Consider the following 57671-nt stretch of genomic DNA (forward strand, 5'->3'; position numbering starts at 1 on the left):
AAATCGACGATGATCTGTTTGAAGAGCTGGAAGAGCAGCTTCTGATTGCCGACGTTGGGGTGGAAACCACCCGTAAAATCATCAACAACCTGACGGAAGGCGCAAGCCGCAAACAGCTGCGTGACGCCGAGGCGTTATACGGCCTGCTGAAGGAAGAGATGAGCGATATCCTCGCCAAAGTGGACGAGCCGCTGAATGTTGAAGGCAAAACGCCGTTTGTTATCCTGATGGTTGGCGTTAACGGCGTGGGTAAAACCACGACCATCGGCAAGCTGGCACGCCAGTTTGAGCAGCAGGGTAAATCCGTGATGCTGGCGGCGGGCGATACCTTCCGCGCGGCGGCGGTTGAACAGCTACAGGTTTGGGGCCAGCGCAACAATATTCCTGTGGTGGCTCAGCATACCGGCGCGGATTCCGCTTCGGTTATCTTCGATGCTATCCAGGCGGCGAAGGCGCGTAATGTTGACGTCCTGATAGCCGACACCGCAGGGCGCCTGCAAAATAAAGCACACCTGATGGAAGAGCTGAAGAAAATTGTCAGGGTTATGAAAAAGCTGGACGAAGACGCCCCGCATGAGGTTATGCTCACCATCGACGCCAGCACCGGTCAGAATGCGGTAAGCCAGGCTAAACTGTTCCACGAAGCGGTGGGGCTAACGGGCATCACCCTGACCAAACTGGACGGGACCGCCAAGGGTGGCGTTATCTTCTCTGTGGCAGACCAGTTCGGTATTCCGATTCGCTACATTGGCGTCGGCGAACAAATTTCTGATTTGCGACCGTTTAATGCGGGCGACTTTATAGAGGCACTTTTTGCCCGAGAGGATTAACAATGATTCGCTTTGAACACGTCAGTAAAGCCTATCTCGGTGGGAGACAAGCGTTGCAGGGAGTCACCTTCCATATGCAACCGGGCGAGATGGCCTTTCTGACCGGCCACTCTGGCGCAGGGAAAAGTACCCTGCTCAAGCTTATCTGTGGTATCGAGCGGCCAAGCGCCGGGAAAATCTCTTTCGGCGGCCACGATATTAGCCGCCTGAAGAGCCGTGAGGTGCCGTTCCTGCGGCGCCAGATCGGCATGATTTTCCAGGATCACCACCTGTTGATGGACAGAACCGTTTACGACAACGTGGCCATTCCGCTGATCATCGCCGGCGCCAGCGGCGAAGATATTCGCCGTCGCGTCTCGGCGGCATTAGATAAGGTTGGGCTGCTGGACAAAGCGAAAAATTTCCCAATCCAACTCTCCGGCGGTGAGCAGCAGCGCGTGGGCATTGCCCGTGCGGTGGTGAATAAGCCTGCGGTACTGCTGGCGGATGAACCGACCGGTAACCTGGATGACGCGCTGTCGGAAGGCATTCTGCGCCTGTTTGAAGAATTTAACCGCGTCGGCGTGACGGTTCTGATGGCAACCCACGACATGGGGCTAATCTCGCGCCGCAACTACCGTATGTTGACGCTAAGCGACGGCCATTTGCATGGAGGCCTGGCAGGTGAATAGAAACAGTGCGCTCAACCATATTAAGCGCTTCAGCAACAAGCTGGATAAATTCAACAAGCTGAACAAGCTTGGCGATCTGGGCCGCTCGGTGAAAAAGCGTGGCAAAGGGCCGCAGTCGAAAAGCCGCTCCCTCAAGGGGGGCGTGAATGAACAGTTCCGCTACGCCTGGGAAGGCGCGCTTCAAGATTTAAAGAGCAAGCCGCTGGCGACGTTCCTGACGGTGATGGTAATTGCCATCTCCCTCACGCTGCCGAGCGTTTGTTATATGGTTTACAAAAACGTCAACCAGGCCGCGACGCAGTATTACCCTTCACCGCAAATCACCGTTTATCTGGATAAGGCGCTGGACGACAATGCCGCGCAGCAGGTTGTGGGCGCGATTCAGGCGGAAGAGGGCGTAGATAAAGTTAACTACCTTTCCCGCGAAGAAGCGCTGGGCGAATTCCGTAACTGGTCGGGCTTTGGCGGTGCGCTGGATATGCTGGAAGAGAACCCGCTGCCCGCGGTTGCGGTGGTTAACCCTAAGCTGGATTTCCAGAGTACCGACCACCTCAATACGCTGCGTGACCGCGTGGCGAAGATCCACGGCGTGGATGAAGTGCGCATGGACGATAGCTGGTTTGCCCGCCTTGCGGCGCTGACCGGGCTGGTGGGTCGCGTAGCGGCGATGATAGGCATTCTGATGGTGGCCGCGGTATTCCTGGTTATCGGCAACTCGGTTCGCCTGAGCATTTTTGCCCGCCGCGATACCATCAACGTGCAAAAGCTGATTGGCGCGACGGACGGCTTTATTCTGCGTCCGTTCCTTTATGGCGGGGCGCTGCTCGGCTTTAGCGGGGCGTTCCTGTCGCTTATTCTGTCGGAAATTCTGGTGATGCGTCTGTCCTCGGCGGTGACCGAAGTGGCGCAGGTGTTCGGCACTAAGTTCGATATCAGCGGCTTAGGTTTTGACGAATGCCTGCTGCTGCTGCTGGTCTCTTCGATGATCGGCTGGCTGGCAGCCTGGCTTGCCACTGTTCAACATTTACGCCGTTTTACCCCACAGTAAAAAGTTTTTGGTATACTCATCTTCTGCTACGATAACGTCGTCAGCAGGGGATGAGTTTTACTCCGCAGTGCCCCCTGCCATGCTGCAACAACCGTCACACTTTGTGTGTAATCTATTCACAGCTTTACATTGAACTTGTGGATAACATCACTGTCTGAGAGTACAGTGGATGATACGGTTTGGCGCTCGCTGCATTGCAGGCGCGCCGCCGCCAGTAGATGGCAACCTGTACGTCAGTCTCTAAGAGAGGGTTTGAATGACCAAAGAAATGCAAAATTTAGCTTTAGCCCCTGTTGGTAACCTGGAGTCGTATATCCGGGCTGCAAACGCCTGGCCGATGTTAACGGCTGAGGAAGAGAAGGAGCTGGCTGAAAAGCTGCATTACCAGGGTAGTCTGGAAGCAGCGAAAAAGCTGATCCTGTCTCACCTGCGCTTTGTTGTTCACGTTGCCCGTAATTATTCCGGCTACGGCCTGCCGCAGGCAGACCTTATCCAGGAAGGCAACATCGGCCTGATGAAAGCGGTGCGCCGCTTTAATCCGGAAGTCGGCGTTCGCCTGGTCTCCTTTGCCGTGCACTGGATCAAAGCCGAAATTCATGAATACGTGCTGCGTAACTGGCGTATCGTGAAAGTCGCGACCACCAAGGCACAGCGTAAGCTGTTCTTTAACCTGCGTAAAACCAAGCAGCGTCTGGGCTGGTTTAATCAGGACGAAGTCGAAATGGTTGCCAACGAGCTTGGCGTGTCCAGCAAAGACGTGCTTGAGATGGAATCACGCATGGCGGCGCAGGATATGACCTTCGACATGTCCAACGATGACGACTCAGACGGCCAGCCGATGGCGCCTGTGCTGTTCCTGCAGGACAAATCGTCCAACTTTGCCGACGGCATTGAAGACGATAACTGGGAATCGCACGCTGCCGACAAGCTGAGCGACGCGATGCAGGGCCTTGACGAGCGTAGCCAGCAGATTATTCGCGCACGCTGGCTGGACGAAGACAACAAGAGCACGCTGCAAGAACTGGCAGACCGTTATGGCGTTTCCGCCGAGCGTGTACGCCAGCTTGAAAAGAACGCGATGAAAAAATTGCGAGCTGCGATAGAAGCATAAAGCCGACATTGCAGTGCCGCCCCGAGAACGCCCCACTTTATGCTGGGGCGTTTTGTTTTTTAGCCTCCGGCATACATTCCAACAGCACGGCAAACGCCGCCTCCATTTCACTCTCAGGCAGGCTGGCAAACCCCATCAACAATCCCTTCTTACGCCGCTCCGTCAGGTAATAGCGCGACAGCGGGCGCACCAGAATATTTCTGGCGTTGGCGCACTGCGCAATTGCCACATCATCCGCTTCATCCGGCAGGTTCAAAATCAGATGCAGCCCGGCATTGTCGCTGAAATCTGACAGCGCCTGCGGGCCGCAATGGCGGGAAATTAGCTCGGTTAAAAAAGCGCGGCGACGGCCATAAAGCAGCCTCATACGGCGGATATGGGCCGAGTAGTGCCCGGCGGTTATAAACTCCGCCAGCGCCTGTTGGATAAGCGAGTGGCCGCCGCGATACAGCTCCGCATGAGCGGTTTTCAGGTCGCTAACCAGCGGGCGCGGCAGCACCACATAGCCGAGCCTTAGCCCTGGATAAAGCGTTTTGCTGAAGGTACCGATGTAAACCACCGGCGCTTCGTCGGCCAGCCCCTGCAACGCGGGGATCGGCTGGCCTGAAAAGCGAAATTCGCTGTCGTAATCGTCTTCAATAATCCAGCTGCCGTGCTGGCGGGCCAGGGCCAGCAGCCGCTGGCGACGCTCCAGGCTCATCACCGCGCCCAGCGGATATTGGTGTGAAGGCGTGACAAAGATCAGGCGCGGCGCTTCGGTTATCGTCTCCGGTGGGCAGAGGCCGTTAGCATCGACGGTCAGCGGTGTAATCCGCACGTCGTTCATCGCCAGTACGTGGCGAATGCCCCAGTAGGAAGGTTCTTCGATCCACGCCAGGTCGTCCCTGTCGCACAGCATTCGTGTCACCAGGTCGATAGCCTGGTGGATCCCTTCGGTGATAAGAATTTGATCAACCTGGCAGTTTACGCCTCGAGAAACCCGCAGGTAGTCGACCAGCGCATGCTGTAGCTCCGGCGTGCCGCCGTTGCAGCTATAGCTGAGGCGCTCCGGCTTAGGACGGCGGCTGATGCGAGCCTGGATCTTGCTGAACAGCGGATGTGGGAAAGCGTTAACGTCCGGGACGCCGGGAATAAAGGCTCCCCACTGCCGTGGGCTGGCGCTGACCTGGGAAAGTAGATGTAGGCCCCGGCGGGAGATTGAAACCTCCGTGGCGGAAGCCGCGCCGCCTTCGCCAACCTTGCCTGCGGAGGTGAAGCGATCCGGCAGCGTTTTTTCAACAAATGTTCCGCTGCCCTGGCGGGAGGCAACATAGCCCTCAGTCATCAGCTGTTCGTAAACTGTTAATACCGTGTTGCGTGAAATGTTAAGTTCACTGGCTAAGTCACGAGAAGCAGGCAGGCGGCTGTGGGAGGGGAGTGAGCCATCCAGAATTGAGCGCCGAAGCGCATTGTAAAGGCGCTTATGCAGCAGGTTATCGCTCTCTTCCTGCAGCCTGACAAGAATCAAATCACCCACTAAATCTCGCAATTGGATCCCTCAGATAATCTGAATTGGTACTCGATTATAGAGCCAATATCTGTGTAAATAAACGACATTGTTTCTGATTTGTTGCGATAAAGTGACTGAGATAACAGGAGAGACCAGGGTGAAAAGTGCAGAGCTGAACCAGCGTCGTTTACAGGCCACCCCGCGCGGCGTGGGCGTGATGTGTAGCTACTTTGCAGAGAAGGCTGAGAACGCCACTCTGTGGGATGTAGAAGGCAACGAGGTTATTGATTTTGCCGCAGGGATTGCGGTGCTGAACACCGGACATCGCCATCCAAAAGTCATTGCCGCTGTAGAAAAACAGCTGCAGGCCTTTACCCACACGGCTTACCAGATTGTTCCTTACGAAAGCTATGTTTCCCTTGCCGAGCGCATCAACGAGCTGGCGCCGATTGAAGGCCCGGCCAAAACCGCATTTTTCACCACCGGCGCAGAAGCCGTTGAGAATGCGGTGAAAATTGCCCGCGCTTACACCAAACGCCCTGGCCTGATTACCTTCGGTGGCGGCTTCCATGGTCGTACCTTTATGACGATGGCGCTCACCGGCAAAGTGGCTCCTTACAAAATTGGCTTTGGCCCGTTCCCCGGTTCCGTTTACCACGCGGTTTACCCTAATGCCGCGCATGGCGTAACCACCGGGGACGCACTGAAAAGCCTGGATCGCATCTTCAAAGCGGATATTGCGGCGGACCAGGTGGCGGCCATCGTGCTGGAGCCGATTCAGGGCGAAGGCGGTTTTAACGTTGCGCCGCCGGAGTTTATGCAGGCGCTGCGTGAGCTGTGCGACACCAACGGCATTCTGCTGATAGCCGATGAAGTGCAGACCGGGTTTGCGCGTACCGGCAAGCTGTTTGCGATGGAATATTACGATATCAAAGCCGATCTGATGACGATGGCGAAAAGCCTGGCAGGCGGCTTCCCGCTGTCCGGCGTGATTGGCCGCGCGGAAGTGATGGATGCTCCGGCTCCGGGTGGCCTGGGGGGAACCTATGCAGGTAACCCGCTAGCCGTTGCTGCCGCGCATGCTGTTCTGGATGTTATTGCCGAGGAGCAGCTGTGCAAACGTGCAACCCAATTGGGCGAACACCTGAAAGAGGTGCTGAACCAGGCCCGGCAGAGCTGCCCGGCGATTGCCGACGTACGTGGGCAAGGTTCGATGGTTGCGGTGGAGTTTAACGACCCGCAAAGCGGAAAACCTTCCCCGGAAATTACCCGAGAAATCCAGCAAAAGGCCCAGGAGCAGGGTTTACTGCTGCTGAGCTGCGGCGTTTACGGCAACGTGATTCGCTTCCTCTACCCGCTCACCATCCCCGATGCGCAGTTCACCAAAGCGCTGGCTATTCTTGCGCGGGTGCTTAAGGGCTAACCGCCCCGGCCAATTTCTGCGGCGCCACGGAAGGCCGTCATCAATATAAGGCGGCCGCGTAGCTCTTTTTGCTCAGCGTGAGTGGTTTATCACCCTGATATCACCTGTTTTCCGGCGGGACTCTCCGCCGGAGTAATCTGGAAAATATTATGTCTGAAAACTCCACCTTCTCTCCCGCCGTTGCGCGCGGGGAGCGAACGGCTGTCCCTGGAAAATCCCTGAGTTTTGTTGAAGGCGTGTCGATGATTGTCGGCACTAATATTGGCGCGGGCGTGCTTTCTATCGCCTATGCCTCCAGTAAAGCAGGCTTCTGGCCGCTGCTATTCTGGCTGGTACTGGTGGGCAGTCTCACTACCGTAACCATGCTCTATGTAGCAGAAACGACTCTGCGCACCCGCCAGCATTTGCAGCTTAGCGGGCTGTCTCTGCGCTACGTTGGCAAGTTTGGCGCACTGATGATGTTCCTCTCGGTTTGTGTGAACAGCGTGGGCGCATTGACTGCCTATATGACCGGCAGCGGCAAGCTGCTGCACTCTTTGCTCGGTATCTCCCCGGCGCTGGGCAGCGTGCTGTTTTTCATCCCTGCGGCAGGCGTACTGTACATGGGGCTAAAAGCGATTGGCCGGGGTGAAAAATTTATTAGCGTCGGCATGGTGGTGATGATTGCCATCCTGGTGGCCGCCACTTTACTCAAAGAGACGACCAGCGTGAGCTATTTGCTGGAAGGCAACTGGCTTTATATGGTGCCGGTATTCAACGTTGTGGTGTTCTGCTTCTCGGCGCAGTACATCGTGCCGGAGATGGCGCGCGGCTTTGCTGACAAACCCGAGAAGCTGCCAAAGGCGATTATCGTCGGCATGGTTATCACCTTTAGCCTGCTGGCCCTGGTGCCGATGTCGGTCATTATGCTTAACGGGCTGGACAATATCTCTGAGGTCGCGACCATTTCCTGGGGTAAAGCGCTGGGGGAGTGGGCATTCTTTTCGGCCAACCTGTTCGCGCTGTGCGCCATGCTGACCTCGTACTGGGGGCTGGGCGGTAGCTTCCTGACTAATATTTTCGACAGATTTCGCCTCGGCAGCGACGAGCCTTCGCTGAAGCGCTTCCTGGTGCTGCTGGTGGTGGCCGTGCCGCCCTTTATTCTGGCCTACAGCGGGCTGGTGTCGTTTGTTAACGCGCTCTATTTTGCGGGGGTATTCAGCGGCGTGATTTTGTCGATTATGCCGATTCTGATGATTAAAGGCGCCCGCCGTCATGGCGATATCACGCCCGGCTGGACCTGCCCGGCATTTATGACCCATCCGTTGATTCAGATTTTCATCGTACTGCTTTATCTGTGTAGCGCGGTTTATGCAATAGCTTCTGCCCTGGGCTATTTGCCCGCCGGCTGGTAATTCTGGTTTCGACTACCCGCGCCGGAGCCTCGTCCGGCGCGGTCATTTCTTTGTCACGTTTCCTTTATCTAACCTTCAAATATGTCTTTCCAAATTATCGCAAATGACGCTATGTTTAGCATAGTGTGCTGCCATGGCGCGGGTGGCCGCCCTTAAGTTAGCTATCATATGCTTTTCTTATGTATAAAATCAGAATAATGCGCTAACAAACAACAACACAACAAATGCAATAACCATAACTATGGGGACTCTCAGGATGAAAATGACGGGTAAGGCCTTACTGGCAGGATGCATTGCACTGGCAATGAGCCACGCGGCGCTGGCAAAAGATATTAAAGTCGCGGTAGTGGGGGCGATGTCTGGCCCGGTTGCCCAGTATGGCGATCAGGAATTTACCGGTGCCGAGCAGGCGGTTGCCGATATTAATGCAAAGGGCGGGATCAAAGGCGACAAACTGGTTATCACCAAATATGACGATGCCTGTGACCCGAAACAGGCGGTAGCGGTAGCCAACAAAGTGGTCAACGATGGCGTTAAATACGTTATCGGCCACCTGTGCTCTTCTTCCACTCAGCCTGCGTCTGATATCTATGAAGACGAAGGTATTCTGATGATCACCCCGGCGGCAACCGCTCCGGAGCTGACTTCACGCGGCTATAAGCTGACTCTGCGCACCACCGGCCTGGACTCTGACCAGGGCCCGACCGCAGCAAAATACATTCTTGACCACGTCAAGCCCAAGCGAATTGCGGTAATCCACGACAAGCAGCAGTACGGTGAAGGTCTGGCGCGTTCGGTACAGGATGGCCTGAAAAAAGGCGGCGCTAACGTCGTGTTCTTCGACGGTATTACCGCCGGTGAGAAAGATTTCTCTACCCTGGTGGCGCGCCTGAAGAAAGAGAACATCGACTTCGTTTATTACGGCGGCTACCACCCGGAAATGGGACAGATCCTGCGTCAGTCCCGCGCTGCTGGCCTGAAAACCCAGTTCATGGGTCCGGAAGGCGTAGCGAACGTATCCCTGTCTAACATCGCCGGTGATTCTGCTGAAGGCCTGCTGGTTACCAAACCTAAGAACTACGATCAGGTTCCGGCTAACAAACCGGTTGTGGACGCGATTAAAGCTAAGAAACAGGATCCGAGCGGTGCATTCGTCTGGACTACCTACGCCGCGCTACAGTCTCTGGCGGCTGGCCTGAACCAGAGTGAAGACCCGGCAAAAATCTCTGAATGGCTGAAGGCTAACAGCGTTAACACCGTAATGGGGCCGCTGTCCTGGGACCAGAAGGGCGACCTGAAGGGCTTTGAGTTCGGCGTGTTTACCTGGCATGCCAACGGTACAGCGACCGACGCAAAATAAACAGCAAACGGCAACCTCTGGTTGCCGTTTTAGTGTTTGCACCCTCTCCCTTTGGGAGAGGGACGGGGTGAGGGTTCTCGCAAACGGCTCTGAAGTTTAGTGTTTACTCCCTCTCCCTTAGGGAGAGGGGCGGGGTGAGGGGGCACCTATTTCTCCCAGCCGCCGCTCTGTGCGCGGAACCCCGAAGCCTGCATAAACGCCGCCATCGCTTCGCGGTCTTCCACGCCAACATCCGCCAGCCACCAGTGTTTAATCGCCGCGTTATCCCGCATCACTTCTTCCAGCAGGTACTGCCCCACGCCGCGGCGACGTGTGATCTCGCGCACCCGCAGCGAATCCAGCGCGCCTTGTGAACCGGTCAACGTGACGCGTACCGCCCCGAGCAGGCGATCGTTAAATTTTGCGGCATAGATCCTTTCGTTATCGCTCAGCGTCAGCGAGGCGCTGGAATATTCCGGCCAGATCTTGCCGAGGTCAATTTTATCCTGAGCACTAAACTCAAACAGACGAATGATGGTGAGTTTCATAAGTGACCTAACCAAAAAGCGGGAAAACGTCGAGTGTAACCAATTTATTTGCCCCAGACGCTTTATCTTTTTTATGCCGCTGAGCAGTTGATTACTTTTTGTGGCAAACCGAAGCCAGCCTTAAAAATGGCAGATTGAATCCTGACCAGGATAAAGCACTAAAATCCAGTGAATTGTTCGGCTCATTGTACCGCTATTTTATGCTGATTTCAGTGCTTTTTTTTGTTTAACTATGGCGAAATACAGAATATTATCTCTACTTAATCGCCTGAAAAATAGAGAGTTTAGCCGGATAAATTGTAAATTTTGCCGCTAACTCCTTCAAGGCAATGATAAAAATGGTCATTGATTAAAAAAAGCACTGAGTGCTTTTTAATCACGTTATGGGGATGGAACGGATGAAGATGAACGCGAAGACATTACTCGCCGGAGTGGTTGCGTTGGCGATGTCTCACGCGGCAACCGCTGGAGATATTAAAGTGGCTGTTGTCGGGGCAATGTCAGGCCCGGTAGCGCAGTGGGGCGACATGGAATTTAACGGTGCCCGCCAGGCTATTAAAGACATCAACGCCAAAGGCGGCATCAAAGGGGACAAGCTTGTTGCCGTAGAATACGACGACGCCTGCGATCCGAAACAGGCCGTAGCGGTAGCGAACAAAATCGTGAACGACGGCGTGAAATACGTTATCGGCCACCTTTGCTCTTCCTCTACTCAGCCAGCCTCCGACATCTATGAAGATGAAGGCATCCTGATGATTACCCCTGGCGCGACGAACCCAGAGCTGACCCAGCGCGGTTACGGCATGATTATGCGCACCGCTGGCCTGGACTCTTCCCAGGGCCCGACCGCGGCCAAATACATCCTCGAGCACGTTAAGCCGCAGCGCGTTGCCATCATTCACGATAAACAGCAATACGGTGAAGGCCTGGCGCGCTCCGTGCAGGACGGCCTGAAGAAAGGCGGGGCTAACATCGTCTTCTTCGACGGCATCACCGCGGGCGATAAAGACTTCTCCACTCTGGTGGCGCGCCTGCAAAAAGAAAATATCGACTTCGTTTACTACGGCGGTTACTACCCGGAAATGGGGCAGATCCTGCGCCAGGCGCGCGCCGTGGGTCTGAAAACTCAGTTTATGGGGCCGGAAGGCGTGGGCAATGCTTCTCTGTCCAACATCGCTGGCCCGGCGGGTGAAGGAATGCTGGTGACTATGCCTAAGCGCTATGACCAGGAGCCTGCCAACAAAGCTATCGTGGATGAGCTGAAAGCACAGAAGAAAGACCCGAGCGGCCCGTATGTCTGGATAACCTATGCGGCGGTTCAGTCTCTGGCAACCGCGATGGACCGTACCGGCAGCAAGGATCCTGCCGCGCTGGTTAAAGATTTAAAAGCGCATGGCGCGAACACCGTTATTGGGCCGCTGAACTGGGATGAAAAAGGCGATTTGAAAGGATTTGAATTCGGTGTCTTCCAGTGGCACGCCGATGGTTCGTCCAGCGTGGCGAAATAAGGCGACGACTCTATAGTCATCCCACCCTCCGGCTTTCTGCCGGGGGGTCATTAAAAGGTTAAGTTATGTCCGAGCAGTTTCTCTACTTCCTGCAGCAGATGTTTAACGGCGTCACGCTGGGTAGTACTTATGCGCTGATAGCTATCGGCTATACGATGGTGTACGGCATTATCGGCATGATCAACTTCGCCCACGGCGAAGTGTATATGATCGGCAGCTATGTCTCTTTCATGATAATCGCCGCGCTAATGATGCTCGGAATTGATGTTGGCTGGATGCTGGTCGGCGCAGGCTTTATCGGCGCGATTATTATCGCCAGCGCCTATGGCTGGAGCATTGAGCGCGTCGCCTATAAGCCGGTGCGCAACTCCAAGCGCCTGATTGCGCTTATTTCCGCCATCGGTATGTCTATATTCCTGCAAAACTACGTCAGCCTTACCGAAGGCTCGCGTGACATTGCGCTGCCAAGCCTGTTTAACGGCCAGTGGATAGTGGGTGCGAGTGATAATTTCACCGCCACCATTACTACTATGCAGCTGGTTATCTGGGTGGTGACCTTCCTGGCGATGCTGGCGCTGACGCTGTTCATCCGCTATTCCCGTATGGGCCGCGCCTGCCGCGCCTGTGCTGAAGATTTGAAAATGGCGAGCCTGCTCGGGATTAATACCGACCGCGTTATCTCCCTGACCTTCGTGATTGGCGCTGCGATGGCGGCGGTTGCGGGCGTTCTGCTCGGCCAGTTCTACGGCGTTATCAACCCTTATATCGGCTTTATGGCCGGGATGAAGGCCTTTACCGCGGCGGTTCTGGGCGGTATCGGCAGCATTCCTGGTGCCATGATTGGCGGCCTGATCCTCGGCGTTGCCGAAGCGCTGACCTCCGCTTATTTGAGCACTGAATATAAAGACGTTGTCTCCTTCGCTCTGCTGATAGTGGTGCTGCTGGTGATGCCGACCGGTATCCTCGGTCGTCCGGAGGTTGAGAAAGTATGAAGCCGATGCATGTTGTCTTTTCGCTGCTCTCTGCGGCCATGTTCTTTATTCTGGCATCGGTATTTATGGGCGTTCAGCTGAGCCTGGACGGTACCAAACTGGTGGTAAACAGCGCCGCTTCCGTGCGCTGGGAATGGGTGCTTATCGGCACCGCCGTAGTGCTGGTGTTCCAGCTGCTGCGCCCGCTGTTCCAGAAAGGCATGAAGAAAGTTTCCGGGCCGAAGTTTGTGCTGCCCGCGCTGGATGGCTCAACGGTTAAGCAGAAGCTGTTCCTGGTGGCGCTGCTGGTTGCCGCCGTTGCGTGGCCGTTTTTGGTTTCGCGCGGTACGGTAGACATCGCCACGTTAACCATGATTTACATCATCCTCGGCCTGGGGCTGAACGTGGTGGTGGGGCTGTCCGGCCTGCTGGTGCTGGGTTATGGCGGCTTCTACGCTATTGGCGCTTATACCTTTGCGCTGCTGAACCACTATTACGGCCTTGGCTTCTGGACTTGCCTGCCGCTGGCGGGCCTGGTGGCCGCCGCCGCCGGTTTCCTGCTTGGCTTCCCGGTGCTGCGCCTGCGTGGTGATTATCTGGCGATTGTGACGTTGGGCTTCGGCGAAATCGTCCGTATCCTGCTGCTGAATAACACCGAGATAACCGGTGGCCCGAACGGCATCAGCCAGATCCCGAAACCAACCTTCTTTGGCCTCGAATTTAGCCGTACCGCCCGTGAAGGCGGCTGGGATACCTTCAGCAACTTCTTCAACGTGGCCTACGATCCCAGCGACAGGGTTATCTTTCTTTACCTGGTGGCGCTGCTGCTGGTGGTGCTGTCGCTGTTCGTGATTAACCGCCTGCTGCGTATGCCGCTGGGTCGCGCGTGGGAAGCGTTGCGCGAAGATGAAATCGCCTGCCGCTCGCTGGGTCTGAATCCGACCCGCATTAAGCTGACCGCGTTTACCATCAGCGCCGCGTTTGCCGGTTTTGCCGGGACGCTGTTTGCCGCGCGCCAGGGCTTTGTCAGCCCGGAGTCCTTCACCTTTGCCGAGTCGGCGTTTGTGCTGGCGATTGTGGTACTGGGCGGGATGGGCTCTCAGTTTGCGGTTATTCTGGCGGCCGTACTGCTGGTGGTTTCCCGCGAGCTGATGCGTGACCTGAACGAATACAGCATGTTGGTGCTCGGTGGCCTGATGGTGCTGATGATGATTTGGCGTCCGCAGGGCCTGCTGCCGATGACGCGCCCGCACCTGAAATTGAAGAAAGAGCAAGTGAAAGGAGAGCAGGCATGAGTCAGCCATTGTTATCCGTCAGCGGCCTGATGATGCGTTTCGGCGGCCTGCTCGCCGTCAACAATGTCTCTCTGGAGCTGCATCCTCAGGAAATCGTTTCACTTATCGGCCCCAACGGCGCCGGTAAAACCACGGTGTTTAACTGCCTCACCGGCTTCTATAAGCCGACCGGCGGCACCATCATGCTGCGTGACCAGCATCTTGAAGGGCTGCCGGGCCAGCAGATTGCTCGTATGGGCGTGGTGCGTACTTTCCAGCACGTACGCCTGTTCCGCGAAATGACGGTGATTGAAAACCTGCTGGTGGCTCAGCATCAGCAGCTGAAAACCGGTATTTTCTCCGGGTTGCTGAAAACCCCTGGCTTCCGTCGCGCCCAGAGCGAAGCCCTGGACCGGGCGGCAACCTGGCTTGAGCGAATTGGCCTGCTCGAGCACGCTAACCGCCAGGCAAGTAACCTGGCCTATGGCGATCAACGTCGCCTGGAAATTGCTCGCTGTATGGTCACTCAGCCGGAAATTTTAATGCTGGATGAGCCTGCTGCCGGCCTTAACCCGAAAGAAACCCATGAGCTTGATGAGCTGATCATGGAGCTGCGTAATCACCACAACACCACGGTGTTACTGATTGAGCACGACATGAAGCTGGTAATGGGCATTTCTGACCGTATCTACGTGGTGAACCAGGGAACGCCGTTGGCAAACGGCACGCCGGAGCAAATCCGCAACAACCCTGATGTCATCCGCGCCTATTTGGGTGAGGCATAAGATGGAAAATATAATGCTGTCGTTTGACAAGGTGAGCGCCCACTACGGAAAAATCCAGGCGCTGCACGAAGTCAGTCTGCATATTAAACAGGGTGAAATCGTTACCCTGATCGGCGCCAACGGGGCCGGTAAAACCACGCTGCTCGGCACGCTGTGCGGCGATCCGCGGGCCACCAACGGCCGTGTGGTATTTGATGGCAAAGATATTACAGACTGGCACACCGCGCGCATCATGCGTGAGGCCGTAGCCATCGTGCCGGAAGGCCGCCGCGTCTTCTCCCGCATGACGGTAGAAGAGAACCTGGCGATGGGCGGATTTTTTGCCGAGCGTGACCAGTTCCAGGAGCGCATCAAGCGCGTCTATGAACTGTTTCCGCGCCTGCATGAGCGCCGCATTCAGCGGGCGGGCACCATGTCCGGCGGCGAGCAGCAGATGCTGGCGATTGGCCGGGCATTGATGAGCCAGCCGCGTCTGTTACTGCTGGATGAACCTTCGCTTGGCCTGGCGCCAATTATCATCCAGCAAATCTTCGACACCATCGAACAGCTGCGCAGCGAAGGGATGACCATCTTCCTCGTTGAGCAAAACGCCAACCAGGCGCTGAAGCTGGCCGACCGGGGTTACGTCCTGGAAAACGGCCACGTCGTGCTGGAAGACACCGGCGAGGCCTTGCTGGCGAACGAAGCGGTAAGAAGCGCCTATCTGGGCGGCTAATAAAAGCAAAACGGCAACCTCGGTTGCCGTTTTTTTTGTTTGCCCCCTCTCCCTGTGGGTGTACATACCGGAGACATGGTGAACACTTGTTCGGGGACATGGTAGACACTTACAACTACGGCATAAGAACCCTCTTCCGGAGTCGCTTATGCCCTGGGATGCGAGAGATACCATGTCATTACGTCACGAGTTTGTTCACTTTGCCTCGCAGGACGGGGCTAACATCCGGGCGCTCTGTCGCCACTTCGGCATCGCGCCCGCCACCGGATATAAGTGGCTTTGCCGCTTTCTCGAGGCCGGACTTCCCGGCCTCGCTGACCGCTCACGGGCTCCCCATCATTCTCCCAACGCCACCGCCGCTCAGGTGGCTGACCTGTTACAGCAGGCACACCTGGCCCATCCCCGCTGGGGAGCCCGCAAGATTAAGGCCTGGCTGGAAGCGCAGGGGCACCACCTTCCTGCCGTCAGTACCGTGCACAACCTGATGCACCGTCACGGCCTGCTACCCGGTGTACCGCCGGGTATCCCCTCTGCCGGTCGCTTCGAACACGGCAGGCCGAACGCCCTCTGGCAGATGGATTTTAAGGGACACTTTCCCTTCGCCGGTGGGCGCAGCCATCCCCTCACGCTGCTGGACGACCACTCCCGGTTTTCACTCTGCCTGACGCACTGCGACAACGAGCGGCGTGAGACCGTGCAGTCACATCTGACAAAGGTGTTTGAGCGCTATGGCCTGCCGGAGAGGATGACCATGGATAACGGGGCGCCCTGGGGAGACACCACCGGGACCTGGACCGCGCTGGAGCTGTGGCTGATGCGTCAGGGTATCCGGGTGGGGCACTCGCGGCCTTATCATCCCCAGACGCAGGGCAAGCTCGAGCGTTTTCACCGCAGTCTGAAGGCGGAGGTTCTGCAGGGGAAATGGTTCACGGACAGCGACCAGCTCCAGCGGGTATTTGACCACTGGCGGGAGGTCTATAACTTTGAACGCCCGCATGAGGGACTGAATATGGCGGTCCCGGGTTCGCGCTATCAGCCTTCGGCCAGACAGTACAGAAGCGATGCTCCCGGGCCGGAGTACGATGACGGCGTGGCGGTAAGAAAAGTGGATATCAGTGGAAGCCTGAGCATCAGAGGTATCAGCCTGAAAGCGGGCAAAGCGTTCAGGGGAGAGCGAGTGGGGCTGAAGGAAAGCGGTGAGGACGGTTGTTATGAGGTGTGGTGGTACAGCACGAAAGTGGGAATGATCGACCTGAAGAACCGGTCGATCATCATGGGTAAAAGATGTTAAAAGGTGTTCACTATGTCCCCGAACATCTGTCTACTATGTCCCCGGAACGTACAGTGGGAGAGGGTCGGGGTGAGGGCATCAGGCTACTCGGTGTTGTTTGCCCCCCCCTGCTCAGAGGGGCGAAGAAAATATATCCCCCCCGATCCAAAGAAACATTTCATTCACCCCGCTGTAACCATTCTGTCATCCGGCCGTTATTTTTCTGTCATTCGAGCGTGTCATGTTACCTCGCGAGCATAAAACGCGTGATTTCGCGCATCCGGCACAACAAGAGAGATAACCGAATGACATCGTTACGACACACAGCTTTGGCGCTGACGCTGGGTCTGGCATTTGCCAGCCAGGCGATGGCCGTTACCACCATCCCTTTCTGGCATTCAATGGACGGGGAACTGGGTAAAGAAGTTGATTCTCTGGCTACCCGCTTCAACGAAACGCATCCTGACGTCAAAATTGTGCCGGTTTATAAAGGCAACTACGAGCAGAGCCTGGCTGCGGGCATTGCGGCATACCGCTCCGGTAACGCACCAGCCATCCTGCAGGTTTATGAAGTTGGCACCGCGACCATGATGGCTTCCAAAGCTATCAAGCCGGTCTACGAAGTGTTTAAAGACGCAGGGATTAGCTTCGACGAATCACAGTTCGTGCCGACCGTTGCCGGTTACTACACCGACTCCAAAACGGGCCACCTGCTGTCCCAGCCTTTCAACAGCTCCACGCCGGTGCTGTACTACAACAAAGACGCTTTCAAGAAAGCTGGCCTGAACCCGGACCAGCCGCCTAAAACCTGGCAGGACGTTGCCGAGTACAGCGCCAAACTGCGCGCGGCCGGCATGAAGTGTGGCTACGCCAGCGGCTGGCAGGGTTGGATCCAGCTGGAGAACTTCAGCGCCTGGCACGGCCTGCCGTTTGCGACTAAAAACAACGGCTTCGACGGCACTGACGCGGTTCTCGAGTTCAACAAAGCAGAGCAGGTGAAACACATTGCGATGCTCGAAGAGATGAACAAGAAGGGCGATTTCACCTACTTCGGCCGTAAAGACGAGTCTACCGAGAAGTTCTACAACGGCGATTGCGCAATCACCACCGCTTCTTCCGGCTCTCTGGCTGATATCCGCCAGTACGCGAAATTCAACTACGGCGTAGGCATGATGCCTTACGACGCAGACGCGAAAGGCGCTCCGCAGAACGCCATCATCGGCGGTGCAAGCCTGTGGGTTATGCAGGGCAAAGACAAGCCAACGTATAAAGGCGTTGCCGAGTTCATGCAGTTCCTGGCTAAGCCGGAAATCGCCGCTGAATGGCACCAGAAAACCGGTTACCTGCCAATCACCACCGCGGCTTACGACCTGACTCGTAAAGACGGCTTCTACGACAAGAACCCGGGTGCGGATACCGCAACCCGCCAGATGCTGAACAAGCCGCCGTTGCCGTTCACTAAAGGCCTGCGCCTGGGCAACATGCCGCAGATCCGTACCGTGGTTGATGAAGAGCTGGAATCCGTATGGACCGGCAAGAAGACGCCACAACAGGCTCTGGATACCGCCGTTGAGCGTGGTAACCAATTGCTGCGCCGCTTCGAGCAGTCTACCAAGTCATAAGATCTACCCCATCCCGCATTCTCCCTGAAAGAGAGTGCGGGATGAGGGGCATAGCTCCACCCGTATCAACATAAACCGAGTAACTCTATGTCATCATCTCGCCCGGTGTTTCGCTCAAGCTGGCTCCCCTACGCCCTGGTGCTGCCGCAGTTGATTATCACCGTCATCTTCTTTATCTGGCCGGCGGGCGAAGCCCTCTGGTACTCGCTGCAAAACCTTGACCCGTTTGGTCTGTCCAGCCACTTTGTTGGCCTGGATAACTTCGTGCAGCTGTTCCACGATAGCTACTATCTGGACTCTTTCTACACCACGATGATTTTTAGCGGCCTGGTGGCGGGCAGCGGCCTGCTGGTCTCGCTGTTTTTTGCCGCTCTGGTCGATTACGTGGTACGCGGTAGCCGCTTCTATCAAACCATGCTGCTGCTGCCTTATGCCGTTGCACCCGCCATCGCCGCGGTGCTGTGGATCTTCCTGTTCAACCCGGGGCGCGGGCTGATTACCCACGTACTGGAAGAGTTTGGCTATAACTGGAACCACGCGCAGAACAGCGGCCAGGCCATGTTCCTGGTCGTGTTCGCCTCCGTGTGGAAGCAGATTAGCTATAACTTCCTGTTCTTCTTCGCCGCCCTGCAGTCGATCCCTCGTTCGCTGGTGGAAGCCGCAGCCATTGACGGAGCTGGCCCGGTGCGCCGCTTCTTCTTTATTTCGCTGCCGCTTATCGCCCCGGTGAGCTTCTTCCTGCTGGTGGTGAACCTGGTTTATGCCTTCTTCGATACCTTCCCGGTTATCGACGCGGCAACCGGCGGTGGCCCGGTTCAGGCAACCACCACGCTTATCTACAAGATTTATCGCGAAGGGTTTGCCGGGCTGGATCTCTCTTCCTCGGCGGCGCAATCGGTGGTGCTGATGCTGCTGGTGATTGTCCTGACGGTGGTTCAGTTCCGCTTCGTTGAACGTAAGGTGCGCTACCAATGATTGAGAACCGTCGCGGGCTGACTATCTTCAGCCATACCCTGCTCATCCTCGGCATTATCGTGATTTTGTTCCCGCTGTACGTGGCGTTTGTCGCCGCGACGCTGGATAACAAAGCGGTTTTTGATACGCCGATGACGCTTATCCCCGGCACCCATCTGTGGGAAAACATCAGCTATATCTGGAACAACGGCGTGGCGGTGAACAGCGCGCCTTTTAGCCGGATGCTGTTTAACAGCACGGTGATGGCGCTGGTGATAACCATTGGCAAAATCGCCGTCTCTATGCTGTCGGCCTTCGCCATCGTCTGGTTCCGCTTTCCGCTGCGCAACCTGTTCTTCTGGATGATCTTTATCACCCTGATGCTGCCGGTTGAAGTGCGTATTTTCCCGACGGTAGAGGTTATCTCTAACCTGAAAATGCTCGACAGCTACACCGGTTTGACGCTGCCGCTGATGGCTTCGGCTACCGCCACGTTTCTGTTTCGCCAGTTTTTCATGACGCTGCCAGACGAGCTGATGGAAGCGGCCCGCATCGACGGCGCCTCGCCGATGCGTTTTTTCTTTGACATCGTACTGCCGCTGTCCAAAACCAATCTGGCCGCGCTGTTCGTGATCACTTTTATCTACGGCTGGAACCAGTATCTCTGGCCACTGCTGATTATCACCGACGCTGACCTGGGAACCGCCGTGGCGGGTATTAAAGGAATGATTGCCAGCGGTGATGGCGTGACGCAGTGGAACCAGGTCATGGCGGCAATGCTGCTGACTCTTGTTCCTCCGGTAGTTATCGTTTTAGTAATGCAGCGCGCGTTTGTGCGTGGCCTGGTTGATAGTGAGAAATAGCCCATGGCAGGTTTAAAGTTACAGGCAGTAAGTAAGAGCTGGGACGGCAAGACCCAGGTGATCCAGCCGTTGACCGTTGACGTAGCGGACGGCGAATTTATCGTCATGGTTGGGCCGTCGGGCTGCGGTAAATCTACGCTGCTGCGTATGGTCGCCGGGCTTGAGCAGGTCACCAGCGGCGACATCTGGATTGACAGCCAGCGCGTCACTGACATGGAGCCAAAAGAACGCGGCATTGCGATGGTGTTCCAGAACTACGCCCTCTACCCGCATATGACGGTGGAAGAGAACATGGCGTGGGGGCTGAAAATTCGCGGTCTGGGCAAAGAACAAATCCGCCAGAAAGTGCTGGAAGCCGCCCGTATTCTTGAGCTGGATGCGCTGTTAACCCGCCGCCCGCGCGAGCTTTCCGGCGGCCAGCGCCAGCGTGTGGCTATGGGCCGCGCCATCGTGCGTGACCCGGCGGTATTCTTGTTCGATGAACCTCTGTCCAACCTCGATGCCAAGCTGCGCGTGCAGATGCGCCTTGAGCTACAGCAGCTGCATCGCCGCCTGAAAACCACCAGCCTGTACGTTACGCACGACCAGGTCGAAGCCATGACACTCGCCCAGCGCGTGATGGTGATGAACAAAGGCATAGCGGAGCAAATTGGTACTCCGGTTGAAGTTTATGAGCGCCCGGCCAGCCGCTTTGTTGCCAGCTTTATCGGCTCTCCTGCGATGAACCTGCTGGAGGGCAAAATCAGCATCGACGGCTCGCGCTTTGAGCTGGATGGCGGTGACGTATTGCCAATTGGCAGCCAGCATTTACAGTGGGTTGGCCGCCCGATGACGCTGGGTATCCGCCCGGAACATATTGCGATAAGCTCACAGGCTGCAGGCGGCATTCCCATTGTTGTTGAAACTCTGGAAATGCTCGGCGCCGATAACCTGGTGCACGGCCGCTGGGGCGGTCAAAAGGTGGTTATTCGCCTTTCACACCAGGAGCGTCCTCAGCCGGGAACCACGCTGTGGGTCCATCTGCCGGAAGAACATCTGCACTTCTTTGATGGTAAAAACGGACAACGCTTATGAGCAACTGGCCCTATCCAAAAATCGTCGCCCACCGTGGCGGCGGTAAACTGGCACCGGAAAATACCCTCGCGGCAATCGACGTGGGGGCGCGCTACGGCCACACCATGATTGAGTTTGACGCCAAGCTTTCACGCGATGGGCAAATTTTCCTGCTGCACGACGATACCCTGGAGCGCACCAGCAACGGCTGGGGCGTTGCCGGAGAGCTGAACTGGGATAACCTGCTGAAAGTGGATGCGGGTAGCTGGTTCAGCCGCGAATTTGCCGGCGAGCCGCTGCCGCTGCTCTCTCAGGTTGCCGAACGCTGTAGGCAGCACGGCATGATGGCCAATATCGAAATCAAGCCGACCACCGGCCTGGAAACGGAAACCGGTAAAGTGGTGGCATTGGCCGCCCGCGAATTGTGGGCCGGGCAAACCGCACCGCTGCTTTCGTCTTTTGAAATCCCGGCGCTGGAAGCCGCGCAGCAGGCTGCACCTGAGCTGCCTCGCGGGCTGCTGCTGGACGAATGGCGTGACGACTGGCGCGAACTGACCACCCGTTTACAGTGCGTGTCGATTCACCTGAATCATCAACTGCTGGATGAGGCTCGCGTGAAGGAGCTGAAAGCGGCGGGCTTATATATTCTGGTGTATACCGTGAACGTTCCGCATCGTGCAGCGGTGCTGCTGGAGTGGGGCGTCGATGCCATCTGTACCGATCGCATCGACGAGATTGGCCCTGATTTTAACGCCTGAGTTTTACGGCGTAACGGGCGGCAGAGTTGAGCTATTTTGATTCAGCATGCCGCCGTTTCCTGCCTTCAGCATCCCGTTTTTGCCGCTCGGTAGCGGCTGCTCCCTTATCCCCGGCTGTGATTGTAAAACCCGCTGCGAGTTGTTGTTGAGCTGCGTCTGTAGCTTCTGCTGTTGAAGCTGGCTCTGCGTCTGAAGCTGCTGTTTAAGCATCCCCTGCTGCTGGGTCTGCTGAGCCTGCATTTCCGACTGCATGCGCTGCTGGCTCGGATTCTGGTAGCCAGGCAGGTTTGGATTATTGGTGGTGTTCAGCGGCTGGGCCAGCGCCGTTAAGGGCAGCAGGGCTGCCAAAAGCCATACTTTTTTCATCGTCATCTCCTCCCGTCAGGGGCTTTTTAAGTTTACTCCGTTTCCCTTCACACGGTGATTATTTCGGATTTGTGAACCAGGATTAAGCGGGGACTTTCCCCGGGTAAATGAGGATATAACGATGATAAAACAGTGGAAAAAACTGAGCTGGGCCGCTATCCCGGCGTTGTTAATTGGGCTATGCCTGCCGGGTGTTGCGGCTCCTCCGCCGGTTTCTTACGGCGTGGAAGTGGATGTTCACCATCCTGTTGTAGCCGAACATGGAATGGTGTCTTCTCAGGATGCGGCGGCAACCCGGGTTGGCGTTGAGATTTTAAAGCAGGGCGGCAATGCGGTTGATGCCGCAGTCGCCGTGGGTTATGCGCTGGCGGTCACGCACCCGCAGGCGGGGAATATTGGCGGCGGCGGTTTTATGATGCTGCGAACGAAAGACGGCAAAACCGTCGCCATTGACTTCCGTGAAATGGCGCCTGAGAAAGCCAGCCGCGATATGTTCCTGGATGATAAAGGCAATGCGGACAGCAAAAAATCGCTGACCTCACACCTGGCCTCCGGCACGCCCGGCACCGTGGCCGGTTTTAGCCTGGCGCTGGAGAAATACGGCACTATGCCGCTGAACAAAGTGGTGCAGCCTGCGATCAAGCTGGCGCGTGATGGTATTACCGTCAACGATGCGCTGGCGGACGATCTCAAGCAGTACGGTGCGGAAGTGATCCTGAACCACGAAAACAGCAAGGCCATTTTCTGGAAGGCTGACGGCCAGCCGCTGCAAAAAGGCGATAAGCTGGTGCAGGCGAACCTCGCAAAAAGCCTGGAGATGATTGCCGAGCAGGGGCCGGATGCTTTCTATAAAGGCACGATTGCCGACCAGATTGCCGAAGAGATGGCAAAAAACGGCGGGCTGATAAGTAAGGAGGATCTCGCCAACTATAAAGCGGTGGAGCGCAAGCCCGTCAGCGGCGAATACCGTGGCTATGAGGTTTACTCCATGCCGCCTCCGTCTTCCGGCGGTATTCATATCGTGCAGATCCTGAATATTCTCGAAAACTTCGACCTTGCGAAATATGGCTTCGGCAGCGCCGATGCGATGCAGGTTATGGCCGAGGCCGAAAAATATGCCTACGCCGACCGCTCGGAATATCTTGGCGATCCGGATTTTGTGAAGGTGCCCTGGCAGGCGCTGACCAGCAAGGCCTATGCGAAATCACTGGCCGAGAAAATCGATATCAACAAAGCCCGCCCGTCGAGTGAAATCAAACCCGGCAAACTTGCCCCTTATGAAAGCGACCAGACCACACATTTCTCGGTGGTGGATAAAGACGGCAACGCTGTGGCGGTAACCTATACGCTCAATACCGTATTTGGCACCGGCATCGTTGCGGGTAATACCGGCATTCTGATGAATAACCAGATGGATGACTTCTCCGCCAAGCCCGGCACGCCCAACGTTTACGGGCTGGTAGGTGGGGAGGCCAACGCCGTGGGGCCACATAAACGCCCGCTTTCTTCTATGTCGCCGACGATTGTGGTGAAAGACGGTAAAACATGGCTGGTGACCGGTAGCCCGGGCGGTAGCCGCATTATCACCACCGTGCTGCAAATGGTGGTCAACAGCATCGACTTTGGAATGAACGTTGCCGAAGCGGCCAATGCCCCGCGCTTCCATCATCAGTGGCTGCCGGACGAGCTGAGGGTGGAGAAGGGCTTTAGCCCGGATACGCTAAAACTGCTTAAAGAGAAGGGGCAAAACGTCGAAGTGAAGGCGGCTATGGGCAGTACGCAAAGCATTATGGTCGCGCCGGACGGCAAGCTTTATGGCGCTTCAGACCCGCGCTCGGTAGATGATTTAGCGGCAGGATACTGATTATATTACTTTCCCCTCTCCCTAAAAAGGAGAGGGGAGCGTTCAAGCTGAAGCCAGTTTTTCTTTCTCCCTCTCCCTGTTAGGGAGAGGGGCGGGGTGAGGGTAAAAATCACTCCGGTTTAAAACGTGCCATAAAGTAAGCGTCCACATACTCGCCGTCGCGCAGGGCGAAGCGCTTGCCGGTGCCTTCCACCTCGAAGCCAAACTTGCGGTAGGCCGCCAGCGCCGGTGCGTTATCGGTATACACCGTTAGCTCAATACGGCTGATGCGCAGCCAGTTGTCACACAGGTTAACCATCTCCTGAATCAGAGCCGAAGCAACGCCCTTGCCCTGATGGTCGGCATGCACGCCCATGCCAAATGTTGCCACATGGCTGCGGCGTGGAGACTGCTCCACCGACAGCGTCAGTTGCCCGACAATCTCATCTCCAACGCAGGCCACCAGATGCCGGCTGCCCGGTTTGGGGTCAGTAATTCGGTCATACCAGGCTTTTAGAGGCGGATGAGGTAGCTGTAGCGTGTCGCGGTAAAGCGCCGGATGGGCATACATTTTCTGTAAAGCTTCCGCATCGCCGGGTTCGGCGTGACGCACGACAACAGATTTCATCCTTTTATCCTCAATGGGTTATGGAAAACCTTTTAAACATCATTGACTTTGAAGTTCAAGTCAATGCCATTTTTTTCAAAAAAAACTTTACAAGTGCGAATGATAATGATTATTATTGCCATGCGTTCAGGGGAGACCCCTACGGAGACATCCTGAAAGCACGACATTGCTCACATTGCTTCCAGTATTACTTTAGCCAGCCGGGTGCTGGCTTTTTTTTTGCCCTTCTTATTTGAAGCCGTAGCTGCGTTGGCTGCGCTCAGTTACCCGAATCACTTACCCAAGTAAGCTCATCGGGATACCTTCCCTTGCCGCCTTGCTACAACTCCAACTAATGTGGGCAAACCTCAGTCTTTCTTATTTGAAGCCGTAGCTGTGTTGGCTGCGCTCAGTTACCCGAATCACTTACCCAAGTAAGCTCATCGGGATACCTTCCCTTGCCGCCTTGCTACAACTCCAACTAATGTGGGCAAACCTCAGTCTTTCTTATTTGAAGCCGTAGCTGCGTTGGCTGCGCTCAGTTACCCGAATCACTTACCCAAGTAAGCTCATCGGAATGCCTTCCCTTGCCGCCTTGCTACAACTCCAACTAATGTGGGCAAACCTCAGTCTTTCTTATTTGAAGCCGTAGCTGCGTTGGCTGCGCTCAGTTACCCGAATCACTTACCCAAGTAAGCTCATCGGGATGCCTTCCCTTGCCGCCTTGCTACAACTCCAACTAATTTGGGCAAACCTTTGTCCAGTTTTAATAAAATACGGGTGAAAAATGCAGTAAGGTAAAGGCAGCTCAAATCAAAAAGGACAATGAAATGACCCTACACTGCGCCTTTATCGGATTCGGTAAAAGCACCACCCGCTACCATCTCCCGTTCGTTCTGGTCCGCAAAAACAAGCTCCACGTTGCCCACATCTTCCGCCGCAGCGAAAAGCCGGAGCTGGAGCAGCAACCGCAATACGCGGGCATCCACTTTACCAGCCAGCTGGACGATATTCTCAACGATCCTGAAGTGAAGCTGGTGGTGATTTGTACCCACGTTGACAGCCACTTTGAGTACGCAAAAAAAGCGCTGGAAGCGGGTAAAAACGTGCTGGTGGAAAAACCGTTTACCCCAACGCTTGCCGAGGCGCGTGAATTGCTGACGCTGGCGAAGGAAAAAGGGCTTGTTGTTTCGCCGTATCAGAACCGCCGCTTTGATTCCTGCTTCCTGACCATGAAAAAAGCCATCGAGAGCGGCAAGCTTGGCAAAATCGTGGAAATCGAAAGCCACTTTGATATGTATCGCCCTGAGGCGGCCGCTAACCCGGGCAAACCTGCGGACGGCGCATTCTACGGCCTTGGCGTGCACACCATGGACCAAATCATCTCCCTGTTTGGCCGCCCCGACCACGTTGCCTACGACATTCGTAGCCTGCGTAATAAAGCCAACCCGGACGACACCTTTGAAGCCCAGCTGTTTTATGGCGACCTGAAGGCTATCGTGAAAACCAGCCATCTGGTGAAAATCGACTACCCGAAATTTATCGTTCACGGCACCAAAGGCTCGTTTGTGAAATACGGTATCGACCAGCAGGAAACCAGCCTCAAGGCGTACATCATGCCGGGCGAACCGGGCTTCGCCGCCGACAGCAGCGTGGCGCAGCTTGAGTATGTGAACGAATCCGGAGAAACGGTACGTGAAGAGTGGAAGCCGGAGCAGGGCGACTATGGCCGCGTTTACGATGCGCTGTATGAAACCCTGATAAACGGCAAGCCAAATTACGTCAGTGAAATTGAAGTTCTCACCAATCTGGAAATTCTGGAGCGCGGATTTGAACAGCCGTCTCCTGCCGCTATAAGCCTCTCCTGATGGTATTTTGGCTCCTCTGACTTATTCATTTTTTTTGAACAGAGGAGTCAATTTTCACCCTCTATGATCCTCCGCTAAATGGGTCCACACTTATCCCATCAAACGAATTGCGGAGGACATATCATGATCTATTTAAGAAAAGCACAGGACCGCGGCCACGCTAATCACGGCTGGCTGGATAGCTGGCATACCTTCTCTTTTGCCGACTATTACGATGCTAACTTTATGGGCTTCTCGGCGCTGCGCGTGATTAACGAAGATGTTATCGACGGCGGCCAGGGGTTCGGGACTCACCCGCACAAAGACATGGAAATCCTGACCTACGTGCTGGAAGGCGCGGTAGAACACCAGGACAGCATGGGCAATAAAGAACGCGTGCCTGCCGGTGAATTCCAGATTATGAGCGCCGGGACCGGCATCCGTCACTCCGAGTACAACGCCAGCGAAACCGAACCGCTGCGCCTGTACCAAATTTGGATCATTCCGGAAAAAACCGGGATTACGCCGCGTTACGATCAGCGCCGTTTTGATGCGCCGCAGGGCCGCCAGCTGGTACTTTCCCCGGATGCCCGTGACGGCTCCCTGAAGGTTTATCAGGATATGGAACTGTCGCGCTGGGCGCTGGCGAAAGATGAGCAGTCGGTGTACCAAATTCCGGCCGATCGCCGCGTGTGGATCCAGGTCGTGAAAGGCGATGTCTCCATCAACGGCACGCAGGCAAAAACCAGTGATGCGATAGCCGTGTGGGATGAGCAGGCTATTTCTGTTCATGCCAACGAAGCGAGCGAAATATTGCTGTTCAATCTGCCGCCGGTATAAACGTTACCCGTCACAACCCGCCCCTGAAAAAGGGCGGGTTTTCTTTTGTCCGTGCTAAACTCGGCTGTCGAAACTTTACAAGCCAGGCAGGACGATGAAAAAGAAAAGACCGGTACTACAGGATGTTGCAGATCGCGTAGGCGTGACCAAAATGACGGTCAGCCGTTTCTTACGCAATCCTGACCAGGTGTCTGCCGCGCTGCAGGTTAAAATTGCCGCCGCGTTAGATGAACTGGGCTATATCCCGAACCGTGCGCCGGATATCCTTTCTAATTCAACCAGCCGCGCTATTGGCGTCCTGCTTCCTTCGCTCACCAACCAGGTGTTTGCCGAAGTGCTGCGCGGGATTGAAAACGTTATTGATGCCCACGGCTACCAGACTATGCTCGCCCACTATGGCTACAAGCCCGAGCTGGAGCAGGAGCGCCTGGAGTCGATGCTTTCGTGGAACATCGACGGCCTGATCCTGACCGAGCGCAACCACACTCCCAGAACGCTGAAGATGATTGAAGTCGCCGGTATACCGGTGGTGGAATTGATGGACAGCATGTCGCCTTGTCTGGACATCGCCGTGGGGTTCGATAACTTTGAAGCAGCTCGCCAGATGACGGCGGCTATTATCGCCCGGGGCCATAAACATGTGGCCTACCTTGGGGCGCGTCTCGATGAACGTACCCTTATCAAGCAAAAAGGCTACGAGCAGGCGATGCTCGACGCGGGGCTGACGCCCTACAGCGTGATGATTGAAAACTCCTCTTCTTATTCCACCGGTATTGAGCTGCTGCGCCAGGCAAAACGCGAATACCCGCAGCTCGACAGCATCTTCTGTACCAACGATGACTTAGCGATCGGCGCGGCCTTTGAATGCCAGCGCCAGGGCCTGCGCATTCCTCAGGATATGGCGATTGCCGGTTTCCACGGCCACGATATTGGCCAGGTCATGGAGCCGCGCCTCGCCAGCGTGCTGACCCCGCGTGAACGCATGGGGCGCATCGGTGCCGAGCGGCTGCTGGCGCGTATTCGCGGTGAAACCATCACGCCTCAAATGCTCGATTTAGGCTTTACGCTGTCGCCCGGCGGCTCGATTTAGTCTATTTTTTTATTTGATGTAGCTCACAGATATACACTTTGCAAGCTAATGGTTATTGCTTATTGTGCAGCCAGCCCGGAAAATGTTATCGGTAACTGTTACCCGTAACAAATTTAGACGCAAAGTTTTGTGTCAGAGTCGGAGCCATCATGAGCACTACTAATCACGACCACCATATTTACGTCCTGATGGGCGTCTCCGGCAGCGGTAAATCCGCCGTTGCCAGCGAAGTTGCCCATCGGCTGAACGCCGCGTTCCTTGACGGCGACTTCCTGCATCCTCGCAGCAACATCCTGAAAATGGCCTCCGGCGAACCGCTGAACGACGACGATCGCACTCCATGGCTGAAGGCGTTAAACGACGCGGCATTCGCCATGCAGCGTACCAACAAGGTTTCACTGATTGTTTGCTCGGCGCTGAAAAAGCACTACCGCGACCTGCTGCGCGACGGCAACCCGAATCTCTCCTTTATCTATATGAAGGGTGATTTCGAGGTGATTGAAAGCCGCCTGAAAGCTCGCAAAGGCCATTTCTTCAAAACCCAGATGCTGGTGACCCAATTCGAAACCCTGCAAGAGCCGCAGGCGGATGAAAAAGATGTTCTGGTCGTCAATATCGACCAGCCGCTGGACGGCGTTGTCGCCAGCACCCTCGCATTAATCAACAAAGGCAGCGCAGAGTGAGTACATTAACGCTTGTTTTAACGGCAGTCGGCTCCGTGCTGTTACTGCTGTTTTTAGTAATGAAGGCGCGTATGCATGCCTTCGTTGCTTTGATGGTGGTTTCTATTGGCGCAGGCCTGTTTTCCGGGATGCCGCTCGACAAAATCGCTGACACTATGCAAAAAGGCATGGGCGGCACGCTGGGCTTCCTTGCCATTGTCGTCGCGCTTGGCGCGATGTTCGGCAAGATCCTGCATGAAACCGGTGCGGTGGATCAGATTGCCGTCAAGATGCTGAAATCTTTCGGCCACAGCCGCGCTCACTATGCGATTGGTCTGGCCGGCCTGATTTGCGCGCTGCCGCTGTTCTTTGAAGTGGCTATCGTGCTGCTGATTAGCGTCGCGTTCTCCATGGCTCGCCACACCGGCACCAACCTTGTGAAGCTGGTTATTCCTCTATTTGCGGGCGTTGCCGCCGCCGCTGCGTTCCTGCTGCCGGGGCCAGCGCCAATGCTGCTGGCTTCCCAGATGCACGCCGACTTTGGCTGGATGATCCTGATTGGTCTGTGCGCCGCTATCCCGGGCATGATTATCGCCGGGCCGTTGTTCGGCAGCTTTATCAGCAAATTTGTTGATTTGAAAATCCCGGAGGACATCTCCGAGCCGCATTTAGGCGAGGGCAAACTGCCGTCGTTTGGCTTCAGCCTGTCGCTTATTCTGCTGCCGCTGGTGCTGGTTGGCCTGAAAACAATCGCCGCTCGCTTTACCGCGCCTGGCTCCACGCTGTACGAATGGCTCGAGTTCATCGGCCACCCGTTCACCGCGATTCTGGTTGCTTGCCTGGTAGCGATTTATGGTCTGGCCTACCGCCAGGGCATGGAAAAAGAGAAGGTGATGGCGGTTTGCGGCCAGGCGTTGCAGCCTGCGGGTATCATCCTGCTGGTTATCGGCGCGGGTGGCGTGTTCAAACAGGTACTGGTCGACTCCGGCGTGGGTCCCGCTCTGGGTGAAGCGCTAACCGGCATGGGCCTGCCTATTGCTATCACCTGCTTCGTGCTGGCCGCTGCGGTACGCATTATTCAGGGTTCCGCGACCGTAGCCTGCCTGACCGCCGTTGGCCTGGTGATGCCTGTTATCGAACAGCTGCATTATAACGGCGCGCAGATGGCCGCTCTGTCTATCTGTATCGCGGGTGGGTCTATCGTGGTGAGCCACGTAAACGACGCGGGCTTCTGGCTGTTCGGCAAGTTTACCGGCGCGACCGAAGCGCAAACGCTGAAGACCTGGACGATGATGGAAACCATCCTCGGCACCACCGGGGCGATTGTCGGCATGATTGCGTTCAGCCTGCTGTCTTAATATCGCCTCAAATCTTGCTTCAAACACCCGGCTATTGCCGGGTGTTTTGTTTTCTACGATTAAGCTTGCCTCTCATCGTGACGCTATTACTCCCTATTAAAGAGAGAGCGTCCGAATGAAAAAATTACTCTTCTTACTGTTATTCCCGCTGCTAACCGGCTGTGCAACGCTGGTGAGTAACAATGACGCCACGGTTTATATCGACAGCACGCCAGCCAGCGCAGCCTTCACGATTTTTGATGACAAGGGTGAAATCGCCGCGCAGGGCACCACGCCAGGCTCCGTTACGCTTAAAAAGACGGACGGCAGCTACTTCGGGAAGAAAAACTACACGCTGACGCTAAAGCATGAAGGGTATTACTCGATCTCCCTTCCGCTGGAAACCCGTTTAAGCCACTGGTATTTATTCGGCAACATTATTTTCTTCGGCGTGCCGGGATGGCTGGTTGTCGATCCGTTTTTTGGCGGCATGTATACGCTGAAGCAGGAAAACCTTCACCTCTGGCTGCGTGCATGCGAGCCGGGGCCATATCGGTATATGTGTTCGTGAAGATGCCGGGGGCGATGAGAGCCGGGAACAAGAGTGTGGCTGTGGGATCTGAAGCTACTGTTATTTTCAGTACGTCTGCGGGCTAAAAGCCAGGCCCTGGTTCCGGCTTAAATTGCCTCAGTTTTCTCTCCGACTGACCAGGGTCCGGGCGTCCGGAACGACCGGAGGCTGTGAGCGTCGGGAACGCATCTCAGCCGACCCAGGGCTGGGAGATAAAACTGAGGTCTGCCGCTTCAGCGGTCGATTTATTTTGACGGGAGTCCGGGTTCTTAGGGGAGTGACGGTGACTCCCCTAAGACGTTCACCGGTTCGGTAGCTGCATATGAACCCTTACTTGAGGTGAACGGAACTTTCTTCACATCTTCATAGAAGACTGGCCGTCTGGAGGAGGGGATAATGCTTACCCACGCATCCAGGTGCGAATCCCATCCAGGAACATCTGGGTGGAAATCATAATCAGCACCAGGCCCATCAGGCGCTCAAGGGCGTTAACCCCTTTCTCACCCAGCAGGCGCAGGAACAGCGACGATTGCAGCAAAATTGCCACGGTGCCGCCCCAGGCCAGCATCAGCGCGGCCACTAAATGCCCCATCTGGTTTGGATACTGGTGCGAAAGCAGCATCAGCGTCGCCAGCAGAGAAGGGCCGGCAACCAGAGGAATAGCCAGCGGTACGATAAACGGCTCTTCACCGGCGGGCAGGCCGGACGAGCTGCCTTCCTGAGTCGGGAAAATCATCTTAATTGCTATCAGGAACAGGATAATCCCTCCTGATATGGAGACGGTTTCCGCCCGCAGGTTCAGGAAGCCGAGGATTTTTTCGCCGGCAAACAGGAAGATAAGCATCAGCAGCAGGGCAATCAGCAGTTCGCGGATCATAATTGCCCGGCGGCGCTTAGGCTCGGTATGTTTCAGTACCGACATAAATATCGGCAGGTTGCCGAGCGGGTCCATAATCAGGATCAGTAGAACCGCAGCGGATATGATTTCTGTCATCTGTTTTCCCCAAAATCTGGCAAGTTATTTCTGTTAATAAGCTTTGTTTCTGACACGGCGGATATCATTGATTAATTTCACTTGCGACTTTGGCTGCATTTTGTAAGGTGGAGTGATGTTCTGGCTCACTGCCAGCGCTTACACACGCAATCATCTCTGCAGGATTAAGTCGCTATGAAAAATGTTGGTTTTATTGGCTGGCGCGGTATGGTCGGCTCTGTACTCATGCAACGCATGGTGGAAGAGCGCGATTTTGACGCCATTCGTCCGGTTTTCTTCTCCACTTCCCAGCTTGGGCAGGCTGCCCCTACGTTTGCCGGCGCTACCGGCACTACATTGCAGGACGCCTTTGATCTGGAAGCGCTGAAGGCGCTGGATATCATAGTGACCTGCCAGGGCGGCGATTATACCAACGAAATCTATCCAAAGCTCCGTGAAAGCGGCTGGCAGGGTTACTGGATTGACGCAGCTTCTTCTCTACGCATGAAAGATGACGCGATTATTATCCTCGACCCGGTTAACCAGCACGTCATTCAGGACGGCCTGAACAAAGGCGTGAAAACCTTCGTGGGCGGCAACTGCACCGTCAGCCTGATGCTGATGTCCCTCGGCGGCCTGTTTGCCAACGACCTGGTTGACTGGGTTTCCGTGGCAACCTACCAGGCGGCTTCCGGCGGCGGCGCGCGCCACATGCGTGAACTGCTGAACCAGATGGGCCAGCTGTATAACGAAGTTTCAACCGAGCTTGCTAACCCGGCTTCGGCTATTCTCGACATCGAACGTAAAGTGACCGAGCTGGGCCGCAGCGGCAACCTGCCGGTCGATAACTTTGGCGTTCCGCTGGCGGGCAGCCTGATCCCGTGGATCGACAAACAGCTCGACAACGGGCAGAGCCGAGAAGAGTGGAAAGGCCAGGCCGAAACCAACAAGATCCTTGCTACCTCTTCGGTTATTCCGGTTGATGGCCTTTGCGTGCGCGTTGGCGCGCTGCGCTGCCACAGCCAGGCGTTCACCATCAAGCTGAAGAAAGACGTCTCCATCCCGACCGTTGAAGAGCTGCTGGCCGCGCATAATCCATGGGCGAAAGTGGTGCCAAACGACCGTGATATCACCATGCGCGAGCTGACGCCTGCCGCGGTAACCGGCACGCTGTCTACTCCGGTTGGCCGCTTGCGTAAGCTGAATATGGGGCCTGAATATCTGTCGGCCTTCACCGTCGGCGACCAGCTGCTGTGGGGTGCTGCCGAACCGCTGCGCAGAATGTTGCGGGCGCTCGCATAATCAAGCGAATTTAGCAGAGGGGCATTGTTGCCCCTCTTTTTTTGCGTTTTACATGGAGTAAAACGGGGTAATTAATTTATTTCACGAGGAGTCAATAAAGCGTTGGCTATGCTTAAGTCATAACGCGTAAGCGTTGGGCGAGTATTGGGCGAATGGGCTTACAGGAGTTGGGTGCCTTTCGCCGGGGTCAATGATAAGTGTCGTACCTGCGCGCAGGCGTAGCGCGGGTCATAAGTGACACATAAAAAAGGAAAATGCCATGTCTGTTCTTCCGGAAAGAGACGTGATTAATGCGCTAATTACGGGTCATTTTGCCGATCCGTTTTCCCTGCTGGGAATGCACCAAACAGAAGCCGGGCTTGAAGTCCGCGCGCTGCTGCCTGACGCCACCGAAGTCTGGGTTATCGAACTGAAAACCGGGCGCAAAGTGAGCAAACTCGACTGTCTCGACTCCCGCGGTTTCTTTTGCGGGCTTCTTCCTCGCCGTAAAAATGCTTTTCGCTACCAGCTCGCCGTGGTTTGGCACGGTCAGGAAAACCTGATTGACGACCCTTATAGCTTCGGCCCGCTGCTTCAGGAACTCGATAGCTGGCTGCTTTCCGAAGGCACCCATCTTCGCCCGTATGAAACATTAGGCGCCCATGCCGCCACGATGGATGGCGTGACCGGAACGCGCTTCTCGCTTTGGGCTCCTAACGCCCGCCGGGTATCCGTTGTTGGTCAGTTTAACTACTGGGACGGCCGTCGCCACCCGATGCGGCTGCGCCGCGAAAGCGGAATTTGGGAGCTGTTTATCCCCGGCGCGCATAATGGGCAGCTATATAAGTTCGAACTGGTGGATGCCGACGGGCATCTGCGCATTAAGGCAGATCCTTATGCTTTCGAAGCGCAAATGCGCCCCGACACTGCCTCCCTGATTTGCGGCCTGCCGGAGAAAACCACTCTCAGCCCCGAGCGCCAGAAGGCCAACGGTTTTGACCAGCCGATCTCTATTTATGAGGTGCATCTCGGCTCGTGGCGACGGCACAGCGACAATAATTTCTGGCTCAGCTACCGCGAACTTGCGGAACAACTGGTGCCTTACGTGAAGGACATGGGCTTCACGCACATTGAGCTGCTGCCGATTAATGAGCATCCGTTCGACGGCAGTTGGGGCTACCAGCCGCAGGGGCTCTATGCCCCAACGCGCCGCTTCGGCACGCGGGATGAGTTTATCTACTTCATCAATGCTGCCCACGAGGCCGGGCTGAGCGTGCTGCTGGACTGGGTTCCGGGCCACTTCCCGACGGACGACTCGGGGCTGGCGAAGTTCGACGGGACCGCGCTGTACGAGCACGGAGACCCGCGCGAAGGCTACCACCAGGACTGGAATACCCTTATCTACAACTATGGCCGCCGGGAAGTCAGCAACTATCTGGTGGGTAACGCGCTGTACTGGATTGAACGCTTCGGCATTGACGGCCTGCGCGTGGATGCGGTCGCCTCGATGATTTACCGCGACTACAGCCGCCAGCCAGGCGAATGGCTGCCGAACGAATACGGCGGGCGAGAAAACCTCGAGGCCATCGAGTTTCTGCGTAACACCAACCGCATCATCGGCGAGCAAACGCCGGGGGCGGTCACCATGGCGGAAGAGTCTACCGACTTCGCCGGGGTGTCGCGTCCGCCGAGCATGGGCGGCCTCGGCTTCTGGTTTAAGTGGAACCTCGGCTGGATGCACGACACGCTCGACTATATGAAGCTCGACCCGGTTTATCGCCAGCATCATCACGACAAAATGACCTTCGGCATGCTCTACAACGGCACCGAAAACTTTGTCCTGCCGCTGTCGCATGACGAAGTGGTTCACGGAAAAAAATCCGTTCTGGACAGAATGCCCGGCGACGCCTGGCAGAAGTTCGCCAACCTGCGTGCCTATTACGGCTGGATGTGGGCCTTCCCCGGCAAAAAACTGCTGTTTATGGGCAATGAGTTCGCCCAGGGCCGCGAGTGGAACCACGATACCAGCCTCGACTGGCACCTGTTGCAGGGCGGCGATAACTGGCACCACGGCGTGCAGCGGCTGGTGCGCGACCTGAACCACACCTACCGGCGGCACGCCGCGCTGCATCAGCTGGATTTCGATAATTACGGTTTTGAATGGCTGGTGGTGGAGGATAAAGCCAACTCGGTATTTATCTTTGTGCGGCGCGATGCGCAGGGTAACGAGGTGATTGTCGCCAGCAACTTCACGCCGGTGCCGCGCTACCATTATCGCTTCGGTATCAACCAGCCGGGGCGCTGGCGCGAAGAGTTAAACACCGACTCCATGCATTATCACGGCAGCAATGCCGGTAACAGCGGAACGGTGCGCAGCGAGCCGCAGCCAAGCCATGGGCGGGAGCATTCCCTATGTTTGACGCTGCCGCCGCTGTCCACTCTCTGGCTGATCCGGGAGGGCGAATGACGCAGCTTGCTAAGGGACGCCCCGAGCCTTACGGCGCCCATTACGACGGCAAAGGCGTGAACTTTACATTGTTCTCTGCCAACGCAGAAAAAGTGGAGCTGTGCCTGTTCGACGAGCACGGCCACGAGCGGCGCTACGACATGCCGTCGCGCAGCGGCGACATCTGGCACGGCTATCTGCCCGATGGCAAACCCGGCCTGGTTTACGGCTACCGCGTTCATGGGCCGTGGGAGCCTGAAAATGGCCATCGCTTTAACCCCGCCAAGCTCTTGCTGGACCCCTGCGCGCGGGTTGTCGTCGGCGGGGCAGAAGATCACCCGCACTTTCACTGCGGCTATGAGCAACCGAATCCTGAAGACAGCGCCCCTCACATGGCCAAATGCGTGGTGGTCAGGGAGCATTTTGATTGGGAAGAAGACCAGCCGCCGCGTACGCCGTGGGGCAGCACGGTTATTTATGAAGCCCACGTTCGCGGGCTAACGCTGCTGCATCCCGATATTCCCGAGGAGCTACGCGGAACCTACGCCGCGCTGGGTCACCCGGTGATGATCGACTACTTCAAACGGCTGGGGATCACGGCGCTGGAGCTGCTGCCGGTGGCGCATTTCGTTACCGAACCGAGGATCTCGCAGCTTGGGCTGAGTAACTATTGGGGCTACAACCCCCGGGCGTTTTATGCGGTAGAAAGCTATTACGCGGTGGATCAAAACCCTCACAAAGCGGCCAACGAGCTGCGGGGCGCGATTAAGGCCCTGCACGAAGCCGGTATTGAGGTGCTGCTCGACATCGTGCTCAACCATAGCGCGGAGCTGGATAAGGATGGCCCGACCCTGTCCCTGAGCGGAATCGACAACCGTAGCTATTATTGGTTAATGGACAACGGCGACTATCAGAACTGGACGGGCTGCGGCAATACGCTGAATTTGAGCACTCCCGGCGTAGTGGCCCAGATGATGGATTGCCTGCGCTACTGGGTAGAGAGTTTCCATATTGACGGCTTCCGCTTCGATCTTGCCTCGGTTATGGGGAGAACGCCGGAATTCCGGCAGGATGCGCCGATGTTTGAGGCGATCAAAAACTGCCCTCTGCTCTCGCAGGTCAAGCTGATAGCCGAGCCGTGGGATATCGGGCAGGGCGGATATCAGGTCGGCAACTTCCCGCCGCTGTTTGCGGAATGGAACGATCATTTCCGCGACGGCATGCGCCGCTTTTGGTTGCAGCAGGATCTCTCTTTGGGCGGGTTCGCCTGCCGCTTTGCCGGGTCGAGCGATGTTTACCGCCACGGCGAGCGGCTGCCGTCCACCAGTATAAATTTAGTCACCGCCCACGACGGCTTTACCCTGCGCGACTGCGTGAGCTTTAACCAGAAGCATAACGAAGCCAACGGAGAAGATAACCGCGACGGCACCAACAGCAATTTCAGCAATAACTATGGCTTTGAAGGCCTGGAAGCCAGCCCGACGACCAAGGAGAGACGGCGTGACAGCGTGCACGCGCTGCTGACTACGTTACTGCTTTCCCAGGGCACGCCGATGCTGCTGGCCGGGGATGAGCACGGCCACAGCCAGCACGGCAACAATAATGCCTACTGCCAGGACAACGTGCTGACCTGGCTCGACTGGGAGCAGGGGAATGACGGCTTAACGACTTTTACCGCGGCACTGATTCATCTGCGCCAGACCATCCCGGCCCTGACGGCAAACCGCTGGTGGGAAGAGGGGGACGGCAACGTCCGCTGGCTGAATAAAGAGGCGCAGCCTCTGAACGTCGACGAATGGCAGACCGGAGTGCATCGCCTGCAAATCCAGCTGTCTGACCGTTGGCTGATAGCCATTAACGCCACCGAAGAAGTGGCAGAAATAGTGCTACCTGAAGGGGAATGGCACGCCGTTCCTCCGTTTGCCGGAGAGGATAACCCGGTAGTGATGGCTGTATGGCATGGTCCTGCGCACGGAGTTTGCGTGTTCCAAAAGTCATGAAAAGGAGTTAGTCATGGTTAGGTTTGAGAAAAACGATCCGTTGATGCTGGCTCGGCAATTGCCCATTAAATCCGTCGCATTAATTCTGGCCGGAGGCCGCGGAACTCGCCTGAAGGATCTTACGTCGACCCGCGCCAAACCTGCCGTTCATTTTGGCGGCAAGTTCCGCATTATTGATTTTGCGCTCTCCAACTGCATCAACTCAGGTATTCGCCGTATCGGGGTCATTACTCAGTATCAATCACACACCCTGGTTCAGCATATTCAGCGCGGCTGGTCGTTTTTTAGCGAAGAGATGAACGAATTTGTCGATCTGCTCCCGGCTCAGCAGCGCGTTCACGGTGAAAACTGGTATCGCGGTACGGCGGATGCGGTCACCCAGAATCTCGATATTATTCGCCGCTATGATGCCGAATACGTGGTCATCCTCGCCGGGGACCACATCTACAAGCAAGATTACTCGCGCATGCTTATCGACCACGTAGAGAAGGGCGCGCGCTGCACCGTGGCCTGCCTGCCGGTGCCGGTGCATGAGGCCCCGGCGTTCGGCGTTATGGCGGTAGATGTTGACGAGAAAATTATCGAGTTTGTCGAAAAGCCGGACAACCCGCCTACGATGCCCGGCGACAGCAGCAAATCTCTGGCCAGCATGGGGATTTACATCTTTGACGCCGATTACCTGTTCAGGCTGCTGGAAGAAGACGATAAGGATGAAAACTCCAGCCACGACTTCGGGAAAGACATCATTCCGAAAGTGACCCGTGCGGGCGAGGCTTATGCTCACCCCTTCCCGCTCTCCTGCGTGCAGTCTGACCCCAACTCGGAACCTTACTGGCGCGACGTAGGGACGCTGGAAGCATACTGGAAGGCTAATCTTGACCTGGCTTCCGTCATGCCGGAGCTGGATATGTATGACCAGAACTGGCCTATTCGTACCCATATGGAGCCGCTGCCGCCGGCTAAATTTGTGCAGGACCGTTCAGGTAGCCACGGCATGACGCTTAACTCGCTGGTCTCCGGCGGCTGCATTATCTCCGGGTCGGTGGTGGTGCAGTCGGTGTTGTTCCCGAGGGTGCGCATTAACTCGTTTTGCAATATCGACTCTTCGGTGCTGCTGCCGGACGTTATCGTTGGCCGCTCCTGCCGCCTGCGGCGCTGCATTATCGACCGCGCCTGCGTCATCCCTGAGGGGATGGTCGTTGGGGAGAATGCGGAAGAAGACGCCCGCCGTTTTTACCGCTCTGAAGAGGGCATTGTATTGGTTACGCGCGAGATGCTGGCGAAATTGCAGAGCTAATGCGCGCAATAAATTGGCCTACGCACGGCGCTGCCGTGCGGCGGTTTTTTATCGTTTGGCGTTGCCTGATGATTGAAACACAGCGCCGCGACTTTCCATATGGGAGCGATAATGCAGGTCTTACATGTCTGTTCCGAGATGTTTCCACTGCTGAAGACCGGCGGCCTTGCGGATGTGCTCGGGGCTTTACCGGCGGCGCAAATTGCCGGCGGAGTGGATACTCGCGTGCTGTTACCCGCTTTTCCGGATATCCGGCGGGGCATTAGCGATGCTCAGGTGGTGGCGCATCGTCAGACTTTCGCGGGCCCGATGCGCCTGCTTTACGGCCAGTATAACGGCGTAGGCATTTACCTGATTGATGCCCCGCACCTGTATGAACGGCCGGGAAGCCCGTACCACGATACTAACCAGTTTGCTTACCAGGATAACGTGCTGCGCTTTGCCCTGTTGGGCTGGGTGGGCGCGGAGATGGCCTGCGGGCTGGACCCGTTCTGGCACCCGGATGTGGTGCATGCCCACGACTGGCACGCGGGTCTGGCTCCGGCTTACCTTGAGGCGCGTGGCCGCCCTGCGAAGTCCGTTTTTACCGTGCATAACCTGGCCTACCAGGGGATGTTTTACGCCCATCACTTAAGTGAAATTGACCTGCCCTGGTCGTTTTACGATATGAACGGCCTGGAGTTCCACGGCCAGATTTCGTACCTCAAGGCCGGGCTGTACTACGCCGACCATATTACCGCCGTCAGCCCGACCTACGCCCGGGAGATAACCGACCCACATTTCGCCTACGGCATGGAAGGGCTGCTGCGCCAGCGCCAGCGTGAAGGGCGGCTGTCGGGCATTCTCAACGGAGTGGACGACAAGATTTGGGACCCGGCGGGCGACCTGCTGCTGGCGTCGCGCTACACCCGTGACACGCTGGAGGAGAAGGCGGAAAACAAACGCCAGCTTCAGGTCGCGATGGGGCTTAAGGTGAATGACAAAGTGCCGCTGTTTGCGGTGGTCAGTCGCTTAACCAGCCAGAAGGGGCTTGATTTGGTGCTGGAGGCGCTGCCTGGCCTGCTTGAGCAGGGCGGACAGCTGGCGCTGTTGGGAGCCGGAGATTCCGTCTTGCAGGAAGGCTTCCTTGCCGCAGCGGCCGAGCATCCGGGTCAGGTCGGGGTGCAGATTGGCTATCACGAAGCGTTCTCTCATCGAATTATGGGCGGCGCGGACGTGATTCTGGTGCCGAGCCGCTTTGAACCCTGCGGCTTAACCCAGCTTTATGGCCTGAAGTACGGCACGCTGCCGCTGGTGCGCAGAACCGGCGGGCTGGCCGATACCGTGTCCGATACGTCGCTGGAAAATCTGGCGGACGGCGTGGCTACCGGTTTTGTGTTTGAAGACAGTAATGCCTGGTCGCTGTTGCGTGCGATCCGGCGTGCTTTCGTGCTGTGGTCCCGCCCGTCGCTGTGGCGTTTTGTGCAGCGGCAGGCGATGAATATGGATTTTAGCTGGCAGGTAGCGGCGCAGGCATACCGCGACCTTTATCAACGCTTGATGTAATTACCCATACACCAGGAATCACTGATATGAATGCACCCTTTTCCTATGCATCACCCACGCTGAGCGTCGAGGCGCTAAAACACTCGATTGCCTATAAGTTGATGTTTACGGTGGGGAAAGACCCTGCCATCGCCAATAAACACGAGTGGCTCAACGCCACGCTCTTTGCGGTACGGGACAGGCTGGTAGAGCGCTGGCTGCGCTCCAACCGCGCCCAGCTCTCCCAGGAGGTGCGACAGGTTTATTATCTGTCGATGGAGTTCCTGATTGGCCGGACGTTATCCAACGCTTTGCTTTCGCTCGGTATTTATGAGGATGTGAAGAACGCGCTGGAAGATATGGGGCTGGATCTTGAAGGGTTGATTGACGAGGAGAACGACCCCGGGCTCGGTAACGGCGGTCTTGGCCGCCTCGCCGCCTGCTTCCTCGATTCGCTGGCAACTCTTGGCCTGCCGGGGCGTGGGTACGGTATCCGCTACGACTACGGCATGTTCAAACAAAACATTGTTGATGGCCGCCAGAAAGAGTCGCCCGACTACTGGCTTGAGTACGGCAACCCGTGGGAGTTTAAGCGCCACAACACCCGATATAAGGTGCGCTTTGGCGGGCGTATTCAGCAGGAGGGCAGAAGGTCCCGCTGGGTGGAAACGGAAGAGATCCTCGCCGTGGCCTATGACCAGATTATTCCCGGCTACGATACCGATGCCACCAACACGCTGAGGCTGTGGAACGCCCAGGCCAGTAGCGAAATCAACCTCGGTAAATTTAACCAGGGCGATTACTTTGCCGCGGTGGAAGATAAAAACCACTCCGAGAACGTTTCCCGCGTGCTTTACCCGGATGACTCAACCTACTCCGGCCGCGAGCTGCGCCTGCGCCAGGAATATTTCCTCGTTTCATCGACGATGCAGGATATTCTGAGCCGCCACTATCAGCTGCATAAAACCTACGCCAATCTGGCCGAAAAAACGGCCATCCACCTGAATGACACCCATCCCGTACTGTCGATTCCGGAGCTGATGCGGCTGCTGATTGATGAGCACAAATTTTCGTGGGAAGAGGCCTTCGAGGTGACATGCCAGGTGTTCTCCTACACTAACCACACCTTAATGAGCGAGGCGCTGGAGACCTGGCCGGTGGATATGCTGGGTAAAATCCTGCCGCGCCACCTGCAAATCATCTTCGAGATTAACGACTACTTTATGAAGACCCTGCAGGAGCAGTATCCCAACGACACCGGGCTGCTTGGCAGAGCGTCAATTATTGATGAGTCCAATGGCAGGCGCGTGCGTATGGCGTGGCTGGCGGTCGTGGTGAGCCATAAGGTGAACGGCGTTTCCGAGCTGCACTCCAACCTGATGGTGCAGTCGCTGTTTGCCGACTTCGCCAGCATCTTCCCGATGCGCTTTAGTAATAAGACAAACGGCGTTACGCCGAGGCGCTGGCTGGCGCTGGCGAACCCGGCGCTCTCTGACGTGCTGGATGAAAACATCGGCCAGACCTGGCGCACCGATCTCAGCCAGCTTAATGACCTGAAACAGCATATTGATTACCCGACGGTGCATGAGGCGGTGCGCAAGGCCAAGCTAGCCAATAAAAAACGGCTGGCAACCTACATCGGCCAACAGCTGAACGTGGTGGTCAGCCCGGATGCGTTGTTCGACGTGCAAATTAAGCGTATTCACGAGTACAAGCGCCAGCTGATGAACGTCCTGCACGTGATTACCCGCTTTAACCGCATCAAGGCCGATCCGCAGGCGGAGTGGGTACCGCGGGTGAATATCTTTGCCGGGAAGGCGGCCTCTGCCTACTACATGGCGAAACATATAATCCACCTGATCAACGACGTGGCGGAGGTTATCAACAACGATCCGCAGGTGAAAGATAAGCTGAAAGTGGTGTTTATTCCCAACTACAGCGTTAGCCTGGCCCAGCTGATTATTCCGGCGGCGGATCTTTCCGAGCAGATTTCTCTGGCGGGAACCGAGGCTTCTGGGACCAGTAATATGAAGTTTGCCCTCAACGGGGCGCTCACCATCGGCACGCTGGACGGCGCCAATGTTGAGATGCTGGATCACGTTGGCGAGGAGAATATCTTTATCTTCGGCAATACCGCGGAACAGGTGGAGGAGCTGCGGCGTAAAGGCTACAACCCGCGTGAATATTATGAGCAGGATGAAGAGCTGCGCCAGGTGCTAACGCAAATCGCCACCGGCGCGTTTAGCCCGGGGGAGCCCGGCCGCTATCGTGACCTGGTGGACTCGCTGATTAACTTTGGCGATCACTACCAGGTGCTGGCGGATTACCGCAGCTATGTTGACTGCCAGGAAAAGGTCGACCAGCTTTATCAGCACCCGGAGGAGTGGACCATCCGCGCTATGCATAATATTGCCAATATGGGCTACTTCTCGTCCGACAGGACGATTCAGGAGTATGCCGATGAGATTTGGCATATCAAGCCGGTGAGATTGTAGTTCTGCCCCTCACCCTAACCCTCTCCCCGTGTACATACCGGAGACATGGTGAACACTTGTTCGGGGACATGGTAGACACTTACAACTACGGCATAAGAACCCTCTTCCGGAGTCGCTTATGCCCTGGGATGCGAGAGATACCATGTCATTACGTCACGAGTTTGTTCACTTTGCCTCGCAGGACGGGGCTAACATCCGGGCGCTCTGTCGCCACTTCGGCATCGCGCCCGCCACCGGATATAAGTGGCTTTGCCGCTTTCTCGAGGCCGGACTTCCCGGCCTCGCTGACCGCTCACGGGCTCCCCATCATTCTCCCAACGCCACCGCCGCTCAGGTGGCTGACCTGTTACAGCAGGCACACCTGGCCCATCCCCGCTGGGGAGCCCGCAAGATTAAGGCCTGGCTGGAAGCGCAGGGGCACCACCTTCCTGCCGTCAGTACCGTGCACAACCTGATGCACCGTCACGGCCTGCTACCCGGTGTACCGCCGGGTATCCCCTCTGCCGGTCGCTTCGAACACGGCAGGCCGAACGCCCTCTGGCAGATGGATTTTAAGGGACACTTTCCCTTCGCCGGTGGGCGCAGCCATCCCCTCACGCTGCTGGACGACCACTCCCGGTTTTCACTCTGCCTGACGCACTGCGACAACGAGCGGCGTGAGACCGTGCAGTCACATCTGACAAAGGTGTTTGAGCGCTATGGCCTGCCGGAGAGGATGACCATGGATAACGGGGCGCCCTGGGGAGACACCACCGGGACCTGGACCGCGCTGGAGCTGTGGCTGATGCGTCAGGGTATCCGGGTGGGGCACTCGCGGCCTTATCATCCCCAGACGCAGGGCAAGCTCGAGCGTTTTCACCGCAGTCTGAAGGCGGAGGTTCTGCAGGGGAAATGGTTCACGGACAGCGACCAGCTCCAGCGGGTATTTGACCACTGGCGGGAGGTCTATAACTTTGAACGCCCGCATGAGGGACTGAATATGGCGGTCCCGGGTTCGCGCTATCAGCCTTCGGCCAGACAGTACAGAAGCGATGCTCCCGGGCCGGAGTACGATGACGGCGTGGCGGTAAGAAAAGTGGATATCAGTGGAAGCCTGAGCATCAGAGGTATCAGCCTGAAAGCGGGCAAAGCGTTCAGGGGAGAGCGAGTGGGGCTGAAGGAAAGCGGTGAGGACGGTTGTTATGAGGTGTGGTGGTACAGCACGAAAGTGGGAATGATCGACCTGAAGAACCGGTCGATCATCATGGGTAAAAGATGTTAAAAGGTGTTCACTATGTCCCCGAACATCTGTCTACTATGTCCCCGGAACGTACACAGGGAGAGGGTCGGGGTGAGGGTAAAAACTCAGCACAGCTCAAGCTGCACGTTATTCTCTTTAATCACCTGCATCACGCCTGCCGGAGGCATCACGTCGGTATAAACCGTGTCCACCAGGCTGATGCTGCCCAGGTTAACCATCGCATTACGGCCAAACTTCGAGTGGTCCACAACCAGCAGGACGCTGCGTGAGTTTTCGATGATTGCGCGTTTGGTCCGGACTTCGTGGTAGTCGAACTCCAGCAGCGAGCCATCGCTGTCGATGCCGCTGATGCCGAGAATGCCGAAGTCGAGGCGGAACTGGGAGATAAAGTCGAGCGTCGCTTCCCCGATGATGCCGCCGTCGCGGCTGCGCAACTCTCCGCCTGCCAGAATGATGCGGAAGTCTTCTTTTACCATCAGCGTGTTTGCCACGTTGAGGTTGTTAGTCACGATGCGCAGGTTGCTATGGCCCAGCAGCGCATGGGCAACGGCTTCCGGCGTGGTACCTATGTCGATAAACAGCGTCGCGCCGTTAGGAATTTGGCTGGCAACCTTTTGCGCAATACGCTCTTTCTCGGCGGTTTGTGTTGCCTTCCTGTCGTGCCACGGGGTGTTTACCGAGCTTGAAGGCAGGGCCGCACCGCCGTGATGGCGCAGGATCATATTCTGGTCGGCGAGATCGTTCAGATCGCGGCGAATGGTTTGCGGGCTGACGGCAAACTGCTCCACCAGCTCTTCGGTACTGACGTATCCCTGCTGCTTAACCAGCTCAATAATCGCGTCATGACGTTGTGTTTGCTTCACCATCTACTCCAGCGTTGTTATGTTCGTTTTCGCGCATTCAGGGTGTCGACCAGCGCCATAGCCAGACCAACCAGCATACCGGTCAGGTGAGCCGGGATCACCGCAGATTGAGTAAAGACTTCGATAGCCAGCCAGATAATGGCAAATGTCAGCAGGCCTCGCTGCATCTGAATGCCACTGTCCGGGTCTCGTTCGCCGCGCAGCCAGACGTAACCCATCAGGGCAAACACCGTGCCCGACAGGCCGCCAAACAGCGGGCCGGTAAATTTAGCCTGCATAAAGCCGCTCAGCAGGGTGGAAATGAGCGTCAGCGTCAGCAGTTTGCCGGTACCGAGGCGTTTTTCCACCGCTCCGCCGAGATACCACCACCACAGCAGGTTAAAGATGATGTGCATAAAGGAAAAATGCAGCAGGCCGTGGGTGAAGTAGCGCCAGAACTCAAAGCGCTGGCTCGGGTCAAGCGGCCAACCAAGCAGCGATATTACCGGGCCAAAGCCGACCAGGTTCAGCAGTACAAACAGCGCGATGCAGACAAAGATGACGCCAAGGGTCAGCGGCCCGGCGCGCTCTTTGATAGTGGCAAAAAAAGGATAGCGTTTATAGCTGAAGCCAACGCCGCTGTGGCCGGTACTCCAGCTGGCAGCCTGATAACGCGGGTCGCCGGGGTTGGCCTGAAAACGTTCCAGCTCGGCACGAACCAGCTGAGTCTGGCTTTCATCTGCCAGCCAGACGTCGCTCTGAGTATGCTGCTGAACGGTAAGAATAACGCCCTGGGTCGCCATATAGTCGACAAAAGCCTGCGCCACGCGCGGGTTGGCGAAAGAGGTGATCATTATCATGAAAGTTTAACCAAGTTCGTCTTTAAAGCCGTACAAAGGCAAGCAGTATACCCGGAGTGAGCGCAAACGCTGAACTTTACGAGCCGTGAGCGACCTCGGCAGGAAAATGACGGTGCCAGGCGTCGAAACCGCCGTCAACGCTATACACCTGGTCGTAGCCCTGTTGCAGCAAATACTGAGCCGCGCCTTTGCTGCTGTTGCCGTGGTAGCACATCACCATTACCGGCGTGTCGAAGTCGGCTTGCTGCATAAAAGTCACCAGCGTGTCGTTGGTGAGGTGGTAAGCCCCCGGCGTGTGTCCCATGGCAAAGCTTTGCGGATCGCGGATATCCACTAATACCGCCTGCTGCTGCTGGAGTTTCTGGTGGGCTTCTTCCACACCAATACATTCAAATTGATCCATGGTTTTACTCGTCGAGAATGAAAGGAAACAAGGGGCATGTTAAGGCATTGCACCCCGCTGGCGCTGATATTAACGCCAATATGTTATCCATATCACGTAGAAATGTTTTTATTTCGTTACCAAAGCGGATGAACAATTGCTATTATGAGCGATATCGAACATTTTTGAGCTTTAACGAAAGTGCGTGAGGGCAACATGGAAACCAAAGATCTGATTGTAATTGGCGGTGGCATAAACGGCGCCGGTATTGCGGCCGACGCCGCGGGCCGCGGGTTATCCGTGTTAATGCTGGAAGGGCAGGATCTGGCGTGCGCCACTTCTTCCGCCAGTTCCAAGCTTATCCACGGCGGCCTGCGCTATCTGGAGCATTACGAATTTCGTCTGGTGAGCGAAGCGCTCGCCGAGCGTGAAGTGCTGCTGAAAATGGCTCCCCATATTGCCTTCCCTATGCGCTTTCGTTTACCGCACCGCCCGCATCTTCGCCCCGCGTGGATGATCCGTACCGGTCTGTTTATGTACGACCATCTCGGGAAACGCACCAGCCTGCCGGCCTCCACCGGCTTGCGTTTTGGCGCGGACTCGGTGCTGAAGCCAGAAATCGTGCGCGGTTTCGAATATTCTGACTGCTGGGTTGATGATGCTCGCCTGGTACTGGCAAACGCCCAGATGGTGACCCGCAAAGGCGGTGAAGTGAAAACCCGTACCCGGGCTACCAAAGCGACCCGCGAAAATGGCGTTTGGGTGGTTGAGGCTCAGGATATCGATACCGGCGAAACCTTTACCTGGCGTGCGAAAGGCCTGGTCAATGCGACCGGCCCGTGGGTGAAAACCTTCTTTGATGAAGGACTGGAACTGCCGTCTCCTTACGGTATCCGCCTGATTAAAGGCAGCCATATCGTGGTGCCGCGCGTGCATACCCAGAAGCAGGCCTACATTCTGCAAAACGAAGATAAACGTATCGTGTTTGTTATCCCGTGGATGGATGAGTTCTCCATCATCGGCACCACCGATGTGGAATATCACGGTGATCCGAAAGCGGTACAGATTGATGACAAAGAAATTAACTACCTGCTGAACGTCTATAACGCGCACTTTAAAAAGTCGCTGAGCAAAGAAGATATTGTCTGGACTTACTCCGGCGTTCGCCCTCTGTGTGACGATGAGTCCGACTCGCCGCAGGCCGTAACCCGTGATTACACCCTGGATATTCACGACGAAAACGGCAAGGCTCCGCTGCTGTCGGTGTTTGGCGGCAAGCTGACGACCTACCGCAAGCTCGCCGAGCATGCGCTTGATAAGCTGGAGCGTTACTACCCGAACATCGGCCCGGCCTGGACCAAAGAAAGCCGCCTGCCCGGCGGGGATATCGGCGGTGACCGTGATGATTACGCGGCAAAACTGCGCCGTCGTTACGGCTTCCTGACCGAGAGCCTGGCTCGCCGCCTGGCGCGTACCTACGGCAGCAACAGCGATTTAGTCCTCGGGGAAGCAACCAGCGTGAGCGACCTGGGCGAAGATTTTGGCCATGAGTTTTACGAAGCCGAGCTGCGTTACCTTGCGGATCACGAATGGGTGAAATGCGCGGAAGATGCGCTCTGGCGCAGAACCAAGCTGGGGATGTGGCTGGATGAAGAGCAGCAAACTCGAGTGTCGCAGTGGCTGGTAAAGCGCGCGGCTAAAGCTGGGTTGTCGTTGGCGTCTTAAAACTGTGGGTATTCCCTGACGTTTATATCTGTCTTGCAAATGTTCCGTTCACTTCCAGCGCTGCTTCTTAAGTAGCCACCGAACCGGTGAACGTCTCAGGGGAGTCACCGTCACTCCCCTGAGAACCCGGACTCCCGGCGAGATAAATCGCCGCAAGCGGTAAACCCCCGTTTTATCTCCCAGCCCTGGGTCGGCTGAGATGCGTTCCCGACGCTCACAGCCTCCGGTCGTTCCGGACGCCCGGACCCTGGTCAGTCGGAGAGAAAACGGAGGCGATTTAAGCCGGAACAAGTGCCGCGCTTTAAGCCCACAGCCACTCTGAAACTCCACGTCGCGTTAAGTCCAAAAGCCACTCCCTTGTCCCCGGCTCTCAGCGCCCCCGGCTATGACCCATTTCAGGCGGGGTTGAGCTGCCGGGAGCAGCGAAAGAGAGCGATCGTCGGGAACGGATCGCGAACGACCCCGAATGTTTGGGTGATAGCCGGGGGTTTACCGCTTTAGCGGCGATGAGCTTGCCGGCGCCGGGGGTGGTCAGGGGGAAAGGCGTATTTCCCCCTGACACGTTCACCGTTCGCGGAACGTGCAGGGGAAAAGTACTACGGGTGAACGGAAAAATTGCAGGCTTATAGAGGCAATGCCTTTAGATTATTGCTATTTACACATTTCTGAAAGCCAGGACAATGTATGCCTGGAGCTGCATTGAATGCGCCCTATTTAAACCCCATATCCCATCATCTTCAGCAATTTCTGCGCATGCAGCACCGCTTCCTGGCGATGTGCCACGCCAAGCTTCTGATACAAATTACGAATGTGCGTTTTTATCGTGGTCGCAGCGACATCCAGCTCGCCCGCTATCTGCTCATTGCTGTAACCAGAATAAATCAGCCCCAGCACCTGCCATTCGCGCTGGGTAAGCGGGCTGGTGCGGATAAGCTCTGGCACCTCGGGGTGATTCAGCAGGCGGTTAACAAAGCTTTCGTCGAAGTGCGCGAACTTGTGGCGATGATGCTGATTAATTTCGCGCAGAATACGCTGGGCGCGGTGTTGATCCAGCTCCGGCAGCGTATTGAGCTGGATCAGCTGGCGCAGCTGCTGAGCCATCGGCTCACCTTCAATCACAAAGTGGCTGATAAACCCGGTGCGGTTTGCCAGCGCCAGCGCCTCAAGCAGAACGCGCTGGGCGTCGCTCTTACGCCCAGCCTGCCAGTAAAGCTGGTTCAGCAGCAGCAGGTTGCGGTTGAGATCGCTCATCAGGCGCAGGCTGCGGGCGTTTTCGTTTAACTCTTCCAGCACCATTTCCGCAGGATCATATTCGCCGAGCAGGATCTGCACCCGGGCGATGTTGCGCCACTGGCTTTGCAGGAAGTGGTTATTGGCGAACTCCGGCTTCGGCGTCTGGCGTAACCAGTTGGCGGCCGACTTCTTGTCGCCGGTCATTTGCCAGTAGATAACTCGTACCTTGTCGGCATTAGACACCCAGTCGCTGTGCCAGGGACCGTTCCCGAGTAAATTTTCAAGACGGTTAAGGTGATTGCGGGCATTGTCCAGGTCGCCTCGGGCCAGCGAGCACTGAACCAGCAGCGCCAGACACTGTAGCTGCTGAGGCGGCTGGAAGCTGGAAAGCACCTCCATCCCGCAGCGAGCGGCTGCTTCTGCTTCATCCAGTCGCGCCCACGCCCAAAGCAGTTGAGCGCGAATACGCTGTAGGAACTCGTGCAGCGGGAGCTGCTCAAGATGCTGCTCGCGGATTAAGACAAAGGCTTTTTCCTGGGTTTCCCAGGCCGCCTGCAGGAAGCCCTGCGCCAGCAGAATTTCGCTTTGCTGGATGAGGCTCCAAAGCGCGTAGTGCCAGACATCGTGGCGGCGCGCCATCTGCTCGGTTTGCTGCATTACCGAGAGCGACTTAGTGAGATCGCCCTTGCAGTGCAGCACTTCGCCATGAACGGAGGTTGCCACTATGCGGCTGTAAAAATTGGCCAGGGGCAGCATTTCCAGCGCCACCATCGCCAGACGCTCGGCTTCTGCCGGGTCGCCAGCGTTAATCGCCACCTGAGCGCGCAGGGCGTTGAATTCGCCGTGTAGCGTATCGTCGATGACTAAATCCATCTCCTGCTCGGCGCGAGCCAGCAGGGTATTTACTTCGCTGTAACGATGCTGGCTTTGCATCAGCCAGGCCTGGAGGAGCACCAGCTTCGGGTTCTCCAGCAGGCTTTCCCACGGCAGCGCCTTGAGAGACTCTTCCAGCAGCGTCAGTTCGCTGTGGTTAAACAGCGCCCAGGCGTGGCCCAGCAGTATATCGCGTAGCATATTGGCATCACCGGCCGCCAGCGCGTGGTGAATCGCCTCGCTCGGAAAGCCCTGAGCCATCCAGCTTTCTGCCGCCGCGCGGTGAATATCGGGCAGTTCAGCGGCCAGCTCCCACTGGCAGCGTTGACGCAGGAAGCTGCCGAACAGCGGGTGGAAACAGAACCATTCTCCCGAATCGTCCATGCGCTGCAGGAATAAGCCCTGGCGCTCGGTCTCTTCCAGGCGCATCTGGCCGTTTTCTTCGCCGGTGACCCGGACAATCAGCGCGTCGTTCATCGAGCGCAAAATAGAGCTGCGCAGCAGGAAGTTGCGGGTATCCGCGTCTACGTTATTCAGCACCTCATCTACCAGATAGTCCGACAGATGGCTGGCGTTGATGCCCGACAGGCGGCGCGCCGAATGCTGGGCGGGCGTGTTGCTCTGGCGTGCGGAAAGGGCGATAAGCTGGAGGGCGGTAACCCATCCGGCAACGTCATCGCACAGACGGCTGCTGTCGGCGTGCTCTATCGGGCTCGCCAGACGGTTATCAAAGAACTGCTTGGCTTCCTGATGGGTAAAGGCGAGCTGCTGGCTGCCGATTTCCAGCAGTTGATCGCGCACCCGCAGGTTGGCAATACCAAGCTGGGGTAAATTGCGCGACAAAATAACCAGCGTCAGGTTTTCCGGCTGGTGGCGAATAAAGAAACGCATCGCTTCGTGGATAACCGGGTTGCTTATCAGGTGATAATCATCAATCACCAGATACAGCGGTTTATCCCATCCTGCCAGCTCGATAAACAGCTGGGAAAATAGCGACGAAAGGCTGGCGTACTGGCGTTTTTGCGCCATGATTTCGCTGCTGACACAGTGGCTGCCGGTGGCGTGCTGAACGGCGGCGATCAGGTAGCTGGCAAAGCGCTCTTGCTGGTTGTCCCCCTCATCCAGGGAGTACCAGCCCAGCTCTTTTTTCCCCGCCGCCCACTGTGAGACCAGGGTAGTTTTACCGTAACCGGCGGGGCTGGCGATCAGCGCCAGCCGGTAGTTGGCGGCAGTCGAAAGCTTCACCAACAGGCGGTCGCGAACCACAGTGTTTTCCAGCCGAACAGGGCGACTTAATTTGGATGGGATTAACATAGTTGATCACTTCACTGTGTATAAATTTCCCCGACATATTGCACGCAGCAGCGCCGTTTCGCGCGGCCGCGTAGACAATAAAGGAGGGAAAATGTTCAAGGATGCGATTTTTTTTACGCTTCGTAATTAATGCTTACGGATAAGGTCGACCAGAACGTTCTTTATTGCAAGATTGTTGAACTTTCCGTGCTCGGTAAGTTGCACCCTGTCACAGTTCCATTTTTTTCATGAATGCGATTGCTCACTCCTTGCTCCGGAACGAATGAAACCTGTTACATCGCGTCGGCGGGTGGCAGAGATCACATTTTTCGCTCATCCTCGCTACTCCTCCCCGCCTAATCCGCAGCGGGATGAGGAAGTCAACCAGGCTGCCCGGCACACTAACGGGTAATGATTTTCGAACATTACAGGACCGATTTCCTATGTCACAGCCGATCTTCAGTAAACAACAGTTTCAGGCCGCTCTGACGCGCCAGTGGCAGCGTTATGGGCTTCATGATGCCGGTGAAATGACCCGTAGCCAGTGGTGGCATGCGGTTAGCGGAGCGCTGGCCGAGCTTTTGGCTGCTTCTCCTGCCGCCAAACCCGCAGCTAAACAGCGCCATGTAAACTACATCTCTATGGAGTTTCTGATTGGCCGCCTGACGGGAAATAACCTGCTTAATTTGGGCTGGTTCTCTGAGGTCAGCGAGGTGCTTCAGGAGCACCAGATTAGCCTCACCGACCTGCTGGAAGAAGAGATTGACCCGGCGCTGGGTAACGGCGGACTGGGGCGGCTTGCAGCCTGTTTTCTGGATTCAATGGCGACGGTTGGACAGTCGGCAATTGGCTATGGCCTTAACTATCAGTACGGCCTGTTCCGCCAGTCCTTCAAGGACGGCAAGCAGATGGAAGCCCCGGACGACTGGCTGCGCGGAAGCTATCCCTGGTTCCGCCATAATACCCAGCTCGACGTGCAGGTTGGCGTGGGCGGCAAAGTAGTGAAAGCCGGGAAAATTCAGCGCTGGGAGCCAGCCTTTATTTTTCACGGTGAAGCATGGGATCTGCCCGTGCTTGGCTATCGTAACGGCGTGGCTCAGCCGCTGCGCCTCTGGCAGGCCAAACACGCCCATCCGTTCGATCTGACTAAATTCAACGACGGCGAATTCCTGAAGGCCGAGCAGCAGGGCATTGATGCCGAAAAGCTGACTAAAGTGCTTTACCCGAACGACAACCACCTGAACGGCAAAAAGCTGCGCCTGATGCAGCAGTATTTCCAGTGCGCCTGTTCGGTGGCAGACATTCTTCGCCGTCATCATCTGGCGGGCCGCAAGCTTGCCGAGCTGCCGGATTACGAAGTTATCCAGTTGAACGACACGCACCCGACTATCGCTATCCCTGAACTGCTGCGCGTGCTGATTGACGAGCACCAGCTGAGCTGGGACGACGCCTGGGCAATCACCAGCAAAACTTTCGCCTACACCAACCACACTCTGATGCCGGAAGCGCTCGAGTGCTGGGATGAAAAGCTGGTTAAGGCGCTGTTGCCGCGGCATATGCAGATAATCACTGAAATCAATAAGCGGTTTAAAGTGCTGGTCGATAAAACCTGGCCGGGTGACGAAGCCGTTTGGGCGAAGCTTGCCGTGGTGCACAACAAACAGGTGCGTATGGCTAACCTTTGTGTAGTGGGCGGCTTCGCGGTGAACGGCGTTGCGGCGCTGCATTCTGAGCTGGTGGTAAAAGATCTGTTCCCTGAGTATCACCAGCTTTGGCCGAACAAATTCCACAACGTGACCAACGGCATTACGCCGCGCCGCTGGATCAAGCAGTGCAACCCGGCGCTGGCCGCGCTGTTCGACAAAACGCTGAAAAAAGAGTGGGCCAACAATCTCGACGTGCTGGAAGGGCTGGAAAAATACGCCGATGACGCCAAATTCCGCCAGACCTGGCGCGAGATTAAATACCAGAACAAAGTGAAGCTGGCCGCGTTCGTGAAGGCGCGAACCGGAATTGTGATTAGCCCGGACGCGCTGTTTGATGTGCAAATAAAACGCCTGCACGAGTACAAACGCCAGCACCTGAACCTGCTGCATATCCTGGCGCAGTACAAAGAAATCCGTGAAAACCCGAATTCAGACCGCGTGCCGCGCGTCTATTTGTTTGGGGCGAAAGCCGCGCCGGGCTACTACCTGGCTAAAAATATCATCTTCGCGATTAACAAAGTGGCCGAAGCGGTGAATAACGATCCGCTGGTTGGAGACAAGCTGAAGGTCGTGTTCCTGCCGGATTACTGCGTTTCAGCGGCGGAAGTGATGATCCCGGCGGCGGATATCTCAGAGCAGATTTCTACCGCAGGCAAAGAAGCCTCCGGTACCGGCAACATGAAGCTGGCGCTTAACGGCGCGTTAACGGTCGGCACGCTGGACGGCGCTAACGTTGAGATTGCCGAGAAGGTCGGCGACGAGAATATCTTTATCTTCGGCCATACGGTGGAGCAGGTTAAAGCGCTGAAAGCGAAAGGCTATGATCCGCTGAAATGGCGCAAGAAAGACAAGGTGCTGGATGCGGTGCTCAAAGAACTTGAGCAGGGTAAATACAGCGACGGCGATAAACACGCTTTCGATCAGATGCTGCACAGCATGGGTAAAGAAGGCGGCGACCCGTATCTGGTGATGGCGGACTTCAGCGCCTACGCCGAAGCGCAGAAGCTTGCCGACAAGCTCTATCTCGACCAGGAAGCCTGGACTCGTGCGGCGATTCTGAACAGCGCCCGCTGCGGAATGTTTAGCTCCGATCGCTCGATTCGCGATTACCAGCAACGTATCTGGCAGGCAAAACGCTAAGGGAGCGCCATGGAACGCAAACGCCTTGATAATGCTGCTCTGGCGGCAGGAATTAGCCCGAACTACATCAACGCGCACGGTAAGCCGCAGGATATTCCTGAGGATACTAAAAGGCGTCTGCTGGAGGCGATGAACCGCACTGCGGCACCTGAATCCGGGCCTGGCCCGGTGGCAGGCGTTAAGGTCTTTACCGCCGGGCAGCGTATGCAGCTGGCGCTGGTGGGCGAAGGGGAATTTAGCTGGCAGCTGACGACCGAAGACGGAGAGCAGCATCACGGCAGCGCGGTGGCCGGGAAGAACCTGGTGCTGCCCGCCAAACTCCCTGAAGGTTATCACGACCTGAGGGTGGAACAGGGTGGCCGCCGCTGGGCCTGCCGGATTATCGTTGCGCCGCCGCGTTGCTATGAGCCGGATGCTTTATTGCAGGATAAAAAACTGTGGGGCGCCTGCGTGCAGCTCTACACTCTGCGCTCCGACGCAAACTGGGGAATTGGGGACTTTGGCGATTTAAAGCTCATGCTGGCAGATGTTGCGGCCCGCGGCGGATCGTTTATCGGCCTTAACCCTATTCATGCTTTATACCCGGCGAACCCGGAGAGCGCCAGCCCGTATAGCCCTTCATCTCGCCGCTGGCTGAACGTTATCTATATTGACGTTAACGCGGTTGAAGATTTTCAGAGCAGCAAAGAGGCGCAGGCGTGGTGGAAAAAAAGCTCGACTCAGCAGCAGCTTCGTGCGGCCAGGGACGCCGAGTGGGTAGATTATTCTGCCGTTACGGCGCTCAAGATTTCCGCTCTGCGCATGGCGTGGCAGCAGTTTTCTCAGCGGAAGGCTAAAGACCCGCAGGTTGCGGCGTTTAACCAGTTTGTTGCCGACGGCGGTGAAGGGCTGTTTTATCAGGCGGCTTATGACGCGCTGCATGCAAACCAGGTGAAGCAGGACGCTATGCGCTGGGGCTGGCCGGTTTGGCCGGAGGGCTATCGTGATGCCCACAGCGCCGAGGTTAAGTTGTTCTGCGATGAACATCGCGACGAGGTTAACTTCTGGCTTTGGCTGCAATATCTTGCCTGGCGTCAGTTTAAAGCCTGCTGGGACGAGAGCCAGGGCTATAACATGCCGATTGGCCTCTACCGCGATCTGGCGGTAGGCGTGGCGGAAGGCGGGTCTGAAACCTGGTGCGACCGTGAACTCTACTGCCTGAAAGCCTCCGTGGGTGCGCCGCCTGATATTCTCGGGCCGCTTGGGCAGAACTGGGGGCTGCCGCCGGTTGATCCTCATGTGATGGTGGCTCGTGCCTACCAGCCTTTCGTCGAATTGCTGCGTGCCAATATGACCCACTGCGGCGCGCTGCGCATCGATCACGTTATGTCTATGCTCCGGCTGTGGTGGATCCCTTACGGCGAAACGGCGGATAAAGGGGCTTACGTTCAGTATCCGGTAGACGACCTGCTTGCCATTCTGGCCCTTGAAAGCCAGCGGCACCGCTGCATGGTGATTGGCGAGGATTTGGGAACCGTGCCGGTAGAAATCGTCGGCAAGCTGCGCGACAGCGGGGTTTACTCGTACAAAGTGCTGTATTTCGAACATGACGGCGAGAAGCAGTTCCGCGCACCTGCCGCGTGGCTGAAACAGTCTATGGCGGTCGCAACGACTCACGACCTGCCGACCCTGCGGGGATACTGGAACAGCGGCGATTTAACGCTCGGCAAAACGCTCGGGCTTTATCCCGATGAAGCCGTTCTGAAAGGACTGTATGAGGATCGCGAAAGGGCTAAGCAGGGTCTGCTGGACAGCCTGCATAAGTACGGCTGCCTGCCGAAACGCGCAGGGCACAAAGCCAGCTTGATGACCATGACCGATACATTAAATCGCGGGATGCAGCGCTATATAGCCGACAGCAACAGCGCCTTACTTGGGCTACAGCCGGAAGACTGGTTGGATATGGCGGAACCGGTGAATATTCCGGGAACCAGCGATCAGTATAAAAACTGGCGTCGCAAGTTAACGCATTCGCTTGAGCAGATGTTTGGCGATGAGAGAGTGAATAAGCTGCTGAAGGATTTAGATAAACGGCGTAAGAAAGCGTAGGTTCGTCACAATTTTCTCGATCTATCCCCTCTCCCTTTTAGGGAGAGGGTTAGGGTGAGGGTCAAACTAGTAATAAGAGTGCTCGCCGCGCTGGTGCTCGGTCAGGTCACGCACGCCTTTCAGCTCAGGGAACTCGTTCAGCAGCTGCTTCTCAATCCCTTCTTTCAGCGTTACGTCTACCATTGAACAGCCGTTACAGCCGCCGCCAAATTGCAGAATAGCGTAGCCTTCGTCGGTGATTTCCATCAGCGTTACGCGGCCGCCGTGGCCTGCCAGCTGTGGGTTAACGGTGGCCTGCAGCATATACTCAACGCGCTCCATCAGCGGCGCATCGTCGGAAACTTTACGCATCTTCGCGTTTGGCGCTTTCAGCGTCAGCTGGGAGCCTAGCTGGTCGGTGACGAAGTCAATTTCGGCATCTTCAAGATAAGGTGCGCTCAGCTCGTCCACATAAGCGGTTAACTGCTCAAACGGCAGGGCGGTATCGGTAGCTTCAACCGCATCCGGCGGACAATAAGACACACCACACTCCGCATTTGGGGTGCCAGGATTGATTACGAATACGCGGATTTGCGTCCCTTCTTCCTGATTTGCCAGCAGTTTGGCAAAGTGGGATTGTGCAGCATCGGAAATACGGATCATAACGATTGCTCAATAGTTGACTATTTTAGTCGGTTATAATACGCCCATCGTCGAGGGTCTACAAGGTTCGACACAGGCACCATACCTGGACAGTCGCCGCGCCCTGCCTCTTCAGCATGCGCGCTATCTCCGCAACAGTGCTACCCGTCGTCACGACATCATCCACAACAACGATATGGCGACCTGCCACCGGGATTTCAACCCTAAAGATGCCTTTCAAATTCTTCTTTCGCTGCCTGGCCGTCAGCCGGCTCTGCGCGGGTGATGAACGTATACGTTTGATAGCAAAAGGCAAATGTTCTCGCCCCAGCCAATGTGCCAGCGGGGTGGCAATAAGTGCGCTTTGGTTATAGCCGCGCCGCCATGCCCGGGTGTGGTGCAGCGGCACGCTGAGGATGAGGTCCGGCAGGCTAATTTTGCCTTCGCGCCTGGCGGCCAGTACGCTCAGCAGTAAAAGCCGGGCCAGCGCGGGGGCGAGGGAAGGTGAACCGTTAAATTTTAGCTGGTGGATAAGCTTATTCAGCGGCGGAAGGTAATCTGTCACGAAGGTTAGCTTGTCCCACTCCGGCTGTTTTTGCAGGCAGCGCCCGCAGAGCAATTTTCCGCTTAATGCGGGCAGGCCGCAGCACGAGCAGTAGGGCGGAGGTTGTGGAAGCGAGCCGGTGCAGCGCGAGCAAATTCCCCACCCCGGGCAGGCGAGCGGTAACTGGCATAGCCAACAGCGGCCAGGGATTGTTAGCATAGCGGCCTCCTTGCGGATTAAAACGAGAACGGTAACTGATGAGCGACCTGTGGTGGCAAACAAAAGGTGAAGGAAAAGACGATCTTGTGCTGTTGCACGG

At 56.4% G+C, this 57671-nt stretch carries 47 protein-coding genes (2 of these 47 only partly in view); 36 read left to right on the forward strand and 11 right to left on the reverse strand.

What is annotated here, in order from left to right; genetic code table 11:
* The 4 genes from ftsY to rpoH form a co-directional block, all read left to right on the forward strand.
* Nucleotides 1-830: the 3' portion of a signal recognition particle-docking protein FtsY gene (gene ftsY, locus ACG1VR_RS00960; RefSeq protein WP_395489971.1), read on the forward strand. Its footprint begins 766 nt before the window's first position; the window shows 830 of its 1596 coding nt (coding positions 767-1596); its start codon lies beyond the left edge, outside the window; it ends in the stop codon at nucleotides 828-830.
* Nucleotides 831-832: 2 nt separating this feature from the next.
* A complete protein-coding gene (gene ftsE, locus ACG1VR_RS00965) occupies nucleotides 833-1501 on the forward strand; it encodes a cell division ATP-binding protein FtsE (protein WP_016538586.1) in 669 nt (222 codons plus the stop codon).
* Nucleotides 1494-2549, forward strand: coding sequence for a permease-like cell division protein FtsX (ftsX, locus tag ACG1VR_RS00970; protein WP_039899458.1), 1056 nt, complete (start codon nucleotides 1494-1496; stop codon nucleotides 2547-2549). Before ftsE ends, ftsX begins: the two co-directional genes overlap by 8 nt.
* A 256-nt stretch (nucleotides 2550-2805) precedes the next feature.
* Nucleotides 2806-3660: an RNA polymerase sigma factor RpoH gene (gene rpoH / locus ACG1VR_RS00975; RefSeq protein ID WP_016538584.1), complete on the forward strand. Its 855-nt coding sequence runs from the start codon at nucleotides 2806-2808 to the stop codon at nucleotides 3658-3660.
* Nucleotides 3661-3697: 37 nt separating this feature from the next.
* Here rpoH and ACG1VR_RS00980 read toward each other — a convergent pair whose 3' ends face one another.
* Nucleotides 3698-5188: a PLP-dependent aminotransferase family protein gene (locus ACG1VR_RS00980; RefSeq protein WP_395489972.1), complete on the reverse strand. Its 1491-nt coding sequence runs from the start codon at nucleotides 5186-5188 to the stop codon at nucleotides 3698-3700.
* Nucleotides 5189-5306: 118 nt separating this feature from the next.
* Here ACG1VR_RS00980 and ACG1VR_RS00985 point away from each other — a divergent pair, with 118 nt between their 5' ends.
* The 3 genes from ACG1VR_RS00985 (at nucleotide 5307) to ACG1VR_RS00995 (ending at nucleotide 9326) form a co-directional block, all read left to right on the forward strand.
* On the forward strand, nucleotides 5307-6572 hold the full coding sequence (locus ACG1VR_RS00985; protein WP_395489973.1) for a 4-aminobutyrate--2-oxoglutarate transaminase: 1266 nt from the start codon (nucleotides 5307-5309) through the stop codon (nucleotides 6570-6572).
* Between the two features lie 149 nt (nucleotides 6573-6721).
* Entirely contained in the window at nucleotides 6722-7966 is a 1245-nt protein-coding gene (locus tag ACG1VR_RS00990; RefSeq protein WP_395489974.1) for an aromatic amino acid transport family protein, read from the forward strand.
* Between the two features lie 256 nt (nucleotides 7967-8222).
* On the forward strand, nucleotides 8223-9326 hold the full coding sequence (locus tag ACG1VR_RS00995) for a branched-chain amino acid ABC transporter substrate-binding protein (RefSeq protein WP_072145787.1): 1104 nt from the start codon (nucleotides 8223-8225) through the stop codon (nucleotides 9324-9326).
* 146 nt (nucleotides 9327-9472) lie between these two features.
* On the opposite strand, the gene panM is transcribed toward ACG1VR_RS00995, so the two are convergent.
* Nucleotides 9473-9853, reverse strand: coding sequence for an aspartate 1-decarboxylase autocleavage activator PanM (gene panM / locus ACG1VR_RS01000; protein WP_395489975.1), 381 nt, complete (start codon nucleotides 9851-9853; stop codon nucleotides 9473-9475).
* A gap of 398 nt (nucleotides 9854-10251) precedes the next feature.
* Between panM and livK the strand changes: the two genes are divergently transcribed.
* From livK to ugpQ, 11 genes are all read left to right on the forward strand, one after another.
* Nucleotides 10252-11361: a high-affinity branched-chain amino acid ABC transporter substrate-binding protein LivK gene (gene livK / locus ACG1VR_RS01005; protein ID WP_172568825.1), complete on the forward strand. Its 1110-nt coding sequence runs from the start codon at nucleotides 10252-10254 to the stop codon at nucleotides 11359-11361.
* A gap of 65 nt (nucleotides 11362-11426) precedes the next feature.
* Complete coding sequence (livH, locus tag ACG1VR_RS01010) at nucleotides 11427-12353, forward strand: high-affinity branched-chain amino acid ABC transporter permease LivH (protein ID WP_008457946.1); 927 nt, start codon at nucleotides 11427-11429, stop codon at nucleotides 12351-12353.
* Complete coding sequence (locus ACG1VR_RS01015; RefSeq protein ID WP_016538576.1) at nucleotides 12350-13627, forward strand: high-affinity branched-chain amino acid ABC transporter permease LivM; 1278 nt, start codon at nucleotides 12350-12352, stop codon at nucleotides 13625-13627. Before livH ends, ACG1VR_RS01015 begins: the two co-directional genes overlap by 4 nt.
* Nucleotides 13624-14391: a high-affinity branched-chain amino acid ABC transporter ATP-binding protein LivG gene (livG, locus tag ACG1VR_RS01020; RefSeq protein WP_016538575.1), complete on the forward strand. Its 768-nt coding sequence runs from the start codon at nucleotides 13624-13626 to the stop codon at nucleotides 14389-14391. The genes ACG1VR_RS01015 and livG overlap by 4 nt, the downstream gene beginning before the upstream one ends.
* 1 nt (nucleotide 14392) lies before the next feature.
* Nucleotides 14393-15106 carry a high-affinity branched-chain amino acid ABC transporter ATP-binding protein LivF gene (gene livF, locus ACG1VR_RS01025; RefSeq protein WP_395489978.1) on the forward strand — a complete coding sequence of 238 codons (714 nt, stop codon included), beginning with the start codon at nucleotides 14393-14395 and terminating at the stop codon, nucleotides 15104-15106.
* 148 nt (nucleotides 15107-15254) lie between these two features.
* Complete coding sequence (locus ACG1VR_RS01030; protein WP_395488908.1) at nucleotides 15255-16397, forward strand: IS481 family transposase; 1143 nt, start codon at nucleotides 15255-15257, stop codon at nucleotides 16395-16397.
* 284 nt (nucleotides 16398-16681) lie between these two features.
* Nucleotides 16682-17998 (forward strand): sn-glycerol-3-phosphate ABC transporter substrate-binding protein UgpB, encoded by a 1317-nt coding sequence (ugpB, locus tag ACG1VR_RS01035; RefSeq protein WP_172568828.1) that lies wholly within the window; start codon nucleotides 16682-16684, stop codon nucleotides 17996-17998.
* Nucleotides 17999-18085: 87 nt separating this feature from the next.
* The gene (gene ugpA, locus ACG1VR_RS01040) at nucleotides 18086-18973 is read left to right on the forward strand and encodes a sn-glycerol-3-phosphate ABC transporter permease UgpA (protein WP_172568829.1); all 888 of its coding nucleotides are present in this window, start codon (nucleotides 18086-18088) and stop codon (nucleotides 18971-18973) included.
* Nucleotides 18970-19815, forward strand: a complete 846-nt coding sequence (gene ugpE, locus ACG1VR_RS01045) for a sn-glycerol-3-phosphate ABC transporter permease UgpE (protein ID WP_016538571.1) — start codon at nucleotides 18970-18972, stop codon at nucleotides 19813-19815. The genes ugpA and ugpE overlap by 4 nt, the downstream gene beginning before the upstream one ends.
* A gap of 3 nt (nucleotides 19816-19818) precedes the next feature.
* Nucleotides 19819-20889 carry a sn-glycerol-3-phosphate import ATP-binding protein UgpC gene (locus ACG1VR_RS01050; protein WP_016538570.1) on the forward strand — a complete coding sequence of 357 codons (1071 nt, stop codon included), beginning with the start codon at nucleotides 19819-19821 and terminating at the stop codon, nucleotides 20887-20889.
* Entirely contained in the window at nucleotides 20886-21626 is a 741-nt protein-coding gene (gene ugpQ / locus ACG1VR_RS01055; RefSeq protein WP_016538569.1) for a glycerophosphodiester phosphodiesterase, read from the forward strand. The genes ACG1VR_RS01050 and ugpQ overlap by 4 nt, the downstream gene beginning before the upstream one ends.
* A gap of 3 nt (nucleotides 21627-21629) precedes the next feature.
* On the opposite strand, the gene ACG1VR_RS01060 is transcribed toward ugpQ, so the two are convergent.
* Complete coding sequence (locus ACG1VR_RS01060) at nucleotides 21630-21992, reverse strand: DUF2756 family protein (RefSeq protein ID WP_039898907.1); 363 nt, start codon at nucleotides 21990-21992, stop codon at nucleotides 21630-21632.
* Nucleotides 21993-22113: 121 nt separating this feature from the next.
* Here ACG1VR_RS01060 and ggt point away from each other — a divergent pair, with 121 nt between their 5' ends.
* Nucleotides 22114-23856 (forward strand): gamma-glutamyltransferase, encoded by a 1743-nt coding sequence (ggt, locus tag ACG1VR_RS01065; protein ID WP_395489979.1) that lies wholly within the window; start codon nucleotides 22114-22116, stop codon nucleotides 23854-23856.
* A 109-nt stretch (nucleotides 23857-23965) separates the two neighbouring features.
* Here ggt and ACG1VR_RS01070 read toward each other — a convergent pair whose 3' ends face one another.
* The gene (locus ACG1VR_RS01070) at nucleotides 23966-24463 is read right to left on the reverse strand and encodes a GNAT family N-acetyltransferase (protein WP_395489981.1); all 498 of its coding nucleotides are present in this window, start codon (nucleotides 24461-24463) and stop codon (nucleotides 23966-23968) included.
* Between the two features lie 809 nt (nucleotides 24464-25272).
* Here ACG1VR_RS01070 and ACG1VR_RS01075 point away from each other — a divergent pair.
* From ACG1VR_RS01075 to ACG1VR_RS01100, 6 genes are all read left to right on the forward strand, one after another.
* Entirely contained in the window at nucleotides 25273-26310 is a 1038-nt protein-coding gene (locus ACG1VR_RS01075) for an oxidoreductase (protein WP_395489982.1), read from the forward strand.
* Nucleotides 26311-26433: 123 nt separating this feature from the next.
* Nucleotides 26434-27129, forward strand: coding sequence for a pirin family protein (locus ACG1VR_RS01080; RefSeq protein WP_395489983.1), 696 nt, complete (start codon nucleotides 26434-26436; stop codon nucleotides 27127-27129).
* A gap of 94 nt (nucleotides 27130-27223) precedes the next feature.
* Nucleotides 27224-28219, forward strand: coding sequence for a gluconate operon transcriptional repressor GntR (gene gntR / locus ACG1VR_RS01085; RefSeq protein ID WP_395489984.1), 996 nt, complete (start codon nucleotides 27224-27226; stop codon nucleotides 28217-28219).
* Between the two features lie 149 nt (nucleotides 28220-28368).
* Entirely contained in the window at nucleotides 28369-28902 is a 534-nt protein-coding gene (gene gntK, locus ACG1VR_RS01090) for a gluconokinase (RefSeq protein WP_016538562.1), read from the forward strand.
* A complete protein-coding gene (gene gntU, locus ACG1VR_RS01095) occupies nucleotides 28899-30239 on the forward strand; it encodes a gluconate transporter (protein WP_039898906.1) in 1341 nt (446 codons plus the stop codon). The genes gntK and gntU overlap by 4 nt, the downstream gene beginning before the upstream one ends.
* A 115-nt stretch (nucleotides 30240-30354) precedes the next feature.
* Nucleotides 30355-30789, forward strand: coding sequence for a hypothetical protein (locus ACG1VR_RS01100; protein WP_395489985.1), 435 nt, complete (start codon nucleotides 30355-30357; stop codon nucleotides 30787-30789).
* Nucleotides 30790-31189: 400 nt separating this feature from the next.
* Here the strand turns inward: ACG1VR_RS01100 and ACG1VR_RS01105 are convergent, their stop codons facing one another.
* Nucleotides 31190-31783, reverse strand: a complete 594-nt coding sequence (locus tag ACG1VR_RS01105; RefSeq protein WP_016538559.1) for a YhgN family NAAT transporter — start codon at nucleotides 31781-31783, stop codon at nucleotides 31190-31192.
* Between the two features lie 174 nt (nucleotides 31784-31957).
* Here ACG1VR_RS01105 and asd point away from each other — a divergent pair, with 174 nt between their 5' ends.
* From asd to ACG1VR_RS01140, 7 genes are all read left to right on the forward strand, one after another.
* Nucleotides 31958-33064, forward strand: coding sequence for an aspartate-semialdehyde dehydrogenase (gene asd, locus ACG1VR_RS01110; protein WP_395489986.1), 1107 nt, complete (start codon nucleotides 31958-31960; stop codon nucleotides 33062-33064).
* 259 nt (nucleotides 33065-33323) lie between these two features.
* Entirely contained in the window at nucleotides 33324-35510 is a 2187-nt protein-coding gene (gene glgB / locus ACG1VR_RS01115; protein WP_039898905.1) for a 1,4-alpha-glucan branching enzyme, read from the forward strand.
* Nucleotides 35507-37489: a glycogen debranching protein GlgX gene (gene glgX, locus ACG1VR_RS01120; protein ID WP_395489987.1), complete on the forward strand. Its 1983-nt coding sequence runs from the start codon at nucleotides 35507-35509 to the stop codon at nucleotides 37487-37489. Before glgB ends, glgX begins: the two co-directional genes overlap by 4 nt.
* A 13-nt stretch (nucleotides 37490-37502) precedes the next feature.
* Complete coding sequence (gene glgC, locus ACG1VR_RS01125; RefSeq protein WP_039898904.1) at nucleotides 37503-38786, forward strand: glucose-1-phosphate adenylyltransferase; 1284 nt, start codon at nucleotides 37503-37505, stop codon at nucleotides 38784-38786.
* A gap of 111 nt (nucleotides 38787-38897) precedes the next feature.
* Nucleotides 38898-40331 (forward strand): glycogen synthase GlgA, encoded by a 1434-nt coding sequence (gene glgA, locus ACG1VR_RS01130; RefSeq protein WP_039898903.1) that lies wholly within the window; start codon nucleotides 38898-38900, stop codon nucleotides 40329-40331.
* Nucleotides 40332-40357: 26 nt separating this feature from the next.
* A complete protein-coding gene (gene glgP, locus ACG1VR_RS01135) occupies nucleotides 40358-42805 on the forward strand; it encodes a glycogen phosphorylase (RefSeq protein ID WP_395489989.1) in 2448 nt (815 codons plus the stop codon).
* Nucleotides 42806-42923: 118 nt separating this feature from the next.
* Nucleotides 42924-44066: an IS481 family transposase gene (locus ACG1VR_RS01140; protein WP_395488908.1), complete on the forward strand. Its 1143-nt coding sequence runs from the start codon at nucleotides 42924-42926 to the stop codon at nucleotides 44064-44066.
* 83 nt (nucleotides 44067-44149) lie between these two features.
* On the opposite strand, the gene ACG1VR_RS01145 is transcribed toward ACG1VR_RS01140, so the two are convergent.
* The 3 genes from ACG1VR_RS01145 to glpE form a co-directional block, all read right to left on the reverse strand.
* On the reverse strand, nucleotides 44150-44908 hold the full coding sequence (locus ACG1VR_RS01145; protein ID WP_039899456.1) for a DeoR/GlpR family transcriptional regulator: 759 nt from the start codon (nucleotides 44906-44908) through the stop codon (nucleotides 44150-44152).
* 17 nt (nucleotides 44909-44925) lie between these two features.
* Nucleotides 44926-45747, reverse strand: a complete 822-nt coding sequence (glpG, locus tag ACG1VR_RS01150) for a rhomboid family intramembrane serine protease GlpG (RefSeq protein ID WP_172568841.1) — start codon at nucleotides 45745-45747, stop codon at nucleotides 44926-44928.
* Between the two features lie 76 nt (nucleotides 45748-45823).
* Nucleotides 45824-46150, reverse strand: a complete 327-nt coding sequence (gene glpE / locus ACG1VR_RS01155) for a thiosulfate sulfurtransferase GlpE (protein WP_016538548.1) — start codon at nucleotides 46148-46150, stop codon at nucleotides 45824-45826.
* Nucleotides 46151-46345: 195 nt separating this feature from the next.
* On the opposite strand from glpE, the gene glpD reads away from it, so the two are divergent.
* Nucleotides 46346-47854 (forward strand): glycerol-3-phosphate dehydrogenase, encoded by a 1509-nt coding sequence (gene glpD / locus ACG1VR_RS01160; protein ID WP_172568842.1) that lies wholly within the window; start codon nucleotides 46346-46348, stop codon nucleotides 47852-47854.
* 714 nt (nucleotides 47855-48568) lie between these two features.
* Here the strand turns inward: glpD and malT are convergent.
* Nucleotides 48569-51274: an HTH-type transcriptional regulator MalT gene (gene malT / locus ACG1VR_RS01165; RefSeq protein WP_016538545.1), complete on the reverse strand. Its 2706-nt coding sequence runs from the start codon at nucleotides 51272-51274 to the stop codon at nucleotides 48569-48571.
* Nucleotides 51275-51696: 422 nt separating this feature from the next.
* Here malT and malP point away from each other — a divergent pair, with 422 nt between their 5' ends.
* Together malP and malQ are read left to right on the forward strand one after the other, a co-directional pair.
* The gene (gene malP, locus ACG1VR_RS01170; RefSeq protein WP_395489992.1) at nucleotides 51697-54099 is read left to right on the forward strand and encodes a maltodextrin phosphorylase; all 2403 of its coding nucleotides are present in this window, start codon (nucleotides 51697-51699) and stop codon (nucleotides 54097-54099) included.
* A gap of 9 nt (nucleotides 54100-54108) precedes the next feature.
* Entirely contained in the window at nucleotides 54109-56187 is a 2079-nt protein-coding gene (gene malQ, locus ACG1VR_RS01175) for a 4-alpha-glucanotransferase (RefSeq protein ID WP_395489993.1), read from the forward strand.
* Nucleotides 56188-56253: 66 nt separating this feature from the next.
* Here the strand turns inward: malQ and nfuA are convergent, their stop codons facing one another.
* Entirely contained in the window at nucleotides 56254-56829 is a 576-nt protein-coding gene (gene nfuA / locus ACG1VR_RS01180) for a Fe-S biogenesis protein NfuA (protein WP_016538542.1), read from the reverse strand.
* Between the two features lie 58 nt (nucleotides 56830-56887).
* Nucleotides 56888-57571, reverse strand: coding sequence for a DNA utilization protein GntX (gene gntX / locus ACG1VR_RS01185; RefSeq protein WP_395489994.1), 684 nt, complete (start codon nucleotides 57569-57571; stop codon nucleotides 56888-56890).
* A gap of 38 nt (nucleotides 57572-57609) precedes the next feature.
* Between gntX and bioH the strand changes: the two genes are divergently transcribed.
* Nucleotides 57610-57671, forward strand: the 5' portion of a protein-coding gene (gene bioH / locus ACG1VR_RS01190) for a pimeloyl-ACP methyl ester esterase BioH (protein ID WP_395489996.1). It continues 715 nt past the right edge of the window; only the first 62 of its 777 coding nucleotides appear in the window; it begins with the start codon at nucleotides 57610-57612; its stop codon lies beyond the right edge, outside the window.

The sequence above is a fragment of the Cedecea davisae genome, from assembly GCF_044095835.1.
GTDB classification, from domain to species: Bacteria; Pseudomonadota; Gammaproteobacteria; order Enterobacterales; family Enterobacteriaceae; genus Cedecea; species Cedecea davisae.

Excerpts from the sequence above, each read along its gene's own strand:
- ftsE (WP_016538586.1), top strand. The coding sequence starts at position 833 with ATGATTCGCTTTGAACACGTCAGTAAAGCCTATCTCGGTGGGAGACAA.
- rpoH (WP_016538584.1), top strand. The coding sequence starts at position 2,806 with ATGACCAAAGAAATGCAAAATTTAGCTTTAGCCCCTGTTGGTAACCTG.
- ACG1VR_RS00990 (WP_395489974.1), top strand. The coding sequence starts at position 6,722 with ATGTCTGAAAACTCCACCTTCTCTCCCGCCGTTGCGCGCGGGGAGCGA.
- ACG1VR_RS00995 (WP_072145787.1), top strand. The coding sequence starts at position 8,223 with ATGAAAATGACGGGTAAGGCCTTACTGGCAGGATGCATTGCACTGGCA.
- panM (WP_395489975.1), bottom strand. The coding sequence starts at position 9,853 with ATGAAACTCACCATCATTCGTCTGTTTGAGTTTAGTGCTCAGGATAAA.
- livK (WP_172568825.1), top strand. The coding sequence starts at position 10,252 with ATGAAGATGAACGCGAAGACATTACTCGCCGGAGTGGTTGCGTTGGCG.
- livH (WP_008457946.1), top strand. The coding sequence starts at position 11,427 with ATGTCCGAGCAGTTTCTCTACTTCCTGCAGCAGATGTTTAACGGCGTC.
- ACG1VR_RS01015 (WP_016538576.1), top strand. The coding sequence starts at position 12,350 with ATGAAGCCGATGCATGTTGTCTTTTCGCTGCTCTCTGCGGCCATGTTC.
- livG (WP_016538575.1), top strand. The coding sequence starts at position 13,624 with ATGAGTCAGCCATTGTTATCCGTCAGCGGCCTGATGATGCGTTTCGGC.
- livF (WP_395489978.1), top strand. The coding sequence starts at position 14,393 with ATGGAAAATATAATGCTGTCGTTTGACAAGGTGAGCGCCCACTACGGA.
- ACG1VR_RS01030 (WP_395488908.1), top strand. The coding sequence starts at position 15,255 with ATGCCCTGGGATGCGAGAGATACCATGTCATTACGTCACGAGTTTGTT.
- ugpB (WP_172568828.1), top strand. The coding sequence starts at position 16,682 with ATGACATCGTTACGACACACAGCTTTGGCGCTGACGCTGGGTCTGGCA.
- ugpA (WP_172568829.1), top strand. The coding sequence starts at position 18,086 with ATGTCATCATCTCGCCCGGTGTTTCGCTCAAGCTGGCTCCCCTACGCC.
- ugpE (WP_016538571.1), top strand. The coding sequence starts at position 18,970 with ATGATTGAGAACCGTCGCGGGCTGACTATCTTCAGCCATACCCTGCTC.
- ACG1VR_RS01050 (WP_016538570.1), top strand. The coding sequence starts at position 19,819 with ATGGCAGGTTTAAAGTTACAGGCAGTAAGTAAGAGCTGGGACGGCAAG.
- ugpQ (WP_016538569.1), top strand. The coding sequence starts at position 20,886 with ATGAGCAACTGGCCCTATCCAAAAATCGTCGCCCACCGTGGCGGCGGT.
- ACG1VR_RS01060 (WP_039898907.1), bottom strand. The coding sequence starts at position 21,992 with ATGAAAAAAGTATGGCTTTTGGCAGCCCTGCTGCCCTTAACGGCGCTG.
- ggt (WP_395489979.1), top strand. The coding sequence starts at position 22,114 with ATGATAAAACAGTGGAAAAAACTGAGCTGGGCCGCTATCCCGGCGTTG.
- ACG1VR_RS01070 (WP_395489981.1), bottom strand. The coding sequence starts at position 24,463 with ATGAAATCTGTTGTCGTGCGTCACGCCGAACCCGGCGATGCGGAAGCT.
- ACG1VR_RS01075 (WP_395489982.1), top strand. The coding sequence starts at position 25,273 with ATGACCCTACACTGCGCCTTTATCGGATTCGGTAAAAGCACCACCCGC.
- ACG1VR_RS01080 (WP_395489983.1), top strand. The coding sequence starts at position 26,434 with ATGATCTATTTAAGAAAAGCACAGGACCGCGGCCACGCTAATCACGGC.
- gntR (WP_395489984.1), top strand. The coding sequence starts at position 27,224 with ATGAAAAAGAAAAGACCGGTACTACAGGATGTTGCAGATCGCGTAGGC.
- gntK (WP_016538562.1), top strand. The coding sequence starts at position 28,369 with ATGAGCACTACTAATCACGACCACCATATTTACGTCCTGATGGGCGTC.
- ACG1VR_RS01100 (WP_395489985.1), top strand. The coding sequence starts at position 30,355 with ATGAAAAAATTACTCTTCTTACTGTTATTCCCGCTGCTAACCGGCTGT.
- ACG1VR_RS01105 (WP_016538559.1), bottom strand. The coding sequence starts at position 31,783 with ATGACAGAAATCATATCCGCTGCGGTTCTACTGATCCTGATTATGGAC.
- asd (WP_395489986.1), top strand. The coding sequence starts at position 31,958 with ATGAAAAATGTTGGTTTTATTGGCTGGCGCGGTATGGTCGGCTCTGTA.
- glgB (WP_039898905.1), top strand. The coding sequence starts at position 33,324 with ATGTCTGTTCTTCCGGAAAGAGACGTGATTAATGCGCTAATTACGGGT.
- glgX (WP_395489987.1), top strand. The coding sequence starts at position 35,507 with ATGACGCAGCTTGCTAAGGGACGCCCCGAGCCTTACGGCGCCCATTAC.
- glgC (WP_039898904.1), top strand. The coding sequence starts at position 37,503 with ATGGTTAGGTTTGAGAAAAACGATCCGTTGATGCTGGCTCGGCAATTG.
- glgA (WP_039898903.1), top strand. The coding sequence starts at position 38,898 with ATGCAGGTCTTACATGTCTGTTCCGAGATGTTTCCACTGCTGAAGACC.
- glgP (WP_395489989.1), top strand. The coding sequence starts at position 40,358 with ATGAATGCACCCTTTTCCTATGCATCACCCACGCTGAGCGTCGAGGCG.
- ACG1VR_RS01140 (WP_395488908.1), top strand. The coding sequence starts at position 42,924 with ATGCCCTGGGATGCGAGAGATACCATGTCATTACGTCACGAGTTTGTT.
- glpG (WP_172568841.1), bottom strand. The coding sequence starts at position 45,747 with ATGATAATGATCACCTCTTTCGCCAACCCGCGCGTGGCGCAGGCTTTT.
- glpE (WP_016538548.1), bottom strand. The coding sequence starts at position 46,150 with ATGGATCAATTTGAATGTATTGGTGTGGAAGAAGCCCACCAGAAACTC.
- glpD (WP_172568842.1), top strand. The coding sequence starts at position 46,346 with ATGGAAACCAAAGATCTGATTGTAATTGGCGGTGGCATAAACGGCGCC.
- malT (WP_016538545.1), bottom strand. The coding sequence starts at position 51,274 with ATGTTAATCCCATCCAAATTAAGTCGCCCTGTTCGGCTGGAAAACACT.
- malP (WP_395489992.1), top strand. The coding sequence starts at position 51,697 with ATGTCACAGCCGATCTTCAGTAAACAACAGTTTCAGGCCGCTCTGACG.
- malQ (WP_395489993.1), top strand. The coding sequence starts at position 54,109 with ATGGAACGCAAACGCCTTGATAATGCTGCTCTGGCGGCAGGAATTAGC.
- nfuA (WP_016538542.1), bottom strand. The coding sequence starts at position 56,829 with ATGATCCGTATTTCCGATGCTGCACAATCCCACTTTGCCAAACTGCTG.
- gntX (WP_395489994.1), bottom strand. The coding sequence starts at position 57,571 with ATGCTAACAATCCCTGGCCGCTGTTGGCTATGCCAGTTACCGCTCGCC.